This is a genomic window from Bacillus thermozeamaize (assembly GCA_002159075.1).
Taxonomy (GTDB): Bacteria; Bacillota; Bacilli; order ZCTH02-B2; family ZCTH02-B2; genus Bacillus_BB; species Bacillus_BB thermozeamaize.
Genome location: LZRT01000056.1, coordinates 1 through 57,671, shown reverse-complemented (window position 1 = coordinate 57,671; position 57,671 = coordinate 1). Strand labels below are relative to the sequence as shown.

51 protein-coding genes (1 of these 51 running past the window's edge) are annotated in these 57,671 nt (G+C 54.7%); 10 read left to right on the top strand and 41 right to left on the bottom strand.

Annotated features, from left to right (window positions below):
* The 7 genes from BAA01_14295 to secA all read right to left on the bottom strand — a co-directional run.
* Positions 1-960, bottom strand: partial view of an ornithine carbamoyltransferase gene (locus tag BAA01_14295; protein ID OUM88796.1) — the 5' portion only. Its footprint begins 3 nt before the window's first position; the window shows 960 of its 963 coding nt (coding positions 1-960); its start codon is at positions 958-960; the stop codon falls past the left edge of the window.
* A 131-nt stretch (positions 961-1,091) separates the two neighbouring features.
* A complete protein-coding gene (locus BAA01_14290) occupies positions 1,092-2,252 on the bottom strand; it encodes an acetylornithine aminotransferase (GenBank protein ID OUM88841.1) in 1,161 nt (386 codons plus the stop codon).
* Positions 2,252-3,073 (bottom strand): acetylglutamate kinase, encoded by an 822-nt coding sequence (locus BAA01_14285; protein ID OUM88795.1) that lies wholly within the window; start codon positions 3,071-3,073, stop codon positions 2,252-2,254. Before BAA01_14285 ends, BAA01_14290 begins: the two co-directional genes overlap by 1 nt.
* Positions 3,074-3,103: 30 nt before the next feature.
* Positions 3,104-4,339 carry a bifunctional ornithine acetyltransferase/N-acetylglutamate synthase gene (locus BAA01_14280; protein OUM88794.1) on the bottom strand — a complete coding sequence of 412 codons (1,236 nt, stop codon included), beginning with the start codon at positions 4,337-4,339 and terminating at the stop codon, positions 3,104-3,106.
* An 80-nt stretch (positions 4,340-4,419) separates the two neighbouring features.
* Positions 4,420-5,451: an N-acetyl-gamma-glutamyl-phosphate reductase gene (locus BAA01_14275; protein OUM88793.1), complete on the bottom strand. Its 1,032-nt coding sequence runs from the start codon at positions 5,449-5,451 to the stop codon at positions 4,420-4,422.
* A 102-nt stretch (positions 5,452-5,553) separates the two neighbouring features.
* Complete coding sequence (locus BAA01_14270; protein ID OUM88792.1) at positions 5,554-6,570, bottom strand: peptide chain release factor 2; 1,017 nt, start codon at positions 6,568-6,570, stop codon at positions 5,554-5,556.
* Between the two features lie 203 nt (positions 6,571-6,773).
* Positions 6,774-9,293 carry a preprotein translocase subunit SecA gene (gene secA, locus BAA01_14265; protein ID OUM88791.1) on the bottom strand — a complete coding sequence of 840 codons (2,520 nt, stop codon included), beginning with the start codon at positions 9,291-9,293 and terminating at the stop codon, positions 6,774-6,776.
* 315 nt (positions 9,294-9,608) lie between these two features.
* On the opposite strand from secA, the gene BAA01_14260 reads away from it, so the two are divergent.
* Both BAA01_14260 and BAA01_14255 read left to right on the top strand, forming a co-directional pair.
* A complete protein-coding gene (locus BAA01_14260; protein OUM88790.1) occupies positions 9,609-9,833 on the top strand; it encodes a transcriptional regulator in 225 nt (74 codons plus the stop codon).
* Positions 9,830-10,546 carry a hypothetical protein gene (locus tag BAA01_14255; GenBank protein ID OUM88789.1) on the top strand — a complete coding sequence of 239 codons (717 nt, stop codon included), beginning with the start codon at positions 9,830-9,832 and terminating at the stop codon, positions 10,544-10,546. Before BAA01_14260 ends, BAA01_14255 begins: the two co-directional genes overlap by 4 nt.
* Positions 10,547-10,655: 109 nt before the next feature.
* Here BAA01_14255 and BAA01_14250 read toward each other — a convergent pair whose 3' ends face one another.
* On the bottom strand, positions 10,656-11,201 hold the full coding sequence (locus BAA01_14250; GenBank protein OUM88788.1) for a ribosomal subunit interface protein: 546 nt from the start codon (positions 11,199-11,201) through the stop codon (positions 10,656-10,658).
* 277 nt (positions 11,202-11,478) lie between these two features.
* Positions 11,479-13,161 carry a transposase gene (locus BAA01_14245; protein OUM88787.1) on the bottom strand — a complete coding sequence of 561 codons (1,683 nt, stop codon included), beginning with the start codon at positions 13,159-13,161 and terminating at the stop codon, positions 11,479-11,481.
* On the opposite strand from BAA01_14245, the gene BAA01_14240 reads away from it, so the two are divergent.
* From BAA01_14240 to BAA01_14230, 3 genes are all read left to right on the top strand, one after another.
* Positions 13,160-13,372: a hypothetical protein gene (locus tag BAA01_14240; protein OUM88786.1), complete on the top strand. Its 213-nt coding sequence runs from the start codon at positions 13,160-13,162 to the stop codon at positions 13,370-13,372. The genes BAA01_14245 and BAA01_14240 overlap by 2 nt on opposite strands.
* Positions 13,373-13,721: 349 nt before the next feature.
* The gene (locus BAA01_14235) at positions 13,722-14,318 is read left to right on the top strand and encodes a TetR family transcriptional regulator (GenBank protein ID OUM88840.1); all 597 of its coding nucleotides are present in this window, start codon (positions 13,722-13,724) and stop codon (positions 14,316-14,318) included.
* Between the two features lie 51 nt (positions 14,319-14,369).
* A complete protein-coding gene (locus BAA01_14230) occupies positions 14,370-16,394 on the top strand; it encodes a hypothetical protein (GenBank protein ID OUM88785.1) in 2,025 nt (674 codons plus the stop codon).
* A gap of 164 nt (positions 16,395-16,558) precedes the next feature.
* Here the strand turns inward: BAA01_14230 and BAA01_14225 are convergent, their stop codons facing one another.
* The 3 genes from BAA01_14225 to BAA01_14215 are packed head-to-tail and all read right to left on the bottom strand — an operon-like array spanning position 16,559 to position 21,627.
* On the bottom strand, positions 16,559-17,059 hold the full coding sequence (locus BAA01_14225) for an acetone carboxylase subunit gamma (protein ID OUM88784.1): 501 nt from the start codon (positions 17,057-17,059) through the stop codon (positions 16,559-16,561).
* 28 nt (positions 17,060-17,087) lie between these two features.
* Entirely contained in the window at positions 17,088-19,466 is a 2,379-nt protein-coding gene (locus tag BAA01_14220; GenBank protein OUM88783.1) for an acetone carboxylase subunit alpha, read from the bottom strand.
* 19 nt (positions 19,467-19,485) lie between these two features.
* Entirely contained in the window at positions 19,486-21,627 is a 2,142-nt protein-coding gene (locus BAA01_14215; GenBank protein ID OUM88782.1) for an acetone carboxylase subunit beta, read from the bottom strand.
* Positions 21,628-21,958: 331 nt separating this feature from the next.
* Between BAA01_14215 and BAA01_14210 the strand changes: the two genes are divergently transcribed.
* Positions 21,959-23,902, top strand: a complete 1,944-nt coding sequence (locus BAA01_14210) for a Fis family transcriptional regulator (protein ID OUM88781.1) — start codon at positions 21,959-21,961, stop codon at positions 23,900-23,902.
* A 139-nt stretch (positions 23,903-24,041) separates the two neighbouring features.
* Here BAA01_14210 and BAA01_14205 read toward each other — a convergent pair whose 3' ends face one another.
* The 15 genes from BAA01_14205 to BAA01_14135 all read right to left on the bottom strand — a co-directional run bounded on the left by BAA01_14205 (position 24,042) and on the right by BAA01_14135 (position 37,474).
* A complete protein-coding gene (locus BAA01_14205; GenBank protein OUM88780.1) occupies positions 24,042-24,239 on the bottom strand; it encodes a cold-shock protein in 198 nt (65 codons plus the stop codon).
* 173 nt (positions 24,240-24,412) lie between these two features.
* Positions 24,413-24,808, bottom strand: coding sequence for a hypothetical protein (locus tag BAA01_14200; protein ID OUM88779.1), 396 nt, complete (start codon positions 24,806-24,808; stop codon positions 24,413-24,415).
* Between the two features lie 177 nt (positions 24,809-24,985).
* Positions 24,986-25,357: a flagellar export chaperone FliS gene (locus tag BAA01_14195; protein OUM88839.1), complete on the bottom strand. Its 372-nt coding sequence runs from the start codon at positions 25,355-25,357 to the stop codon at positions 24,986-24,988.
* Positions 25,358-25,483: 126 nt separating this feature from the next.
* Positions 25,484-27,151, bottom strand: a complete 1,668-nt coding sequence (locus BAA01_14190) for a hypothetical protein (GenBank protein ID OUM88778.1) — start codon at positions 27,149-27,151, stop codon at positions 25,484-25,486.
* Between the two features lie 67 nt (positions 27,152-27,218).
* Positions 27,219-27,578: a hypothetical protein gene (locus tag BAA01_14185; protein ID OUM88838.1), complete on the bottom strand. Its 360-nt coding sequence runs from the start codon at positions 27,576-27,578 to the stop codon at positions 27,219-27,221.
* A 216-nt stretch (positions 27,579-27,794) separates the two neighbouring features.
* Complete coding sequence (locus tag BAA01_14180; GenBank protein ID OUM88777.1) at positions 27,795-28,154, bottom strand: hypothetical protein; 360 nt, start codon at positions 28,152-28,154, stop codon at positions 27,795-27,797.
* Between the two features lie 94 nt (positions 28,155-28,248).
* Positions 28,249-28,815 carry a hypothetical protein gene (locus BAA01_14175; protein ID OUM88776.1) on the bottom strand — a complete coding sequence of 189 codons (567 nt, stop codon included), beginning with the start codon at positions 28,813-28,815 and terminating at the stop codon, positions 28,249-28,251.
* Positions 28,816-28,950: 135 nt separating this feature from the next.
* Positions 28,951-29,841, bottom strand: coding sequence for a hypothetical protein (locus tag BAA01_14170; GenBank protein ID OUM88775.1), 891 nt, complete (start codon positions 29,839-29,841; stop codon positions 28,951-28,953).
* Positions 29,842-29,947: 106 nt separating this feature from the next.
* The gene (locus tag BAA01_14165; GenBank protein ID OUM88837.1) at positions 29,948-31,444 is read right to left on the bottom strand and encodes a flagellar hook-associated protein FlgK; all 1,497 of its coding nucleotides are present in this window, start codon (positions 31,442-31,444) and stop codon (positions 29,948-29,950) included.
* Between the two features lie 135 nt (positions 31,445-31,579).
* Positions 31,580-32,110, bottom strand: coding sequence for a hypothetical protein (locus BAA01_14160; protein OUM88774.1), 531 nt, complete (start codon positions 32,108-32,110; stop codon positions 31,580-31,582).
* A 24-nt stretch (positions 32,111-32,134) separates the two neighbouring features.
* Entirely contained in the window at positions 32,135-32,452 is a 318-nt protein-coding gene (locus tag BAA01_14155; protein OUM88773.1) for a hypothetical protein, read from the bottom strand.
* A gap of 142 nt (positions 32,453-32,594) precedes the next feature.
* On the bottom strand, positions 32,595-33,035 hold the full coding sequence (locus BAA01_14150) for a hypothetical protein (GenBank protein OUM88772.1): 441 nt from the start codon (positions 33,033-33,035) through the stop codon (positions 32,595-32,597).
* Between the two features lie 144 nt (positions 33,036-33,179).
* Positions 33,180-35,567, bottom strand: coding sequence for a hypothetical protein (locus BAA01_14145; protein OUM88771.1), 2,388 nt, complete (start codon positions 35,565-35,567; stop codon positions 33,180-33,182).
* 93 nt (positions 35,568-35,660) lie between these two features.
* Entirely contained in the window at positions 35,661-36,098 is a 438-nt protein-coding gene (locus BAA01_14140; protein OUM88770.1) for a hypothetical protein, read from the bottom strand.
* A 167-nt stretch (positions 36,099-36,265) separates the two neighbouring features.
* A complete protein-coding gene (locus BAA01_14135; GenBank protein ID OUM88769.1) occupies positions 36,266-37,474 on the bottom strand; it encodes a methionine adenosyltransferase in 1,209 nt (402 codons plus the stop codon).
* A gap of 369 nt (positions 37,475-37,843) precedes the next feature.
* Here BAA01_14135 and BAA01_14130 point away from each other — a divergent pair, with 369 nt between their 5' ends.
* From BAA01_14130 to BAA01_14120, 3 genes are all read left to right on the top strand, one after another.
* Positions 37,844-38,656, top strand: coding sequence for a hypothetical protein (locus tag BAA01_14130; GenBank protein ID OUM88768.1), 813 nt, complete (start codon positions 37,844-37,846; stop codon positions 38,654-38,656).
* Positions 38,653-39,480, top strand: a complete 828-nt coding sequence (locus tag BAA01_14125; protein OUM88767.1) for a hypothetical protein — start codon at positions 38,653-38,655, stop codon at positions 39,478-39,480. Before BAA01_14130 ends, BAA01_14125 begins: the two co-directional genes overlap by 4 nt.
* A gap of 129 nt (positions 39,481-39,609) precedes the next feature.
* Positions 39,610-40,266: a YigZ family protein gene (locus BAA01_14120; GenBank protein OUM88766.1), complete on the top strand. Its 657-nt coding sequence runs from the start codon at positions 39,610-39,612 to the stop codon at positions 40,264-40,266.
* A 3-nt stretch (positions 40,267-40,269) separates the two neighbouring features.
* Here BAA01_14120 and BAA01_14115 read toward each other — a convergent pair whose 3' ends face one another.
* From BAA01_14115 to BAA01_14050, 14 genes are all read right to left on the bottom strand, one after another.
* Positions 40,270-41,190 carry a hypothetical protein gene (locus tag BAA01_14115; GenBank protein ID OUM88765.1) on the bottom strand — a complete coding sequence of 307 codons (921 nt, stop codon included), beginning with the start codon at positions 41,188-41,190 and terminating at the stop codon, positions 40,270-40,272.
* A 125-nt stretch (positions 41,191-41,315) separates the two neighbouring features.
* Positions 41,316-41,885, bottom strand: coding sequence for a hypothetical protein (locus BAA01_14110; protein OUM88836.1), 570 nt, complete (start codon positions 41,883-41,885; stop codon positions 41,316-41,318).
* A gap of 411 nt (positions 41,886-42,296) precedes the next feature.
* A complete protein-coding gene (locus BAA01_14105) occupies positions 42,297-42,908 on the bottom strand; it encodes a 3-isopropylmalate dehydratase small subunit (protein ID OUM88764.1) in 612 nt (203 codons plus the stop codon).
* The gene (locus BAA01_14100) at positions 42,908-44,338 is read right to left on the bottom strand and encodes a 3-isopropylmalate dehydratase large subunit (protein ID OUM88763.1); all 1,431 of its coding nucleotides are present in this window, start codon (positions 44,336-44,338) and stop codon (positions 42,908-42,910) included. Before BAA01_14100 ends, BAA01_14105 begins: the two co-directional genes overlap by 1 nt.
* Positions 44,339-44,468: 130 nt before the next feature.
* Entirely contained in the window at positions 44,469-45,722 is a 1,254-nt protein-coding gene (locus tag BAA01_14095) for an MFS transporter (GenBank protein ID OUM88762.1), read from the bottom strand.
* A gap of 41 nt (positions 45,723-45,763) precedes the next feature.
* The gene (locus BAA01_14090) at positions 45,764-46,642 is read right to left on the bottom strand and encodes a hydroxymethylglutaryl-CoA lyase (GenBank protein ID OUM88835.1); all 879 of its coding nucleotides are present in this window, start codon (positions 46,640-46,642) and stop codon (positions 45,764-45,766) included.
* Positions 46,643-46,678: 36 nt separating this feature from the next.
* On the bottom strand, positions 46,679-47,878 hold the full coding sequence (locus BAA01_14085) for a formyl-CoA transferase (protein ID OUM88761.1): 1,200 nt from the start codon (positions 47,876-47,878) through the stop codon (positions 46,679-46,681).
* 37 nt (positions 47,879-47,915) lie between these two features.
* Complete coding sequence (locus tag BAA01_14080; protein ID OUM88760.1) at positions 47,916-48,692, bottom strand: hypothetical protein; 777 nt, start codon at positions 48,690-48,692, stop codon at positions 47,916-47,918.
* 24 nt (positions 48,693-48,716) lie between these two features.
* Positions 48,717-49,439 carry a hypothetical protein gene (locus BAA01_14075; GenBank protein ID OUM88834.1) on the bottom strand — a complete coding sequence of 241 codons (723 nt, stop codon included), beginning with the start codon at positions 49,437-49,439 and terminating at the stop codon, positions 48,717-48,719.
* A gap of 42 nt (positions 49,440-49,481) precedes the next feature.
* Positions 49,482-50,285 carry a nitrate ABC transporter ATP-binding protein gene (locus BAA01_14070; protein ID OUM88833.1) on the bottom strand — a complete coding sequence of 268 codons (804 nt, stop codon included), beginning with the start codon at positions 50,283-50,285 and terminating at the stop codon, positions 49,482-49,484.
* Positions 50,286-50,410: 125 nt separating this feature from the next.
* On the bottom strand, positions 50,411-51,484 hold the full coding sequence (locus BAA01_14065; protein ID OUM88759.1) for a hypothetical protein: 1,074 nt from the start codon (positions 51,482-51,484) through the stop codon (positions 50,411-50,413).
* Between the two features lie 281 nt (positions 51,485-51,765).
* Positions 51,766-53,685 carry a Fis family transcriptional regulator gene (locus tag BAA01_14060; GenBank protein ID OUM88758.1) on the bottom strand — a complete coding sequence of 640 codons (1,920 nt, stop codon included), beginning with the start codon at positions 53,683-53,685 and terminating at the stop codon, positions 51,766-51,768.
* Positions 53,664-54,932, bottom strand: a complete 1,269-nt coding sequence (locus BAA01_14055; GenBank protein ID OUM88757.1) for a hypothetical protein — start codon at positions 54,930-54,932, stop codon at positions 53,664-53,666. The genes BAA01_14060 and BAA01_14055 overlap by 22 nt, the downstream gene beginning before the upstream one ends.
* Before the next feature lie 188 nt (positions 54,933-55,120).
* Positions 55,121-56,851 carry a phosphoglucomutase gene (locus tag BAA01_14050; GenBank protein ID OUM88756.1) on the bottom strand — a complete coding sequence of 577 codons (1,731 nt, stop codon included), beginning with the start codon at positions 56,849-56,851 and terminating at the stop codon, positions 55,121-55,123.
* A gap of 232 nt (positions 56,852-57,083) precedes the next feature.
* On the opposite strand from BAA01_14050, the gene BAA01_14045 reads away from it, so the two are divergent.
* Positions 57,084-57,335 carry a hypothetical protein gene (locus BAA01_14045; protein OUM88755.1) on the top strand — a complete coding sequence of 84 codons (252 nt, stop codon included), beginning with the start codon at positions 57,084-57,086 and terminating at the stop codon, positions 57,333-57,335.
* Positions 57,336-57,671 lie beyond the last annotated feature (336 nt).

Below are 57,671 nucleotides of genomic sequence, written 5' to 3'. Positions count from 1 at the left end.
GCTCATCAGCGCGACCAAAATCGCCTTTTGCGCATGCAGGCGGTTTTCCGCCTGATCGAAGATCACCGACTGCGGTCCGTCGGCCACTTCATCCGTCACCTCTTCGCCGCGATGTGCCGGCAAGCAGTGCATGAACAGGGCGTCCGGCTTGGCCCGTTTCATCAGTTTTTCGTCCACCTGATACCCGCGGAAGTCCCTGAGCCGTTGCTGTGTTTCCTGCTCCTGTCCCATGCTGGTCCAGACATCCGTATATACCACATCGGCCCCGTCCACCGCTTCCTCCGGCACATGGGTGGCCGTCACTTCGCTGCCGGCATCGCTGGCCAGCTGTTTCGCATACGTCAACACATCCTGACGGGGCTCATACCCAGGCGGGGTGGCAACAGCCACGTGCATGCCCATGAGCGCGCCTCCCTGCATCAGCGAATGGGCCATGTTGTTCCCGTCGCCGACGTAGGCCAGTTTTAGCCCCTTGAGATGCCCCTTCTTTTCCTGGATGGTCAGCAGGTCGGCCATGACCTGGCACGGATGGTAGTCGTCAGTCAGGCCGTTAATCACGGGAATGGTGGCGAAGCGGGCCAGTTCCACCGCCTTTTCATGGGCAAAGGTGCGAATCATGATCCCGTCCAGATAACGCGAAAGAACGCGCGCCGTGTCAGCAATCGTCTCCCCCCGTCCCAATTGCAGATCCTGGGTGCTCAAAAAGAGCGCCTGTCCTCCCAGCTGGTACATCCCCACCTCAAAGGAGACGCGGGTACGCGTCGATGACTTTTCAAAGATCATCCCCAGCGTTTTCCCGTTCAGGATTGGGGTCGGCTTGCCTTCTTTTTGGCGCCGTTTCAGTTGCACGGCCAAATCCAGCAGCATCTGAATCTCTTCCGCCGTATAATCGACCAAGGTCAGAAAATCTCTTCCCCGAAAGCGACGATACGCGCTGGAGGGCACAAACGCTTCACTCATGATGACCCTCTCCTCACCTGTTTTCTCCACTCGACTATACCCACTCATCCTATTCTACCATTGCCTGCCCGTCACGACTCACAAATTGGCAATTGAGCAGTTCTTTTGCCGATATTCCCCGGGAAATGTCGTCAGTCCGCCTGCAAAACCTCCGCCAACACGCTGACCGCTTCCTGAATCTGCTCCTCTTCCACAACCAGCGGCGGAAGCAGACGGATCACCTGGGGTCCGGCCGAAAGCACCAGCAAGCCTTTCTCCTGCGCCGCACGGATGAATGGTTCGGCAGGCTCTGTCAGCTGGATGCCCACCAGGAGCCCCTTGCCGCGGATGGCACTGACGCGGCTGCAGTTGGCCAGCCCCTCTTCCAGCCGTCGCAAGAGCAACTCTCCCAGCCGTCGCGCCCGCGCCGGGATATTCTCCTCTTCCATCACCTGAATCGTGGCCAGGGCGGCTGACATGGCCAGCGGCGTGCCGCCGAAGGTGCTGCCATGGCTTCCCGGCGAAAAGGCCGGGACCGTATGGGCCTTGCCCAGCACCGCGCCTACCGGCACGCCGCTGCCTAGGCCCTTGGCCAACGTGATCACATCCGGCTCAATCCCGTACGCTTGAAAGCCAAACCAGCTCCCGAGCCGTCCCATGCCGGTCTGGATTTCGTCGACGATGAGCAGCAGATCGTGTTCATCGCACAGCCTGCGGACCCCGCGCAACCACTCGGCGTCGGCGGGATGGACACCGCCTTCGGCCTGGACGACCTCCAGCATCACGGCACAGGTGGCAGGCGTAATGGCCTCCTCCAGGGCCGCCAAATCATTGTAGGGTACCTGCTTGAATCCTTGCGGCAACGGCTGGAATCCGTGTTTCACTTTATCCTGTCCCGTGGCTGTCAGGGTGGCCAGCGTCCGGCCGTGAAAAGACTGGTGGAAGGTGATCACTTCACCCGCCTCCCGCCCCTGCACCACCTGGGCGTAACGGCGGGCCAGCTTGATCGCCCCTTCATTGGCCTCCGCCCCGCTGTTGCAGAAAAATACGGCATCCATCCCGCTGAGCCGGTTTAGGTGGGCAGCCACCTCTTCCTGCAACGGCTGCTCAAAAAGGTTGGAGGTGTGCCACAGCTTCCCCAGCTGCTCCTGCACGCGGGCCTTCACCTTGGGATGGACATGGCCCAGGTTGCAGACGGCGATTCCGGATGTAAAGTCCAGATAACGGCGCCCGCCTGCGTCCCAGAGCCAGACCCCTTCCCCACGGACAAACGAAAGCGGAAAACGGGAATAGGTAGGAAACAGCGCCGACATCAGCTCACCCCCGCCGCCGCGCAAAAGGCGGTACCCACTTCTTCTCCCCGGAGAAAGCGGGTCATCGCCTGTTCCGATGCTCCGGGCAGGATGGCCACTTCATGAACCCCCTGCGCCAACACTTCCAAAGCGGCCCGCACTTTGGGGATCATTCCGCCCCGGATTTGCCCTTCCGCAATCAATCTTTCCACCTCTGCCGGGGATAACTGGCGCAGCCAGCGCCGCTGGCCATCTTCTTCCACGTATACCCCTTCCACATCGGTCAGCAGGAGCAGCTTGGCCGCACCCAGTGCCGCAGCCACCGCTCCGGCGGCCGTGTCCGCGTTGATATTCAGATGCTGGCCTGTCGCACTGACGCCGAGGGAGGCAATGACTGGGATATAACCCTGGCCGACCAGCAGGTGAAGCAGCTCAACGCGCACCTTGCTCACCTGGCCGACAAACCCCAGCCGTTCGTCCGCGATCTCTGCCGCAATCAGTCCCCCATCGACACCGCTGATCCCGACCGCCTTGCCGCCGGATTGCAAGATCCGGCTCACCAGCGCCTTGTTGGTCAGCCCCGCAAGGGCCATTTCCACCACTTCCAGCGTCGCTGCATCTGTCACGCGCAGGCCATCTTCAAACCGGCTTTCCACATTCAAGCGCTTCAGCAGCTGGTTGATCACAGGCCCGCCGCCATGCACCACCACCGGCTGATAGCCGAGCTCAGGCAGCCGGACCAGTTCCTCGTAAAAACTGGCGGGAAGCTGTTCCAGCGTGCTGCCGCCGCATTTGATCACAAGATAGCCGCCCTGCGCTCCCCTTTCACTCGTTCCTGCCATCAGGCTCCCCTCCTCCTCAGGCGCCGCAGCTCATGTCCGGTAACTGCCGTTGATCCGCACATACTCTTCAGACAAGTCGCAGCCCCAGGCGATCGCCGATGCCTCACCCATCCCCAGATGCACGCGAATGCGGACCACCTCAGGGGCCAGTTGTGCCGTAGCCGCCTCTTCTTCATAATCCGTGGGCAGGCCTTCCCGCACCACCTGCACCTCGCCCAGCCAGACAGCCACCCGCTGCGGCATGATCGGGTATCCGCAGTTGCCAATCGCCATCACAATCCTGCCCCAGTTGGCATCGCCGCCGAAAACCGCCGTCTTGACCAGGTTGGACTGTACCACCGACCTGGCCACCCGGCGCGCCATCTGGCGATCGGTCGCTCCGTCGACTTGCACCTCAATGAGGCGCGTGGCCCCTTCGCCATCCCGGGCAATTTGTTTCGCCAACTCCTTGCAGAGTTCGGTCAGGGATTGGACAAACGCCGCCCATTCCGGATGTTCTGGAGAAAGCGGCGCGTTGCCTGCCAGCCCGCTGGCCATCACCAGGACCATGTCGTTGGTGCTGGTATCCCCGTCCACACTGATCATGTTAAAACTCTCATCCACCGCCTCCTGCAGGGCCTGTTCCAATGCCTGCCGGTCCACCGCCGCGTCGGTGGTTAAAAAAGCGAGCATCGTCGCCATGTTGGGATGGATCATCCCCGCCCCCTTGGCGGCCCCGGCCAGGGTAACCTGCCGCCCTTCCACCTCGAAGCTGACCTGGGCTGTTTTCAATCGCGTATCCGTCGTACAGATCGCGGCCGCAAAATCCTTCCCGCCCTGCTCCTTCGCAAGCGGTACATCCTGAATCCCTTTGACCAGCTTGGCAACGGGAAGAAACTCTCCGATCACCCCGGTGGAGGCAACCGCCACCCGATGCTCAGGCACCCCAAGCCGCCGGGCCGCCTCCTGGCGAATCCGCCGCGCATCGGCCAGGCCACGCTCGCCGGTACAGGCGTTGGCATTGCCGCTGTTGACCACGACCGCCTGCAATAACCCCTCATGAACCAAACTTTCCTGTGTTACCAGCAAGGGGGCTGCACGGAATTGGTTCTTTGTATACACCGCCGCGCTGACAGCCGGCACTTCGCAAACCAAAAACCCGAGATCCAGTCCCTCCGGCTTAAGCCCGCAAGCCACGCCACCCGCCTGAAACCCCAGCGGGGCCGTCACGTCACCGGGCACCTTCACGCGGGACGAGCCTCCTCCCACCTGTTCCGCTTCCTTCATCGCACTTCCTCCTCGCAACAAGAGTCCCTTTCGCTGCCCATCTGCAACGTTTGTGTATGCTGCCGTCATCTCCGCTCCAATCAGGGGAAAAGCGGTTCGCCTTCCAGGGACAACGCTTCCGGCCAACCCATCCGCACATTCAGATTTTGTACCGCCTGTCCGGCAGCCCCCTTGACCAGGTTATCAATCACTGAAACCACCGTGATCCGTCCCGTCCGTTGATCCACGGCCACCCCGAGATCGCAATAATTGGAACCGTAGACCTCCTTGGTCGCGGGAAACTGCCCGAGCGGGCGAACCCGCACAAACCGGGCATCTTCATAATAAGAACGATACAGCTGGTGCACCTTCTCAGCGCTCAACCCCCGGCGGGGGGTGGCATAGATGGTGCACATCATGCCGCGGGTCATCGGAATCAGGTGCGTGAGAAAGGAGATCTGCACTGGCTCGCCGGCCAGTTGGCTGGCAAAACGTTCAATCTCCGGGATGTGCTGGTGCTTGTTGACCCGGTACACCTTCAGATTTTCATTTACCTCGCTGAAGGAGTGGGTCAAATTGCTGCTGCGCCCTGCGCCGGAAACGCCGGATTTGGCGTCCACGATCACCGACTGCGTCTCGATGAGCCCTTCTTGCAACAGCGGCGCCAACCCCAAAAGGGTCGCCGTCGGATAACACCCCGGGTTGGCAATCAGATCGGCCGTGCGCACCGCATCCCGGTACAACTCCGTCAAACCGTAAACCGCCTTTTCCAGCAGTGAGGCGGGGGCCGGCGTTTTTCCGTACCACTCTTCATAATCAGCCGGCTTTGCAAGACGCAAATCACCGGAGAGGTCAATCACTTTCAATCCCGCCTCGACCAACTGCGGCGTCACTTGCGCGCTGACGCCGCTGGGCGTCGCCAAAAACACCCATTCCGCGCACGCGGCCACCGCCTGGACAGCAAACTTTTTCACCCATTGCTCTTTGCCGATATGCGGAAAAATGGCCGAAATCGGCTGATCCGCCTGCGAATGGGCAAACAAATGAATTTCCTCGATCTCCGGATGACGCTGCAACAAACGGTACAGCTCTGCGCCGCCATAGCCGCTGGCCCCCACGATGGCAACCTGCATCCCCGCATCTCCTCTCCTCAAGATTCTTCTCCGCCGTTTGCTGCCGAAAAACGTCTTGCATCATTATACAAAGACGTGAATAAAAATACAATAGGCACCCCACTAGGAGGGGTGCTCTTCTGTCAACGGGCCTCGTTTGCCCATCTGCATCCGCAAATAGGCGTCAATAAACAGATCGATCTCCCCGTCCATCACCGCCTGGACATTGCCGGTCTCTACCTGGGTCCGGTGATCCTTGACCATGCTGTAGGGGTGAAACACATAGGAGCGAATCTGGCTCCCCCAGCCGATTTCCTTCTGTTCACCGCGAAGAGCGGCCAACTCTTTTTCCTGTTCCTCACGCTTTTTTTCATAGAGCCGGGCTTTGAGGATCTTCATCGCCCGTTCGCGGTTCTGGATTTGGGATCGCTCGGACTGGCAGGTCACCACAATGCCCGTCGGGATGTGAAGAATCCGCACCGCCGAATCGGTGGTGTTGACGTGCTGGCCACCTGCCCCGCTGGAGCGGAAAACGTCGATTTTCAGGTCTTCGGGGTTGATGGTCACCTCAATATCATCCTCCAGCTCCGGCATCACGTTGCAGGAGACAAAGGAGGTGTGGCGCCTGCCGGAGGAATCAAAAGGGGAGATGCGCACCAGTCGGTGCACGCCTTTTTCCGCCTTGAGATAACCGTAAGCGTTGTGCCCCTTGATCAGCAGCGTGACGCTTTTCACCCCGGCCTCCTCGCCAGGCAGGTAGTCCAGCGTCTCCACCTGGTATCCATGATCTTCCGCCCAGCGGGTATACATCCGGAGCAGCATGCTGGCCCAATCCTGCGATTCGGTGCCTCCCGCCCCGGGATGCAGTTCCAGAATCGCGTTGTTTTTGTCATATGGGTCGCTCAGCAACAATTGCAACTCAAACCGTTCCAGCGCTTTCTGCAGTTCCTTCTTTCCTTGGGACAGCTCCGGGATAAGGCTCTCATCTTTCTCCTCTTCGGCCAACTCCAGCAACACCTGCAGGTCTTCCAACCGCTTCTCAAGGTTCTGTAAGGTCTCCACCTGACCTTTCAGCGCCTTGCTCTCCTGCAGCACTTTTTGCGCCTTCTCCTGGTCCTCCCAAAATTCCGGAGCTGCCATCAGCTTTTCCAGTTCCGCAATCCGCTCCTCCTTGGCAGGGAGGTCAAAGAGACCCCCTCATTTCGGCAATCCGATGGGCTGTCTGTTGGAGCTGTTGGCGTATTTCTCCAAACGTCATCTTCTCATCCCTTTCTCACCTGATCATGTTCAGCTGTTTATGTCCAGCGGAAGATGAGCGGCATCCATGAGCGCCATATTCTTTCTTATGAAGCGCCGCAGCAATGCTTGTACTTTTTCCCGCTCCCGCACGGGCAGGGCTGGTTGCGCCCGATCTTGGGCCCGACACGGATCGGCTGCCGCTTCGGCGGCTGGCCGTCCGTTCCCGTCCCTGCCGCCGGGACCGCATCCGGCGACACCGGCTGCGCCACCGCCACCGCTTCCCGCCGCACATTCTGCGTCACTTCGGACTTCATGATCTGCTGCACCGTCGACTCTTCGATCCGGCGGATCATCTCCTCAAACATGGCAAATCCTTCAAACTGGTACTCCCGCAACGGATCGTTCTGGGCATAACCGCGCAGGTGGATGCCCTGGCGCAGCTGATCCATGGCATCCATGTGCTCCATCCACTGGGTATCCACCGTGCGGAGCAGCACCACTTTTTCAAACTCCCGCATCAGCGACTCGCCCAGTTCCTGCTCCTTCTCATCGTACTGCGCACGCACCTCTGACAGGAGCATCTCGCGAATCTCCGGCTCCTCCTTGCGCTTCAGGGAATCCGGGCTCAGGCGCCCGGGCTTGAGAAAGAGCCGTTCCGCCTCGGAGACGAGTCCTTGCAGATCCCAGTCCTCCGGCACCTCACTGGCCGGACAGTACCTCTCCAGCAATCGGGAAATGACCGCATCCGCCATCTTGAGAATCACATCTTTCAGCGACTCCCGCTCCAGCACCTCCCGGCGCTGTTTGTAAATCACTTCCCGCTGCTGGTTGATCACGTCATCATATTGCAGGACCAGGCGGCGCTGTTCAAAGTTGTTGGCCTCCATCCGCTTTTGCGCCGACTCGATGGCCCGGGTCACCATCCGGCTCTCAATCGGCTCATCCTCATCCAGGCCGAGGCGACCCATCATCGACTTGATGGTGTCAGAGCCAAACTTGCGCATCAGGTCATCCTCGAGCGAGAGAAAAAACTGCGAAGAGCCGGGATCACCCTGACGTCCCGCCCGTCCTCGCAACTGGTTGTCTATCCGGCGGCTCTCATGCCGTTCTGTTCCCAGGATATGGAGCCCTCCGAGTTCCGCCACCCCATCTCCCAGTTTGATGTCCGTCCCCCGCCCGGCCATGTTGGTGGCGATCGTCACCGCGCCTTTCTCTCCGGCCCGCGCAATGATCGCCGCTTCCTGGGCATGGTACTTGGCATTCAACACCTGATGGGGAATTCCTTCGCGCTTGAGCATCTGGGAAAGGCGCTCCGAGTTTTCAATCGAGGTGGTTCCCACCAGCACCGGCTGCCCCTTGCGGTGCCGCCGGACGATCTCCTTGACCACCGCCCGGAACTTGGCGGCCTCGGTCTGGAAAACCACGTCCGGCAGATCTTCCCGGATCATCGGCTTGTTGGTGGGGATCACCACCACATCCAGCCCGTAGATCTTCCGGAATTCTTCTTCCTCCGTCTTGGCCGTTCCGGTCATCCCGGCCAGCTTGCGGTACATCCGGAAGTAGTTCTGATAGGTGATCGTGGCCAACGTCATGCTTTCCCGCTTGACCTGCAGGCCCTCCTTGGCCTCAATCGCCTGGTGCAGCCCGTCGCTGTAACGGCGCCCCGGCATCATCCGGCCGGTAAACTCGTCCACAATCACCACTTCGCCTTCCACCACCACGTAGTCCCGATCCCGCTTCATCAATTCCTTGGCCTTGAGGGCCTGTGTAATGTGGTGGTTGTAGAGCATGTTTTCGTTGCTGTAAAGGTTGTCGATGCCGAAAAACCGCTCCACCCGGTCGGCGCCGGTCTCGCTGAGCATCACCGAATGGGCCTTTTCATCCACGGTATAATCTTCATCCCGCTTCAGCTGCTTGGCCAGACGGGCGGCGGCATAATACAGGTCGGTCGGCTTGGCTGCCTGCCCGGAGATGATCAGCGGCGTCCGCGCTTCGTCGATCAGGATGCTGTCCACCTCGTCGACAATCGCAAAGGCCAGCGGCCGCTGAACGATCTGTTCTTTATACAGGACCATGTTGTCCCGCAAGTAATCAAAGCCGAATTCGTTGTTGGTTCCATACGTAATGTCAGCCGCATAGGCCGCCTGTTTCTCTTCCGGACTCATATCGTGAAGGTTCAGGCCCACCGAGAGGCCCAAAAACCTGTAGACCTGTCCCATCTGCTCACTGTCACGCTGTGCCAGGTATTCGTTCACGGTGACAACGTGCACGCCTTCTCCTGTAAGCGCATTGAGGTAGGCAGGCATGGTGGCCACGAGCGTTTTCCCTTCGCCGGTCTTCATCTCCGCGATCTTCCCCTGGTGCAGGACGATCCCGCCCATCAGCTGCACGTCAAAGGGGCGCATCCCAAGCACCCGGCTTGCTGCTTCCCGGACGACGGCAAACGCCTCCGGCAGGAGCTGATCAAGCGTCTCTCCCTTCGCCAGCCGCTCCCTGAACTCGTCCGTCTTCGCCCGCAATTCCTCATCCCGCAAAGAGCGCATTTCGCTCTCCAGGCGGTTGATTTTCTCCACCACCTTGGCCAGACGCTTCACTTCGCGTGCGTTTGAATCAAACCACCTCAAAGGATCATCTCCTTAATCTGCGTTCCACGATCCGCGTTTTACAACCTGCGTTCATCCGAATCAATCATGCATCTGAAGGTGCCTATCCATTTTCATTCAATTGCCATCAAAACGGCCATTCAGACGTTCCATCGCGATTACCACAAAAAAAAGTATATCAAAATCCCCGTGGCCTGGCCAATGATCAAGCCGATTTTAATCGATGCCATAAGATGTCTGCCCATCCCATGAATGTAAATGATTATTGTCATTTTGACAACTTTATTTGACAAGATGACAAGAATATATTACATTCCTGAACGAGGAGGGAAAAGAATGGAACTGTTTAACCGGGTCAAGGAATTGCGCGCCAGGTTCAACATGACCCAAACGGACCTGGCGAAAGCCATCGGCGTCTCCCGGCAGACCATCAGCTTGATCGAACGGGGCGATTACGCACCATCGGTCGTCCTCGCATTGAAAATGGCCGAAGTGTTTCAAGAACCGGTAGAAGCCATTTTCTCCTTAAAAAAAGATTCGGGAAAGGAGCGAACCACTTGAAAAAAAGAACTTTCCTCTCTCTTATCGCAGGCAGTGTCAGCGGATTTATTCTCGCGTTTACAGCGCTTTACGCCAGAGATCTTTCTGCCGGGATTCTCATCGAGCAATATTTCTTTCTATTTCCATATGACTGGTTGTATCTGCTCATCGGCATGGCTGTTCTGATCGGTATCATCCTATCACGCTCTTTCCTCACCCAGGCCAAGCGGGATCTGGAGCGATCTGGGGAAATTCCAGAATTCCTGGAAAAACTGACGGGCAAAGCGCTCATCTCCGCTTCCCTCAGTAGTTGTGGCGCAACCATTTGGCTGATCATTGCCTTGGCTCAGCTGTTTACCTTCGACGAACCTTTCTTCTGGTTGCTGGTCAACGTAACTCTTTCTCTTTTCATGCTCCTACTGAGCCAGTGGCTTTTACGCCAATGCATCAATCTATTTAACCTGGTTTATCCCGAGCGCAAATTTCAGTTTGACATGTCCAGTCAGGAGTACTTTGAGAAGCTGGACGAAGCGGAAAAATATATTGCTTATCATTCAGCCTTTCAAGCATTCAAGTCGATGGATATGATGCTTCTGTTGTCCTTGGGCATCCTGGTGGTTTACGCCATCTTCGTCCAGTTTGCCCTTTTCCCAATGCTGCTCCTCTCTGCTTTGTGGATTCTCCAAAAGGGGATCTACTTCCGGGAAACCATGAAATTCTACCGGGCCGAATGAACCGGCACCCTTTTCTGAAAAACGCGCACGCAAAAAGGACCGCCTGCCCATCGTCAGACGGTCCTTTGTTGATCCTCTGGTCTTGATCCTGTCATCATCCCGTTTCCCATCACGCCTCCGTTTCGATCAGGCCGTATTTTCCGTCATCGCGCTTGTATACCACGCTCACCTGGCCCGTCTCCGCATTGGAAAAAACGAAAAAATCATGCCCGAGCAAATCCATCTGCAGGATCGCTTCTTCCACATCCATGGGCTTGAGATTAAACCGTTTGGTGCGGACAATTTCATATGGCTGTGACTCCTGTTCCTCCTCGCCACGCGAGAACAACGCCGTGCTGGGAACGGCCGCCACCTGACGTGCCTTGCGATTGACACGTGTCTTGTACTTGCGGACCTGGCGCTCCAGTTTGTCTGCAGCCAGATCGATCGCCGCGTACATATCCTGGTGTCTCACTTCTGCCCGCAACAAAAGGTTGGGAACCGGCACGGTCACTTCCACCACATGCTGATTGCGAACGATGCGCATCGTCACCTGGGCCATCTGATCATCAGGGATGTCATCAAAATACTTTTCCAGACGGCTCAACTTTTTCTCGGCATATTCTTGCAGAGCCGGGGTCACTTCCACGTTGTCTCCACGGACAATATACCTCATTTCCCATCCTGGTTCGTCAAACCCACCTGAATCCCACTTCAGGCAGGGACCCCTTCGAACCAGGCGTTCACCTCCTTCCAAGTTTAGGGATCTAGGCCCGGGGGTCCCACCCGGAGCGTCCGCGTGTTTCCTTCGGGCTTGCCCGCTCGGACGTTCGGAGCCGGTGCGGCCGGCCCGCAAGGCGAAGGAAACCGAAAGAAAGGCGAGACCCAAGCCGCCACGGACGCCGCCCTGTGAGGGCGCCTGCCGGGTTTGTCCGACACCCGGCTAAACGGCGTTACCGAAAGGCAAAGGCCAATCTTCGAAGCGTTCGCCACACGGAGGCAAACGAGGTCTGCTGCCATAGCGCAAGGCCGTTATGGCGTTCAAGTTGTTCTTCAAGTTTGAGCAAGTCCACCTTCCGCGCGTGGCCGCTCCCCGCCTTTCGGGTCATCCGGGTTCCTTCCACAGGTGCGGAAGAGCCCTTTAGGCGTTCCACGATCGCGCGGCGGAGACTTTGCGGAATTTGCTCTCGGAATCCTAGCGCTCTGCGACCGATCACCAGCGCTGCTGCCTCATGCACCGTAACGCCAAAACGCTTGCGATATTTGTACCAACCGATCGTCGACGTAAATTCCGGACGCACGAAGCGGACAAGGACGCCTTCTTTCTGCGCCCGGCGAAAGATGGCCTCAAGCACCTTCTCGTGCGGAAAGTTCGACGCCATCCGGTTGAAGGTCCGGTCTGTATCCATCCGCCCCTGGGCAAACGCCAGGTTCTCTAAGGCGATCGGCTTCCCCAGCGCCTTGGCCATATCTACGATCACTCTCCCCAGGGTGCCGATGAGATACGTCCGCCGATTCCCGCGGGCATGGGCAAGTTCTGGAACCCGAAGATAGAAAAACCCGTGAGGTTTGAGAAGGATCTGGAACTCGCCATCGTACTTGCCAAGGTTCTTCGGAAATGGTACGGCTAATTCTTCAGGCCAAGGTTCCGGGTTCCCATCGCGCCCTACGTTTGCCACGGCCAGCCCGTCGGGGTTAGTGTCAATGCCTAGAAAACCCCGCAATGTCTCTGTCGTCGGCATGGGCGCAGAAAGGGAAAACGTGATGTGCGCCCGGTAGCGGCCGTCCGGCCCGCGCTTGAGTTCCACTGTATACGGAATCTTCTCGGTCAGCACACGGCGGAGAAGTTCTCGGTGCTTCCCCGACACCCAAAGGCGGCCTTCGACCCGCGGGGCCCGCGTCATCTTCGGGCGGTCGAGGCGGTCCGTGCCGACCTGCTCGGATCGATGCGAGAGCGTGACGGACAGGCGAAAATCCATTCCGTCGTCAGTGATCTTCAGGTTCGGGTTCCCGCCCTTGGTGCGGTCTCCGCGGGCGTAGAGCACGTTCCTCCGCGCCGCACGCCACGCTTCCCGGGGAACCTTCTTCCGCGACACCTTCCGCCAGAGCTTCCGCCCGCCGAAGATCACCTTGGGAACGGTGCCGTTTTGCTCATGCATCTTGAGTTCCCGGAGCTTCTTTTCCAAAGCGGACACACGATAGCGGCGACCCTGTACGGCAATCGCAAGACGCCGGCGTTCTTCCACGGCGACGCCCTTCTTTTCGGCGCGGCGAAGCTTCTTCTCCGCCCAGGAAAGCTTCCGCCGGGCGCGGGAGAGTTTTGTCTCCGTCTCCTCGATGCGCCGGGCAAGCAGAGTCTTCTGGGATTCGAGGATGCCCTGCGCCTGGAGCCGGGCATCATCAACGTAGCGGGAATTCAGGCCGAAGAGAGCCTGCCCCTGCTTTTTGATCGCTTCCCGAGAAACGCCTTCCTGGAGCCGGTTAAACGCCCAGCGCACACATGCCGAAAAAAGGCGCATCTCCGTCTCCAGGGGCGTTTCATTCCCGAGGCTCCACGTTTCCGAATACTCCGGGATCGTTTCCGAGAAAAATTCCCCCACCACGGTGAAAGGGATCTCGTTCTGCTTCACGAGCATGTTTGATCAACTCCTGAACGCCTTGCCGAACTTTCCGCCCGCCTCGCGCGCCGTACAGCCGGGCCGAAAAAGACGTCATGATGGGCCAGAAGTCCTGTACAAGTTCAGTCTTGACCTCACTCTTTTCGGCCATTTTGAGCACCCGATCCAGGCCCCGACGCTTCTGGTTAAGACCAGAGGCCACGTGGAATGTTCGGCCACTACCCGATAACCTTTCTCCCCGGCATAAGCCCGCAACCTTCCAACTGACGCTCCAAATTTCCCGCATCCGCCTGTTTCTTTATGGATAAAAGTTCCGTGCCCCTCATGCTTCTATATTAGCAAAACAATTAGCAAAACAGTACGATTCAGTGAATGATAGTGCATTTATCTGTAGCTGCTTCAATCCTCCCATCCTCGCCCAGACACAACTGTGTGTATGATAGTTATTCCATGTGAAAGGGAAAAAATCCTGCCGCTTCAACAAATTTTCATTCTTGCACCATGAACCAACAAATGCTATTCTTAAATTCGCAGAGTGACCAAAAAACTAATTTAGTCAATTAGTTTTGAGGGAGGTGATCATCATCAACCGCAAACAAAGCATCCTGGAAGCAGCAAAACAGTCTTTTGCCCTCTTCGGGTATAAAGGCACCACCATGGATCACGTGGCCACAGCGGCCAAGGTAGGAAAGGGGACCATCTATACCTTTTTCAAAAATAAAGAAGAGCTCCTTCATGCCGTCATCGAGGAGGTGGTGCAGGAGATGAGCCAGCTGTTGCAAAAAACGGTGGACCCGAACCGCTCCTTTTTTGACAACCTGCACCACACCTTGATCCAGATTCTGGATTATCGCCGCAATCACCCGTTGCTGCAGCGGCTTTTCCTGGAAGCGCGGGAACTGGGAGGAGCGACTATCCAGCTGGCTGTGGAACTGATCGAGCAACACAACCTGCAATTCATCCAAAGCCACATCGAACGAGCCATCGAAAAAGGCGAACTAAAGCCGTGCCCTCCGGAAATCACCGCCTTTGTGATGATCAAACTGTATGTGGCCCTCTCTTTTGAATGGGAAAAAAAGCACCCGCCGCTTGCCAAGGAAGAACTGGCCGAGCTGTTCCGGCTTTATCTGGCGGAAGGCTTGGCCCCATCCGCCCCGCCTGGTCAGGCAACCTGACAGGATTTGTCCACTGAACCGCTGAAGCAAAACGGGGAATTTCGAGGAGGAATGCCGATGCTTCCAGCCTTTTTCCAAGAAGTCCTCTCGCTTGTCAAAGACAAAAAGGTTCTCGTCTCTGTGCTGGTCCTCCTGCTGATACCTGTCCTGTACAGCGCCACTTTTCTCTGGGCTTTCTGGGACCCGTACAACAAGATGGACCGTTTGCCGGTGGCGGTGGTCAACCTGGACGAAGGAGCCGTTCAGGACGGGAAAAAAGTCAATCTCGGCGCGGAACTGGTGGAAAAATTGCGGGACAACCAGTCCTTCAACTGGCGGTTTGTCAATCTGGAAGAGGCCCAAAAAGGGCTGGAAGAAAACCGCTATTACATGATGGTGCAAATCCCGCCGGATTTTTCCCGTGATGCAGCCACAGCGGTGAAGGAGCATCCGGATGCGCCCAAATTGGTCTACATGCCCAACGAAAGCTTCAACTTTCTCGCGGCCCAAATCGGTGAAACGGCTGTCCGGAAGATCAAGGAAGAAGTGTCCAAAAGCATCCGCGAGGAATATGTCACCCTGCTCCTGGATGGCTTTGACAAGATGGCGGACGGCCTGAAACAAGCCGGCCGGGGCGCGCATGAACTGCACCAGGGCACCCGGGAAATCGAAGCGGGTGTGGATTCGCTGGAACAACACCTGCAGCACGCTGCCGAAGGTTCCAAGTCGTTAAAGGAAGGGTCCGAAGCGCTGACCGCTGCCTATGGACAAATTCACCAAGGCATTCAGGAGACGCACAAGGGGACAAAACAGCTTGCCGAGGGAACAGCGCAACTGCAGGAAGGAACAACCCGTCTGCTGGATGGCGCCAGGAAATCGCAGGCCGGGATGACGCAATTGGAACAACAACTGGGCCAGGCATCGCAAGGCATCGACCAACTGGAAAAGAGCAGCCGGCAACTGACACAGGGCATGATGTTGCTGGCCAAGCAACACCCGGAACTGGCCAATGATCCGGCATTCACCGCGTTATACCAGGGCAGCCAATCCCTCCATGACGGCATTCAGGAACTGGCCGCCGCCGCACGGCAACTGGCCAAAGGCGCCGACCAGTTGGCCGATGGGCAAGCGCAATTGGCCGATGGCATCGAACAATTCCACGGCCATTTTAGAAATCTTGATGCCGGTGTCCGTCAACTGCTGCAAGGCGAAGAACAGCTTTTGCAAGGCAGCGGAAAATTCCAGGAAAGCCTCACCCGCTTCAAAGACGGGGCAAGTGAACTGGCAGACGGCAGCAGCCGGCTCCAGCAAGGCGCCCGTTCCCTGCACGAAGGCATGCAACAGCTGGCAGAAGGATCAGGCACGCTGAGCAAAAAGCTGAGCGAGGCCAGTGAGGAAACCTCCAATGTCAAAAACCATCCGGAAAACCGGACGATGATTGCCGACCCGGTGCAAATGGACATTGAGAAGATCCATGAAGTGCCGAACTACGGAACGGGGTTTACCCCATACTTTCTCTCACTCGGCCTTTATGTCGGCGCATTGATCCTTTCGATCATCCTGCCGCTGCGCGATCCGGCCACCTTTCCCCGTTCAGGAAGCAGCTGGTTTTTTAGCAAGTTCTTGCTGTGTCTCCTGATCGGCCTGCTGCAAGCCGTGATCGCCGACCTGGTTCTGTTGTACGGGTTGGGCGTGCCGGTGCAGAGCGTACCCAAATTCTTTTTCTTTACGGCCATCACCAGCCTTTGCTTCGTCACGCTGATACAATTTCTGGTCACGACACTGGATCAGCCGGGACGTTTTTTGGCCATCCTGATCCTCATCCTGCAACTGACATCCAGTGCCGGAACCTTCCCGCTGGAAGTGATTCCACAGGCCTTGCAACAAATATATGCCTGGCTGCCCATGAGTTATTCGGTCGCCGGGTTCAAGGCCGTCATCTCCAGCGGCAACGATGCACTCATGTGGAACAACGTCAAGGTCCTGCTGCTTTTCACCGCAGGAGCGGGACTTGCCACCTGGATGTTTTTTGTCTACCTGTACCGGCGCCAGAAGAAAAGGTTTGCAAAACACGAAGCAGGAGAACTGGCCAGTTAAGCAGGAAAATGGCTGCACAAACTTTCGACCGGCACGTCGTATCGCATGATTGTTCAGAAGTAAACAAAGAAGCCTGTAGACGAAGCTCCATGACGGAGCGTCGTCTACAGGCTTACGCCTTCTCATCCATTTGAACCATGTTGAGGCGGTTTCCCCTTCTAAAACTATCCCGTCGGCTTAGGCAGGGGCCGCCCCAGCCACTCCTCATAAAAAGCTTCCAGGTCAGGCTCGAAGTCGTGGATCACGGGATAAAACGGAGGCACCGACTCGACTTCCAACAAAGTGCCGCAATCCGGGCAATAGTATTCACGCAAAACGTTCCAAGCCGGGTCAGCATGCATGAGCTTCGGATAAATGTCGTTGAGGCTTTCTTCGGTATCTCTCACGTAGATCGCCGCATGAAGTTTCCAGTTTTCCCTGTAATCCCCAAATTCATGGCCGCAATCGCATTTTGTCACGCGCTCGCCATTTGATTTTTGCACAATGTACAGATGAGGTCCCAACGGCAATAATATCTGATCATCCCACTTGACCCGTTCCTGCAAGATTTCAAGATACATCTCAAAGCGTTCCGCATCCTTCGGACTGGAAAGCATGCGATGAACCGTGTCCCAGTCCAGCGTGCCATCGATCAAATGTTCGATTTGTTCTTTGGTATATTTCATATGCCTTCAAGCCTCCTTCAAGCGAATTTCAATCCCAGTATTCTCCCCACCATTCTGCCGTCGTCCAATGCCGGCTGGCCCGTTGCAAATCCTCGGGAAATCGTTCATTTTCAGGAGCCGTGAGATAACCTGATCCTTGTATATATTTGCCCGTAATCTTCTCCACGTCGTCAATCGTAATCGTCCAGTCACCCGGCAGATCCCAGAATTTCCTAAATTCCTCCAGGAAAGGCGCATTATCTTCCAGTTCAAACGTGGTGGCATACGCATACAGCACCGGAAATGCGGCACGTTTTTCCAACACGTTTTGCCGTTCTTTCTTGATCCATTCACGCGTCGGCATGCTTCGGCTCAATCTTTCTTTGCGTATTTCCTGGCGGCGTTTTGCCGTTTTTTCCCGATCCACTTTCCATTTGCCCTTTTCATCTTGCTCAATGACCGCTCCATACACCTTTTCCGCGTATCGGGGCAACAAATATCCTCCATTCAGATCCTCCTCGATTTTTTCAGGCGCCCGATCCAGGGGATCGCCAAACCCTGGTCCCCCCCGCAAAAAGACGTACACCATGTCGTAATCCTTAAACAGTTGTTCCGTTGTGATGTTTTGTTTCGATCGGGTAAATTCAGCGTCCAATTGTTCTTCCCAGACAGGCTGATCAGGATCCAGGTCGCCTCCTTGGGGAAATGGCAGGCCTTCCTCAATGCGCTTTTTCAAATCTGTTTTTTGGGCATGCCAAATATATCCGGCGGCCGAAGGATAGCCTCCCATTAAACCGCAATCCGCAAATACATACGATGTGCCGACATAAAAGTTGGTCCAGTCTTTCGACTTCCACATCATGCGCAAACTTTCATACCCGCTGCCTCCACGGTATTTGCCATAACCGGCCGAATTTTTCTTCACCGAACGGCCGAGAAACAGCATCGGCTCGACCCGTTCCCAGGTTTCCATGTCCCCTTGGTCGCCTTCCGGATTCCATATCGCGGCGCCGTGGTCGATGCCGTCTTTGATCGCGGTGGCGCCGGTGCCGCATGAGGCCGGTTCAAAGCTGTTGATGGCGTGAATTTCGCCATATTGGTTGACGCCCCCGCCCATCAGGAAGGTTTCCGTGGCGGCGTTTCCGGCATTCACTTCTTCCAAATAGCCTCTTCCAAAGTAACCACGGCTGATCGAGCGCCAGATGGCTGTCCAGGCATTCCATAAGAAATGCCAGGAAAAACTGTGGGCCGTAATCCGGTTCATCGGATTGATCCAAGACCCTTTGGGCAAGTCAAACAATGTGGCGTACATCGGACCCTCGTTGATGCGTTCGTTCGGCATCAGCGTTTGCGTCATCATCACCCAGATGCCACTCGTGTAAGTCACCGGATGGGCGTTATAGGGATGCCATCCCCAACGGCTGGTCCCTCGCGCGCTGATTTTCCATTTGCCATTTTTTTGTACGGTGATTTCGGTGGGGCACAACACAAAATAGTTCAGCTTGGCAAACTCCGGCAAATCGCCCATCAACCGATGATCGTAAGGGACATCGGCCATGCTGACGCCGCGATATTTTCCGGGAATCAGAAGCGTCTTGATACGGGCAATCAGCTGTTGGCGAGCGTCCTCAATGCTTTCCCGGACAAACTTTTTCCAAACGTCGATGCCGTATTCCTCAATGATGCTTAACACCAGCTCGCGAATGCGCAAACACCCCGCCAGTCTGGTGCGCTCATCCAACGTCCAGTATTTGGTCGTCCGGACAGCCCGTTTACTTTCGGCCAGCCAATCGCCCAACAGCTCAAAATTTCTCGCAACCTTCCGGCACGTAATGTAGTAACCGTCCCCAAATCGCGTGACCGGATTGGTCGGCATGGATCCTGGAGACACTCCGCCTGTTTCAATCGAATGCGTGACACCGCCGGCCCAGGCGACCACTTCACCTTTGTAAAAAATTGGCACAATCGTGTGTGTGTCACACGTATGAATGTTCCCGACATGGCCGTCGTTGTTGATAAACACGTCCCCATCTTCGATGCCCGGATTGGATTCGTAATCGTTTGCAATCATGTACTTGATGGCAGCACCCATTGTGCCCACATGGATAATGATCCCTGTCGAGGTGACGACACCATCCCCTTCCGGCGTGTACAGGGTAAAGCAGAGCTCGCCTTCCTGTTCGACAATCGGTGAGGCCGCAACCCGTTTTGACGTTTCCCGCGCGTCAACCAGTCCGCCCCGCAGCCGGTAGAAAATTTTTTCGTACGTAATCGGATCCGCATTTTTTAACTCCAACTGCGTAATCCCCGCGTAATGACCGGTTTCCCGGGTGAGCCTGTCGATCTCCTCACGCATTGCTTTGAGTGTTTTGCCGTCCCAGCCGATTCCTTTCTTAGCAATTGCCAGATCCTCTTTTCGAATCGCCATTGTAAAATCTACCTCCTTTTCATTCCCCTTGAACCAATTCAAAAATGCGGTGACGATTCAAGGTTGTTTCATATCCTGGCGGCACAATGAAGGTGGTCGCCGGATCCTCGATAATCGCCGGCCCTTGGATCACATTGCCTGCTTGCAACTCTGTCATCTCCCATATATTTGCCGTCACCCACTGCCCCCGCCAGTACATTCCCCTCGTTCCTTTGTGCGCGGAATCGGGCGGCGTCGCCCCTTTTTCCTCCTCATCCGGAATGACAGGCTTTACAACCTCCGTAATCCCCCGGACAGTCGCCGTCGTAATCGTAAACCCGAACTCTGTGGAAATGGCCGCCTTATGGTATACCTTGCTGTATAACTCCTCGAATGCATCTTTTAATCGATCCCAATCGGCAGCCGATTCAAACTTGGAAACCGGGGAAACAACTTCAATATCGTTCAACTGCCCTTGATACATCATGTGGCAGCCGTATTCATATCTCACATTCTCTTTCGGAATACCTGCTTTCTCAAACTCAGCAGCCACTTTTTCCGACAACTCTTCCCAAATTTTTTGCAGCCGTTTTCCGCCTTCCATCTTTTCGGCGTCTGAAGCGTCGGCCGCTACATTGATTAACGTAGAAGAGTCGTAACGGTATTCGAAATCCGCAGCACCACAGCCATAAGCAGAAAATCCGGCAGCCCATGCGGGAACCAAAACCTTTTGGAAACCCAGCCCTTCCGTATAACCGTATGTGTGCAAGGGTCCGCCCCCTCCATAGGAAAACAGGATGAAATCGCGCGGACTGTACCCTTTGCCGGAAATGACGGAAGCCAGGTAATACTTCAACCGGTAATCCAACAATTCGATCACGCCGGCTGCCGCCTTTTCCACACTAATCCCTAATGGGTCAGCGATTTGTTCTTTCACGGCGGCATACGCCCGTTCCTTATCCAGCTTGATTTGACCGCCCAGAAAATTGTCTGGATTGATATATCCGAGAATGACATGGCAATCCGATACCGTCACCGTTTCCACACCGCCTTCCGGCCAACAGGTTCCCACACGGTAACCCGCGCTGTCCGGGCCGAGCGTCAAACCATTGGAATAAGGATCCACGCGCACATAGCTGCCTGTGCCCGCACCGATCGAATCCATGAACAGCAGGGGAATGGCGAGGACAAGCTTGGCCATGTCAGGACTGTATTTGTACACGTATTCTCCTTGCGTAATCATCGCAATGTCAAAGCTGGTTCCGCCGATGTCCGAACAGATGATATTGTCATAACCCAAATAATTGCCTAAACTCTTGGCGCCGACCACACCGCCGATCGGACCCGAAACGAGCGTGCGCGCCAATTCATTCGCTTCGATGCTGATCGTTCCTCCGTGACTGGCCATAATCCGCGTATCAAACTTGCCGCCCAATTCACGAAAACGTCGGTCAATTTTTCGTAACTGCTCGCGCGACGGATCAGCAATCTTTGCTTCGACGAGAACCGTATTCGTCCTTTGTAACTCACGAAAAGCGGGATAATAATCCACAGAGGCAAAAACCTGTACGGACAGGCCTCTTTCCGCAATGATTTCTTTGGCAATGTCCCGCACTCTCCGCTCGTGGACGGGATTGGCATGGGAATAAAGGAGAGAAATGGCAATCGCCTCGACTCCCTCGTCAAGCAATTCCTCCACGGCTTGACGGACCTCATCTTCCCGCAGGGGGATGGCAATATCGCCAAAAAGATCGATACGTTCCGTCACGCCACGAATCAGCTCTCTCGGGACAAGAGGCGGTTCGTATTTGTGCGTGTTGAGGTGGATGCGATCCTCGTAAGAGTACCCTAGATAAGACTGTATCCCTCGGCCCATGCGCAAGAAATCTTCCATTCCTTTATTGACAATCAAACCGGTTCGGCGCCCTTGACGTTGAACCAAACGGTTCAACATGGCGGTTCCCGAATACACAGCCGTCTTCAGTGAAGGCATGACCTCGTCAATATTTAGCTCCCATTGCTCCAGCGCGTCGTTCATGGAATGGATGATTCCTTCCGATTCATCCAACGGCGTGGACTGCGCTTTTCCCACGACAAACCGGCCTTGATCATCAATAATGAATGTGTCTGTCATCGTCCCTCCCGCATCGATGGCGAGGACTTCAGCACGTCTTTTCGACATACGGCACCCCTCCTTAAGAATGGACTTTTTGGTCTTTTGAGTCTTCTTAGATGAAAGTCCTCCCATCTCTTATGCACAGCAAAATTCATGCCAGGTTCATCGCATCGCAAATTGTGTGGAATGTCCCTTGTTATGAAGAAGCGTTCACGCACCTATTGGCTTGGAGGGGCTTTTCTTTCCGAAGCCACATTGTAGCGTTCCGCTACAATTGTAGCGAAACAATTTAGATTCATAAAAATGGAACGAATCATTCCTTGTATATTTGCGCTAATTTTATTATTATTGGTAGCGAGAAACGGTCATCATTCACCTTCATGGTGGGGGGATATTGATGGAGAATTTAAATATAGCTATTCGTTCGGTCGGTGACATCCACGAAGAAATGAAAAAACTCGAAGCAAAATGGGGCCACTTCGTGTTGGAAAAACGCAAACCGCAAGGGGTACGAAAACATATTTATCAATCATGGGAACGATGTCAAAACATGGGTATCGATCCCCGTAAAAAACAAACCTCCATCGTAATGACCGACGAACAATTGGTGGAATGGGTCAATCGCTCCCACTTATACCATGTATCCCTGCCCATTCTTGATGACTTGGCCCGGGAAATCAGTGGCACTCACCATCTGCTCACGCTTTGTGACCACACAGGAAAAATGATGTATTTGCGGGGCGACCAACAGATCAGAAAGAGAGCGGAGAAAATCAACTTTGTTCCAGGCTCCGACTGGAGCGAGGCAGCCTTCGGAACCAACGCGATCGGGACCGCTCTTGAAACAAAGCAGCCCATCCAGATCTTTTCCTATGAACATTTTTGTGAAGGATGCCATCCCTGGGTCTGTTCAGCCTCACCCATTCAAGATCCGCTCACCGGGCAGCTGCTTGGAGTGATTGATGTGACCGGTCCATCTAATCATGCCCAACCCCATACCTTGGGAACGGCAGTGATGGCGGCCAAAATGATCGAACAGCAGTTGCTTCAAACATCTTTACAAAAGCGGAATTATCTGCAGCGCTGTTTTGAGCAGGCGGTCAGGAAATGGAAAAATGACCCGATGATGGTATTGGATGTCGTTTTACAGGTTGTCGACGCAACTCCAAGCGCCTTGTCCCTGTTTCAGTTAAAGGATCGAAGGGATATATGGGCTCTCTCCGAAATGAAAGAACTGAAATCGGTTCTCCTCACCCTTAACAACTCACAGGCCGAAACCCAACTCCCTGAAAAGCAACTGACCGTCTCCATCCAGACCATTACCATGGAACATGAAAGAATCGGTTTTCTCCTTCATTTCCATAAATCGCCGCAGCATCGTTCCCCCACACACCGGTACGCAAAACCTGCACCAGTAAATCACTGGTCTGAAATCATCGGCGAATCGCAAGCGCTAAAGGAAGTCGTCTACAAAAGCCAGATTGTCGCCTCCACCAATGTCCCCGTATTGATCACAGGGGAAAGTGGGACTGGTAAAGAACGGTTTGCCCGAGCGATCCATCATGCCAGCCTTCGCCATCGCGGGCCCTTTGTCGCGATCAATTGCGGAGCCATTCCAAAGGAATTGATCGCCAGCGAACTGTTTGGTTATGAGCCTGGCACCTTCACAGGCGGCAATCCGCGGGGCAAGGCAGGAAAATTTGAAGATGCGAACGGCGGGACGTTATTTCTTGATGAAATCGGTGAAATGCCGCTGGATTTGCAAGTTTTTTTGCTGCGTGTTTTAGAGGAAAAAGAAATCGTCCGCCTCGGTTCCTCGAAGCCGATGCCAGTGGATGTCCGAATCATCGCGGCCACCAATCAGGATCTTGAAAAACTGGTCAAAGAAGGAAAGTTCCGTTCCGATCTCTTCTACCGGCTCAATGTGGTGCATCTGGCGCTTCCGCCGTTGCGGGAACGGGGGAATGATCTGCTCCATTTATGCAAACACTTCATTGAAATGTTTGCCAAGCAACATGGCCGGAAGGTGTCGGGGATAGACGAAGCAGCGCTCTCATTCCTGAAGCAATACCACTGGCCAGGAAATATCAGGGAATTGAAAAACGTGATGGAACATGCCGTTCTGTTTGCCAGCGGTGAGTCGATTTCTCTCTCTGATTTGCCCCCTTATTTGCTGTCAAATGTCGCAAGCGGATCCACATCTCCCTTGGAACAAGAGGAAAAACGATTGCTTCAACAATTGTATAAAGAAACAAATGGAAATTTGTCGGAAATCGCAAGACGTTGCAAAATTGCCCGTTCCACTCTATACAGAAAATTAAAAAAATACAACATGCTATAATTGCAACCGCAATTACTCGATCCTCAGTTTAGGGTTCGAAAAAAACCACCCTGCCCTCTTCGGACAGGGTGGCTTTGTCGTTATATAGATCCTGCAACTTGCACTTGCAAATCCGGCATCTATGATAACAACACATCCATTACAGTCTGGTTACATTTGCTGCTTGCGGGCCACGGGCACCTTCGACGATGTCGAATTCGACGAGCTGCCCCTCTTCCAGTGTCTTGAAACCGTCGGCATTGATCGCGGTGTAGTGGACAAACACATCGCCACCATCTTCGCGCTCAATAAAACCATAGCCTTTTTCGGCGCTAAACCATTTGACTCGCCCTTGCATTGAACAAAACATTCCTTTCTTCATGGACTTGCGTGAGGGGCTCTCCTGAGAAAAGAACCAACTTCAGTCGCCCGAAGCAGACTCTTCTTGCAAAAGAACCGACCCACAACTCGACTATACTGAAAAAAATGGCGAAAGTCAAATCCTTTGTGGAATGATGGGCTGAATATTTTTTAAACCTCCCGGTTGAACAGCGTACTGACCAGACCGGTGCGATCGATGCCTTCCTCCATGTACCCTCGGACAGCTTGACGTGTTCTGCGGCTCTGTTGCATCTGTTTTGTGAGAAGGCTCATCTGTTCTTCCAGCTTGCCCTGATTGTCCTGCTCCAGCGCCTGAATCCGGCGAAGAAGATCCCGCTGCTTGTCGTTCAGCGGGAGTGTTGGCCCCGTTGCAAATTGTTGCCCTTCCCGTTGGATGAAATCCTCCCGTTGTTCCAACAGGCGATTCACTTCATCCCAGTTGCACTTTTCAATCTCTCCCGCAATCGCTTTTGAAAGCTGCCAGTAGGTTTCCAAAAAGCGATCAAGTGAGTCATCCGCTTGGGTGCTCTCCTTCCATCCGCTCAATCCGGTCCCGCCCCTTCAGTTTCGGCACAAATGTTATCGCTCATGTATGCTCACTCATTTCCGTTACTACTACTATGCTTTCCGCTACTTCCAATCCTTTACCGCACCCTATTCCGGATTCAATGTAAGCCATCTACATGGCATGTTACCACCTGCGGCCTGTCACCCACGGCCCGCTCAGTTTTGCTTGAGCTGTTTCATCGCCTGTTCCCACGTGTCCCGCAACTCTTCCGTCAGCTCCAGCGCTTCTTCCATTTTGGCTAAGTCCTTGGCCACGTTGGCCTCCCGGACATGGCGAATCAGAAAGTCATACATGGAAGCCAGCGAACGGCCAATCTCATATTCCTGGTTCAGCGTAGCCAAGAGCTCATAGTAAATGTCCTGCACGCGTTGCAGCCGTTCGTTGACCGTTGCCCAATCCTTGGACTGGTGCGCCTGGATGGCCTGTTTCAGAAAACGGGCCGCTCCTTGATAAAGCATCAAGGTCAATTCTGGCGGCGAGGCTGTCATGACCTGGTTGATCTGATACGCCTGGTATGGATTGGTCATCCCCATTTCCCATCGTCCTCCGTCTGCTCGCACGTTGCGTGACCTTCACTTGAAACCTTCGCTCGGATTCTCACGTTTAGGTTTTGACGGTTTCCACCTGTCACGTTGCACTGTCACGTTGCAAAATCACGACTGCTGACCGCCACCGCCAAACGTCTGCGCTAGCCAAGCGCTTTGCATGTTCATCCGGGCAAGAGCCCGCTCCATTGCCGTAAACTGGCTCCAGTAACGCTGCTCAATCATCACCAGACGGTCTTGCATGCGGGCAATCCGCTCGTCAATATCTTTTATTCGCTCTCCGAGGGTACTGTTATCCACCAGCATCAGGCTGTTGACGCTTCCTGCCTTCTCACTGAGCTGGCTAATTGCAAGGTTGACTTGGTTGTACAGCCGGTGGCCAAGCCCTAAATGTTCCTGATCAATCGCGGTTCCTGTCTGATCCGGATCTATAGGATTCGGCCGGGCGGTAAACAGCATCATCACATCGTCCGGATTCTCACTGATCGCCTGGCGCAGCTTGGCCTCGTCCTTAATGTACAGCTTCCCGCGCTCTCCGTACACCAACTTGCCGTTTTCATCCACATAGGAACCTGTTTCGATCCCCAGCGCAGCCAAATGTTTCAGGGCGCTGTTTGTCACACCGTTCGACCATTTAGAACTATCCACTGGCTCAACTGTGCTGTAGGCAATCAAACGAAGCTGCGCCATAAACCCTGAGATGAGGCTGTCATTGCGGATCATTCCGCTTTTGGCCTTTTCCTCCCAGAGTTCGATCTCTTTCTCCTTCATCTGTTCCTTCTGTTCCTTGGTCAGCGGCGGATAGTCGCGGTAGCGTGGCTCCTGCAACTTCTTATTGACCTCGTCCACCAGCTTGTTGTATTCGTCGATGAAGGTTTTAATGTTATTATAGATGGCATCGGTGTCCCGGGAGACGGTGATGGTCGTGGTGATCGGGGTACCGCCTGGATCTTTGACAAGTTGGATCGTCAGGCCGTTGATGTTGATTGTGTTGGTATTGAATTGGAAGGTTTCTCCTAGAAAAACGATCTCGGCATTTTTACCAGTAAGTTGATCTAAAATTTTAAGATCATCTGGATTACTAGGATCCAGGGAACTGGGATCGACAATGATACCAATGGCATCTTCTAAAAATTTTTTTGCATCGGCATTATCAATATTTGCACTAAAATCTATTTTAGCATCACTTCCAGTTATTGTTGAAATGAAGAAAAAACGTTTCGTTGTCGTATCGTATGAAACTCTCACTTTGGTTTCAGACGACATTGCATTGACTGCAGAAACAAATTCACCCACTGTCAACTTACCATCTGCCTTAAAGGAGGTAAAATCCACTTCTTGTCCATTAATCTTGATTTTATCTGGAATAGTGATTGGATTTCCTTGATCATCATTCACTATTAGTGGGGTATCCAATGTATCATAAGACAGCTGCTTACTCGTCATCGAAGCACCTTTAGCCAGCTGCTTTACCGTCAATGTATAGGTTCCCTCAACCGCATTATTACTGGCAGTGACATTGGCCAGTGTAGTATCAGAAACATTGGCCTTTTTCGCGAGGAAAGTTCCCTGGAAACGCAGGGGTTCGACCGCCTTCCGGAAGTTGACCATGAGCCGGTTGACTTCACGGTAGGCTTCTTTTTGCCATTCCAGAAGCTGACGCTGCTGCATCAGCCGGTTGAGAGGAATTCTGTGCGCATTCATCAATTCCTTGATAATGTTTTCCGTATCCAATCCCGACGCTAGACCGCTGAACCGTATCGGACTGATTGGCACCGGTAACACCTCCCTGTTAGGTTCTTCTGCTGCTATGCCACTCTTCGGCTATCCAAGGCAATGGTGATCATCGCTTTTCGTCTACCAGTATGCCGGCCAGTTTCCATATCTCCGCCACGATGTCCAGGAATTTTTTCGGCGGGATTTCCTTGATCACTTCCTGTGTTTGGTCATTGATCACCTGGACATAATACTCTTCCAGTTCCTCATGAAGGGTAAAACGCAAATGCGTCCGGGTAATTTCCAATGTTTTATTGATCCCTTCAACCGCCTTCTCCAGACTTGCCCTTGAGAGAGAAAGAGTCACGTTTTGCCCCTGAATGCCAACAGCTTTTTCTGCCTCCTGTTGCTGTTCCCCATTCTCCCGTGGAAGTTGCGGGGTCGCAGCCTGCGGCGAAGGAAGAGGAGACACAAGCTGCACCGGGATGTGACGCGTATCCAATTTCCATTCACCGTCCTTTTGCTTCGATACCGGCTATCTTCCAACGATCTGTTTTTTTGTTTTTTCGGATAAAGGAAGGTTTTGGGTAAAAGATAAAATGACGGTGAAAATGGCATTTTTTTAGCAAATCGAAGGGAAATCATTCATTTTCACGTCGATTTGTATCAAATTGGCAAGTATCTCCTTGTGCGATATTGCCTGTCAATACCCCACTTCCACGGCTGCAATGACAACATAGGCCAGGTCGTTGATGTCCCCTTTGTCCGGCAGGATCACACCGCTTGTACTCAGCATCCCGCCCTTTTGCACCAACACCTCCACCTGGCCATATGGCAACTGGCGTTTGACGGCATCCACATCCAGTTTTTCCTCATCGGCAGGTACCGCCAGTTTCACCCGCACCTTCATATTGTCCAGGCTGTTTTCCGGCAAGACGGAGCGCAAACCAGGCATCGAATTGTGGTGAATGGCATTCTGTACAGCGCGAATGGCAGCCTTGCTGACATCCTGACCGTGCAAGTCGATTCCCATGCCAAACTGGATAAACATGATTTTTTTCATCCTCATCACCCCTGAATCATCTCATTCCTGTACTCATCATTCCATTTGGAGATCATCCGTTTTGCCATCTGGACGAAACACAAAAAGCCCGGTTTCAGACACGGGCATCCAGACCGACCACCCGGATCTCCAGGTGGTTTTTCTGACGAAGATAGATATTGACTTTTCCAGGATGATATTGAATCTCCGGCTTCGCCGTCAAGGGATCAAAGGTTACCTGCGCAGACTGGTAAGAAAATGAAAGCTGATCAGGGATAAACCGGATGTCCACATTGTCATAGCTCACCGGCCCAGCCACCGCATCGGCAATCCGAATCGGCCGGTGCCATTCGGTTGCCATTTCGCCCACCGGATCTTGGGGTATGTGAATCGCCGCCATCCGATCCCCTTTTTGGACAATCTCGGCAATTTGCTCCAGAATCGCCTCCCGCCCTTGCGCGTATATCCGCAACATCGTCGCCAGATGAGGCCCCTGCGCCAGCGCATCCCAAGCTTTGTCGGCATCAATCTCCAACCGTGCCGGTTCGCGATGGATCTCCAGACGGGAAGGTTCCGTTTGCGGGTTGACCATCGGCCGATACTGTCTGATTTGAAAGAAACCGGGTTCTGTCTGTATGCCGATGGCCACAAAGGTCTGCCGAATCTCCAGTCGAGGAAACAAGGAACATCTCTCCCAAGAAGATCAAGCCATTATGACATGTCAGTAACCGATACATATTTCTCTTTTGTTGCTACAGGAAGTTGAAGTCGAATAATAAAGTCTGAAATATTTTCTGAAACATTTGGTGTCATTGCACTACCGCAGAAAATCCACTAGGCTGGGGCGAATAATCCGGGCACCTACCGACAGGGATGCCTGGTACACGTTCTCATCCGTTTTAAGAAGCATGTAGATTTTTGCCACATCAGTATCCTGCGCCTTGCTTAGAAGCTTCTGCAGGTTGTAATCTTCATCCTGCAAGCGGCTTTTGATTAGCTCCAAACGGTTCATTCGAGCACCGACATCGGTCCATTGATTGAGGACTTTATCAATGCGAGTATCGAGTTTACCGATAATGGTTTGAATATCTCCGGGTCCGCCAGTTAAAACATCTTGGAGCTCCTTTAAAACATTAAATGCATTATCGACATCTGTATCTTTTCCAAACACCAATTCTCCTAAGGAATTAACTTGGATTTTTACCCCTGGCATCACTTCAAATTCAATAGGGCTATTATTATCTGCTTTATGATCTCCTGGGTTACCTGGCGTGTATGGTTGTTTTCCAGTTTCTTTACCGTTAAAAATATATTTCCCTTTAAATTGCGTATTGCCAACAGCTATCAACTGGTTATAAAGCTGTTCGATCTTCTGGGCAATCGCTTCCAGCGAGGTATCGGGATTGGTGCCGTTCGCCGCACGAATCGCTTCTTCTCGCGCTGCCTGCAGGATGTCGTTTACCTCTTTCAGGGCACTGTCGTACTGCTCCAGCCAGGACATGGCATCATCCACGTTCCGCTGGTACTGGAAATTGGCGGCCAGTTCCTCCCGGTAGCGCAAAATCAGGGTGGAGGCTACCGGATCATCAGATGGGCGGTTGACCATCGATTGCGAGGCTAAACGTTCCTGGTTCTTGGCCATCCGCTGCAGGTTGTTGTTGATATCCCGCAGCAACTGGGCATTCAGCATGCTCTGTGTAACCCGCAACTCTCTCACCTCTTTTCATTTCGGTCACCCTGGCGGCTAACCCTCTCAAAAAATTTTTATCAATCGTTTTTAATCAAACCAGTTTCACAAAGAAGTACGCCAGCACCTACCGTCCCACTATTCCCGTTCCGTTGATCAGCTTGTCCAGCATCTGATCCATCACCGTGACCGCCCGTGCCGCGGCATTGTATGCATGCTGGAACATTACCAGGTTGGCCATCTCCTCATCCAGCGAAACTCCGCTGACCGATTGGCGCAGTGCTTCAGTCTGGTCGACAAGCAATTGATGATTTTTTACCCTGCGCTGGGCTTCCTGGGATTCAATACCTAGCTTACCAATAATACCATTGTAACGATCGGCCACTGTGGCTTGTTCTCCATTAAAATCAAAAAGTGCATTCCGAAGTTGAGCAATGTCACGGGCAAGATCACCGTCACCCGATAATCCAGAGTTTGAAGTTTTGAGATTAACAGGATTCGCAACCAGGTTTTGATTGAACTGGATATTCTCGGCTGATACCGAAAACATTGTATCCTTAGGTTCAAACAAATCGTCTCCATACGTGTCATTAATCTTTGTTACGAAACCTCGAACTAAAATATCCAATTGTTGGTGATATCCCTTTACCTTTTCAATCGATCTTAAATATCCTAAAATTTCACCACTTGGTTCATTAATATGATTTGTTGCACTACCGTCAATTACATATAAATCTACAACATCATTATCGGCAACATCCTTCAATTTCAATGTTTTATTAGCCGGATCTGTTGTATCAAAATCAAACTTTAATACCTGAGTCTTATCCCCATTCGCCGGCATCAGAACGATCTGATTCCCATTCACAGTGCCATCATCAGAAGAGCGACTCAACAAAATCTCATACCCGCCGTTTGCATCCTCATTGACCTCGATGTTGATCAGCTTGGACAGCTCATCCACCAGCAGGTCCCGGCGATCCATCAGGTCGTTGGCGTTTTGACCCATCGCATGGATCTTGACGATTTGCTGGTTTAACTCGGCGATCTGCCCCAAGAGGACATTGGCCTGGTCCACCTTGGCCCTTGTCTGTTTCTCAAGGTCGGCCTCAAAGGTGTTCAGTTGCCGGGCCATCGTGTTAAACGTTTCGGCCAGGGCCACGCCGCGCTGGACGACGGCGATTTTGGCCGTCAGGCTCTCCGGATCGCGGCTCAGGTCCTGCCAGGCGTTCCAGAATTCGTTGAACACCCTGTTCAGGCCGGTGCCAAAGCCGTCGTCAGAGGCCTTGATTTCGTTGAAGATCACTTCCAGCTTGTCGTAGGTGTTCTGCATCACTTCCCACTCGCCGAGGTACTGGTTCTCGTTGCGGTATTGCAGATCCAAAAACGTGTCCCGCAATCGGCGGATGGCATCCACATTGACGCCGGTGCCAAGCTGCCCCTTTGCGGTGCTCCGGTTCAAGCCCGGCATTTCAATCGGCGGCGTGGTCACCATTTCGACGCGCTGGCGGGAATAGCCCGGCGTGTGGGCGTTGGAAACGTTGTGGCCGGCCGTGTTCATCGCGGCCTGTTGCGCGTACAGCGCTCGTTTCAGCAGTTCAATTCCGTGAAAAGTGGAGGGCATCTGAATCACTCGCTCACTTCTAAAATTTCAGTTCCTGTAAAATTTCAATTCCTGGCGAACAGCTCCAGGCTGACGTCTGGCTAATAGGCGCCTGAATCTGTCGAAATATACGAGAATCTGGCTGATTGCATCGTACTAAACCTTCTGATCCAGCCAGGACAGTCCGGTCCTTGACGGCGTTTCGCGCATTTTGGCCTGTTTGTCATACATCGCGCCGCCGTCTGATGCAGCAGATGCAGCAAACAGTTCCATGCTGTAATGGACAAAAGCCAGTGATTGTTCAATGAGCTGGCGGTTTTGCTCGTTCACATGCCGCAACTCTTCCAGCAGCCGGCGCAAAGATTGCGCCAGGCCTTCCAAACGTTCCTTTTCCGGGGACAGGGGCATTTGGCCGAGCAAATCCCGTAACCGGATACCTGTCTCAGAAACAACCCCTGATTCGTTCCCCGTCACCTGTCCCAGCATTTGCTGGATGTGCCATTGACGCTGCGCATCCAGACGCTCCACCTGCTGGATGTGCTTGAGTTCTTCCTGCACCAGCCGCTGAAGGGCCTGGACATCGTTTCGGATCAACACCTGCTGCTTTTCCCGTCCTAGGCGCAACAGGTGCTCATTCTCTTTGATCAGTTCCATCATGATCGTCGCCAGTTGTCCCGATCCATCCACGAAACGCGCCTCCATCCACAACGGCTATGAATTGCGGAAAATAGCCTGAAGCATCTTCTGGGCCACCAGTGTTGCGGGAACCTCGTAGGTTCCGGCCTGCACCTGCTGGCGCAACGCCTCAATCCGTGCTTCACGCGAAGAATACGGGCGATCTCCGGCCGCCTGTCCTAAAGCGGCGGCAGAGAGACTTTTAGCCTGGGCCTCACGGGATATCTCCAGGCGATCTTCCGCTTCTCGCGGAGGCAACGCGGCTTCCTTTTCCTGCTTGTTTTCCTGTTTGGACGATGTGCGTGTGTTGTGTATCTGATATGCCTGCAACGGGTTCCATTCATGAATCCGCACGGTTGACGGCACCTCTTTCCGTTATCCAACACTCACTTCCCTGCAAGGGTTATCGGATGAAAGCAAGATTTGTTAACCGGTTGTTCTCCCGATATATAAAGGTTTTACCGGTGATTTCGGGCAAATACGGCCTATTCCAAACTCATTCGTCCTCTTTCTGTTTCCATCGGTCCCAGATCACATAGCCCTTGCTGCGGGGGGCCGATGGCCGGGGCGAGTGGGGTTCCTTCCTTGGCGGTTCGATCACCTGGCTCAGTTCTTCAAACAGCTCCTTGCTGCATTGGTCGCAGTATTTCCCCTTCCGGATTCGCCGGCCACACCGCTCACAACCATAATCCAGGTGCTCCCCGCGCATAAACTGGAAGCGCCCTTCCTTTACAAACTCCTCAATCTGCTTGACGCTCACGCCGGTGGCCTCGTGAATCTCGATCACTGTGGCACCCGGGTGATCGCGAAGGTAATCGTGACACAACAAAAATTCCTGCTCAATCTCCTGGGCGCAGCGCGGACAGATATCCTTGTTCACCCGAATAAACAACCGCCCGCAACGCCTGCAATCGACCAGCTGATCCATCTCCCCCACCTCCTGCTCCTTCCTCTGCCTATCCCAGCGGACAACAGCGCATCATTCCGAAAACGCCTCTTGCCGGCAGCCGGCTTTCTTTTTTATCCGAACATTAAAACCGTCCCATATTTTACTATACTATCAACGGAAAGATTTGTCAGCCTATGCCCGGGCCAGGGTAAGGCTGGCCACCCGCCGCGCGCCCGCCCGGCGCAAAAGGCGCGCACAAGCCTCCAAAGTGCTTCCGGTGGTATAGATATCATCCACCAGCAACACCTGCTTGTCTACCAGCGCCCGTTCCGAACCGCCGTCCAGAGCAAATGCGCCGTCCAGGGCCCGCAACCTCTCCTGCCGCCCCTGCTGGCTCTGCCTGACCGATGCCGTGAGGCGGATGAGCCGATCGGTCACCGGTTTGTCCAGCCACTCTCCCAATCCGGATGCCAGCACCTCCGCCTGGTTAAAGCCCCGCTCCTGAAGGGACAGGGGATGCATCGGGACATACAGAATCTCATCCGGCCAGCCCAGATCAGCCTGGTGGCACTGCCAGCCGTAAATCAGCATTTCCACCCAAAGCGCCTCCAAAGAACGCTGGCCGCCATATTTGTATCTCCGCCATTGTTCCCTGAGCCGCCCCTGATAGTGCGCCACACTGCGGTTGAGACACAGCGCGGCCCCCTCCCTCATCCACCACTGGCAATCGGCGCAGATCTGCCGTTCCTCCTCCCGTTTTGCGCCATGTTCCTCCCGCATCAGGCGCCCGCAACGCCGGCACAGCGCCCCTCCGGCGGTCAACCAGGTCATTCCTTCCAGACAGTCCCGGCAAAGTGCCGTCCGATCCTTTTGCACCACCCACCTGCTGACCACGCCCCGTTGCCAATCCACGCCATGAAAAACGTTCCGCTCGCAAAAACAACACCGCTCCCCATCGGGATAAAAAAGCTGCCTTCCGGCCTGTACCAACGGCCAAATCCGCCGCATTCCCGCAGAAAAAAGACGTACAGGCGACAGGCCGACGGGGGATGAACCAGGCCGGATTGGCCGGGAGACAACAGACGGACGTCGCGGCATCTCAGCGGAATGTAAACCATATGCCAATGCTTCCTCGGCCTGACGGTTCATTTCCCGGATCTGTTCACAGGCTTTCAACATAGCCCGTGTCCTGCCTTCCGCCAGGAACCAGACCTCCCCTTCCGGAAAGGCGGCATCCCTTCCTGCCCGCCCGGCAATCTGCACCAATGCCGCCGCATCAAACACGGGAGCATCGGCAAAAAGAACCAGGACATGGCAACGGGATATGGTCACCCCTCGTTCCAAAATGGTCGTGGTGACCAGCACCCTCAGTTTTCCCTGGCGAAAGGCGGCCACCTTCCGATCCCGCTCCGGATCGGAGGCGTGTGTCCCGTTTACCCGCTCCAGATCATCCGGAAACTGCCGCCGCCACCACCGGACTACGATCGGGACATCTTTCACCCGTGGCACAAAAACCAGCAGCTGGCCTCCTGTGCCCCGGACAATCCGGACCATCTTTTCCACCTCGGGGATCCCCTTGCCCTGATGAATCTTCTCCTGCAGCTTTCGGGCAGCCATCCATTGGGGAACCGGCAACGGCCTGCCGTGGTGCCGTTGCGGGATCGTCACTGCGGCCACTTCGCCCCGCTCCACACGCAACAGCAGCGCATCCGGCGGCGTGGCCGTCAGGTAAAGGATCCTCCCTTCCTCTGCCAAAGCCCCGGCCACCGCTCGCGGCAGAAGCGGCTCGTGATGAAAGGGAAAGGCGTCCACTTCGTCCACGACCAGCAACTGAAACGCCTTGCGGAAACGCAGTGCCTGGTGAGCGGTCATGACCATCAATGGCCCCATCGCCCAGCGCTCCGGGCATCCGCCGAATAAAGCCACTACGGGAACATCTGGAAAGGCTTGTCCGAGACGCGGCGCCAATTCCAAGACGACATCCCGTCGGGGCGTCACCACCCCCACCCGCCTTCCCAATCGCAGCGCTTCGGCAATGGCGGGAAAAGTGATCTCCGTTTTTCCCGCACCTGTCACGGCATGGATCAACAGCTCCCTTTCGGGGATTTCATTTCTGACAAGTTGTACGGCAGCCCGGACGGCTCTTTCCTGAAAGGGAGAAAAACGCCCTCGCCAGGCCAGACCGCCCACCGCCGGGAATGCGGCCCCTCCAGCCTGCCCGGCATCCCCAATCACCAGCAGGCTGCAGGTACGGCAGCGCCCCAGCGGCAGACAGGCTTCACAGGTGGCACACTGCCGCCGGCAAGAGGCGCATGCGCGAATCAGGAGCCGTTCCTCTTCGCCACAGCGCGCACAGCGAAAAAAGGTGCCCTTCTTCCCCCTATGTGAAACGATACCGGCCGACAAGGTCACCCTTCCGGATGTTTCCAGCCATTCCACCTGCCGCCGCAAATCCTCTTCAGAAACGGTAAATCCGTTCTCCTTCACTGCCCGTACAAGCTCTTCCCAAAGCAGCACTCTCCCCGGCAAAAACGCTTTCAACCATGCTGAGATGTCCCGTTCTTCAACCTTCCGTTCCACCCCAACCCCTCATTCCAACGCCTGATGGCTTCGGTTTTTTCTCGATTTGCCGATTCAGGATATTCCGTCATTTCCGCCGCTTCAGGAATTATATCACATCTGCTTGTCGCGCAGGGGATTGGAAGAAAATTGCGCCTCCCTCATCCGCAAGTCCAGCAGGACCACCTCACGCTGCTGCACAAGCTCATCCGACCCCAGGTCGCATGTCTTCGCGTAAAGCGGGGGCAACAAATCTTTCTGCTGCTGAAACCGTTTCATGATCCGGATCGTCTCATCCATTGAACCCTCATCCTGCCAGAGAATCCGGTAATCCCGTCCATGCAACCGTGCCTCCCAATCGATTCGCCGCAACAAATACTCCAGGTGCTGGCCACTCTCCGACGTCATTACCAGGTAATGGACGGGCAGCTCTTTTCGCGCCAGCGGACGGAGAAAGCAGCGAACAACCGCCACCGCCAGACTGGAAAAGCTGTAAAGGGCCAACACCGCGGTAAGCCAGAAAAGCCACTCACCCATCCCCAGGATATTCATGACCTAGCCCTCCACAAATGGGTTATCTCGTGATTTTTACTGCACTATATGTAAAAGCCCGGAAAATGGTGCGCTGACAATGGCGTAATGATCGGCACAAAAATCGGCACAAAAAAGCCGCGCTTTCCGTCAGGAAAACGCGGCGCTTGCGCACCGGAAAACTCCGCTCAATTTGGTAACCCCGCTTCATCGCGCAAGAGGGCGGCCTTATCCGTCCGCTCCCACGGCAAATCCAGGTCGGTGCGTCCAAAATGGCCATAGGCAGCTGTCGGCTGGTAAATCGGCCGGCGCAAATCCAGCTCGCGGATGATGCCTGCCGGGCGCAGGTCAAAATGGCGTTCAACCAGCTTGGCCAGGAACTCATCCGGCACCTTCCCCGTGCCGAAGGTATCCACGCGGATGGAAACCGGGCGGGCGACGCCAATCGCGTAGGCCAGTTGCACCTCGCATTTGTCCGCCAGGCCGGCAGCCACAATGTTTTTCGCCACATAACGGGCCGCATAAGAAGCTGAACGGTCCACCTTGGTCGGATCCTTGCCGGAAAAAGCCCCACCGCCATGGCGGGCATATCCCCCGTATGTGTCAACAATGATCTTCCGCCCCGTCAGGCCGGTATCCCCTTGCGGCCCCCCGATCACAAACCGGCCCGTGGGGTTGACAAAATACTTGGTCCCCCCGTCCAGCAAATGGGATGGCACAACCGGCGCCACCACCTGTTCCAGCATATCCCTGCGAATCTCTTCCAGGCTCACGTCCGGGTGATGCTGGGTGGAAATGACGATCGTGTCCACGCGCACCGGCCGATCCCCTTCATATTCAACCGTCACCTGGGTCTTGGCGTCGGGACGGAGATAAGGGATCTGGCCGCTCTTCCGCAAATCCGCCAGTCGCCGGGCCAGCTGGTGCGCAAGGGAAATGGGCAGCGGCATCAGCTCCGGCGTCTCATTGACGGCAAAACCAAACATCAGCCCCTGGTCGCCAGCTCCGATCGCCTCGATGGCATCATCATCCATCTCGCCATGGCGGGCTTCATACGCTTTGTTCACACCCTGGGCAATATCTGGCGACTGCTCGTCAATGGTCGTAATCACCCCGCATGTGTCTGCGTCAAACCCATACTTGGCCCTTGTGTACCCGATCTTGCGAATGGTATCCCTGACGACACGGGGAATATCCACATAGCAGTCGGCCGTTATTTCCCCCGCAACGAACACCAGGCCTGTGGTCGCCATCACCTCACAGGCCACACGGGCATTCGGGTCTTTTTCCAAAAAAGCGTCCAGCAACGCATCCGAGATCTGATCGCAGACCTTGTCCGGGTGCCCTTCCGACACGGATTCCGAAGTAAACAGGCGGCGGTCCTTCGATGCGCTCATCCTGACGTCCCCTCCTTCACCATTCAACCTTCACATAACCGCAAGACATGCAGTCCCATGCGCCGAACCTCATGCGCCGAACATTAAACGATGATCATATTAACCATTCTCAGGTACCCTGTCAACGGAAGAACACGCGAACTTGAAAAATGGGCAAAATTGGCTCCAGGTCTTTCATTATTTTTCCTTTCAGGGTACAATCGTAATAACCATCATGATCGTCCATGTTCGTCGCCATCTCATCGCTATCTCGGAAAAAATTGACGCCAATTCATCTGCCTGCTGACGGTGTTCCAGATCTGTTTTCCATCCAGCGTCGCAACCGGCACTTCCCAATCTCGAAACATTTCAAGAACAGGGAGTTGGCCTATGGATAAAACAACCTTACTCGGGATCCTGGCAGGAATGGCAGCGCTCGTCATCGGTTACATGCTGGAAGGCGGCTCCGTCACTCTGCTCTGGGGGATCTCTGCCTTCATCATCGTCGTCGGCAGCACCTTGGCTGCCACCATCGCCTCCTACCCGTGGGAGGACATCAAGCGGGTGCCGCAACTTTTGGCGGAAGCCTTCATGGAGCGAAACAAAATCGATCTTCACGCCAACATCCAAAAGTTGGTGGAACTTTCCACCATCGCCCGCAGGGAAGGCTTGCTCGCCCTCGAGGAGAAACTTCCGGAGCTGGATCACGACCCGTTTTTCCGCAAGGGCATCGAACTGGTGATTGACGGCGTGGAATCCGAACTGTTGCGGGAAATGCTGGAACTGGAGCTGGATAACATGGAGCGCCACAACAACCAGGGTGTGCGGATTTTCGAAACCGCAGGCGGGTTTGCTCCGACGATGGGGATCATCGGAACCGTCATGGGACTGGTTTTGATTCTTCGCGATCTCAGCGATCCGGAACACCTGGGTGGCGCCATTGCGACCGCCTTCCTGGCCACCTTTTACGGATTGTTCACCGCGAACATCATTTACCTGCCGATCAGCAACAAGTTGCGGAACAAAAACCAACGAATGGTTCACTACCGGGAAATGCTCATTGAGGGGATTCTCTCGATTCAAGGCGGGGAAAACCCCAAAAACATGGAACAAAAGCTGCTGGCCTTTCTGACCCCTGATCAAAAGAGGACCAATGAGAAAACCGCTGCAGAAACCAATCCGGCAGAGCAGGTGAGCCCATGAGAAAGCGAAAAAGGCAGGAGCATCCGGAAAACATTGAGCGCTGGCTGGTATCGTATGCCGACATGCTGACCGTCCTGCTGATCTTTTTCGTCGTCCTCTACGCCATGAGCCAGATTGATACTTCCAAGTTTGAGCGCCTGCGGCTGTCGCTGGCCGAACAGTTCAGTTCGCCCTTTCTGATCAACCTCGGCCAGCCGGGTCCGGCGGCAGGCGAGGACGTCCTCGATCCGACCTTTGACGACCTGGAAAACCCGCTCACCAAAAACCCGGAAGGCGATCCCGTCACCGATACCTCCCCTTCGCAGACAGGGAAAGCCATGAGCGGCGGTCAGGAAATTGAAGCGCTCTACTCGCAGCTGCAGTCTTTTATCCAAAAAAACCAGCTGCAAAATCAGATCAGCCTGATCAACAAACCGGAAGGCATCAGTCTCTCCTTCCAGGAAGTGTTGCTGTTCGACACCGGAAAAGCGGAAATGAAACCGGAAGGACAAGCCCACCTGAAATCGATTGTCGAGATGATCAAACAGGTCCCCAACGCCGTGTCCATCGAAGGGCATACCGACAGGCGGCCGATTCATACCAAAGAGTTTCCGTCCAACTGGGAGTTGTCCACCGCGCGTGCCTTGACCGTCCTTCACTTCATGGTGGACCAGGGAGTGGATCCGGCGCGCCTGCACGTGGTCGGCTATGGGGAATATAAACCGCTCAGCAAGGACAATCTGCAACGCAACCGGCGTGTCGACCTGGTCATCCTGCGCGATCAACCGGCAAATGCAACGGGGAATCAAGAAGCGGGGAAAGATAAAACGGGGCAAAAGGAATAAGCACAAGATCCATGCCGTGAAGTACAAGGACCATGCCATGCAGAAAACCCATGATCAAAAAACTCATTATTATTAAAGATAAAAGCCCCATTCAAAAGGCCCATGAACATCTGTGAAGAGAGGCGCAATATGGCTTTGTATACCCTCGCCCGTGAAGCAGAAGTGCTGCTGGAAATCAAAAAGTCCAAGTTTATCGGCCGTGTCCGGCCCGTGGCCACAGAAGAAGAAGCCAAAATGTGGATTGCGGATATCCAGAAACGGCACCATGACGCCACGCACAACTGTTACGCCTACCTGATCGGACGGCACCAGGAAATCCAGAAATCCAACGATGACGGCGAACCCTCCGGCACAGCCGGCAGGCCGATACTGGAAACCCTGAAAAAAAGCGGCCTCTATAATGTGGCCGCTGTCGTCACGCGTTATTTCGGCGGGGTCTTGCTGGGAGCCGGAGGTTTGATCCGGGCCTACAGCCAGGCAACCGCCGAAGCTGTCCAGGCGGCCGGTCTGGTGCGGGAAGTGCCACATACCCCTTATCTGCTGAAGATGGATTATCCGTGGTGGGGCCGGGTGGAACACCTGCTGCATAAGGAACAGCACCCGTACGACCCGCCGGAATTTACCAATCGGGTGACGGTCAGGGTATACCTGGCCGAACAGGCGGCAGGCTCATTTCTCAACAAGCTTGCCGAAACAACCAACGGGAACGTCACTTCAGAGGCTGAAAACCCTGTCCTTCTCCGGCTGCCAGCAACGCCGCCCGACCCTGATCAACAACGCGATTGACACTCATTCTATCAGATAGACATTGACGCCTCTTTTTACCCCGAACTTGAGCGCTTCATCCAAATCTGCAATGTATACGTCGATTCGCTTACCTTTTATCGCTCCCCCGACGTCCTGCGCCACCCGGTAACCAATTCCCTCGATAAAGACGAGGCTGCCCATCGGAATGATCCGGGGATCAACGGCAATCGTCTTGCCTTCTTCCACGTGGGCTCCGCTGGCCGTAATCCCATATGCCGGGTGTCCCGGCCGTTTGCCGGTCGATTCCGGCCCGGCCGTGTACGCTGTCAACGTAAACGCGCCCAGATACTTCCCTCTTCCCGTCAAGGCCCTGTTTGCGGCCTGCCCCCGCGAACTCTCTGACTGCCGGGCAGGACGGCTGAGCGCAGCATCCACCATCACGGCCTCCTTGTCAGGCAAACGCAAGGCATACCCGGCAGAAATCTCCGCTCCCTCTGCCAATCCATTCAACCGCCTCAACTCTTCTACATTTATCCCGAAACGCTGGGCGATCCCTGACAGCGTTTCTCCAGGCTTAACCAGGTATACAAGCCGCAACTGCTGCGGAATTTCAACGACTTGTCCGACTTTTAACTGAGAAGGCTGCTCAATTCGGTTCCATGCGATCAGGTCAGCGAGCGGCACCTTGTATTCCCTGGCGATGCGGTACAAGGTATCACCAGGTTTGACCTGATATTTTTCCACCTTCGCCAAACGGTTCGCCGACAATCGGAAGGTGGCCAGTTCCTCCACTTCCGCCTCCAGTTCTCCGGCAGCGCCGTACATCCATGCGGGGGTTTGCACCGACGACGATGCAGCCGGATTGCTTCCTGACAACAAGGAAACCGCATGGGTCGGATGGAGCCAGAGCAGCGAACAACATAACCCAAACAAACTTCCAAACACCCAGGTTCTTTTCAGCAAGCGGCTTCACCTCTCAAACCATTTTTACTAGAATTGACCGCTTGCCAAACTTTTAAACCCATAATTGTCTTATCTTTTCAAAAATAAAAAAGGCCACCCGTTGTAGGATAGCCTGTTTGCAAGGGCTATACGCTGGAAACGGATGCGAAATCACTGCCGTCTTTCTTTTCATCCAGCAGCGACATCTTCCTGGCCCGATTCACAATTTGCAACAGCGTTTTGTAATCTTCTTCCTGTTGCAGATTGCGCCGGCTCATTTCCTGAATTTCCAGCTTCAATTTCTCATTCTCCCGCCGCAACAATCTGTTTTCCTCTTCCAGGCGGTTGTATTCCCTGACCAGCGAACGATAGCTTCGCTCCTTTTGCTTGAACACTTTAATGGTGCGAATCACCGCATCCAGATCAACCTCGGTATCCCCTTCCAGAATGATGCTGATCTGATCCGTGTTGATCTGCCGTTTTTGCAGGCGCTTCTTTTTCACTTCCCGCGCTTGCCGCTTGGCAACCTCCACCGCAGCCTGATACTGGTGCTTGACGACGGTGGCCCAGCGGAAGGCACAGGCACCGGCAGTCCGGTTCAGACGTTCACCTGCCTCTTCAAACGCCCTCGTCTGTGTGCTTCCTTCGCGAATGTGGCGCAAGGTGATCTCCGCAAGCAGTTGATCATCCTCCTCCGTCCACCCGTCCTGGCGAATGGGACGTTTTCGCAACGGGCGTGGCAACTGTTCAGACGACTCATCACTCGGCACCAATGATGCTTCCAGTTCCACAGGCTGCGGAACGTGGAACTCTTGCTGTTGCTGCTCCATATAACCCTCCTCCTTTTCGATCTACAAAACTGTTTGATCATCTCATCTCTCTGTTTTGCCATTTATCACGCATCTTATACCTTTTTATCCTATTTTTCGCTGATCGTTGTTGTGTCATTGCCCTACCCATGTAACCGTATACATATTATAACACATCAACCGCTATATTTCATAAGATTTTAGACTATAATCGAATTTTTTTAATCAATTTTTTGATCAAAAAAGGCCCCAGCCATTGGCTGGAGCCTTGCCGCATCGATGCCCGCAACAAGCTATGCGTTTGTCCCATGCCGGACGCTACAGCATCTTCGGGGTCAGATAATCAGGCCGTCTCGCTTCATAAGCCGCAATCGCCGCTTCGTGCTGAAGCGTGCGGCTGATGTCATCCAGCCCTTTGAGCAGCACTTCGCGCTGGAACGGATCAATCTCGAATTGTAGTTCCAGCCCATACCCGTCGCGAATCGTGCAGGCTTCCAGATCCACCTCCAGGCGGTATCCTTCATGGGCCAGGCAGCGCTGGAACAATTGGTCCACTTGCCCGGCATCCAGGGTAATGAGCAGGATGCCGTTTTTCAACGAGTTGTTGCGGAAAATATCGGCAAAAGAGGGGGCAATGATCACCCGGAAGCCGTAATCCAGCAGCGCCCAGGGAGCGTGTTCACGCGAGGAGCCGCAGCCAAAGTTGTCACGCGCCAGCAGGATGCTGGCCCCCTGGTAACGCGGCTGATTGAGAACGAATTCCGGATTGGGCTCCCCGTTGTCCAGAAACCGCCAGTCATAGAAGAGAAACTGCCCGAACCCGGTCCGTTCAATCCGTTTCAGAAACTGTTTCGGGACGATCGCGTCGGTGTCCACGTTGGGCCGGTCCAACGGCGCCACCAATCCCTCATGTCGCACAAACGGTTCCATCAGGCCGACACCTCCCGCAAGTTGAGATTCCACTGCCGGATGTCCACAAACCGGCCTTCCAGCGCGGCCGCTGCGGCCATCGCCGGGCTGACCAAATGGGTTCGCCCGCCTCTTCCCTGACGGCCTTCAAAGTTGCGGTTGGAAGTTGAGGCGCACCGCTCCCCGGGAGCGAGGATGTCTGGGTTCATCCCCAGGCACATGCTGCACCCTGGCTCCCGCCATTCAAAACCGGCCTCCTTGAAAATCACATCCAGGCCTTCTGCCTCCGCCTGGCGCTTGACATGGTAAGAGCCCGGAACCACCATGGCCCGCACGCCCGGAGCCACTTTTTTGCCGATCGTTCGCACCACTTCTGCCGCCTGGCGGAGATCTTCGATCCGGGAGTTGGTGCAGGAACCGATAAATACCCGGTCAATGGTGATCTCCTGAATCGGCGTGCCCGGTTTCAGATCCATATAGGCCAACGCCTTTTCCGCCGCGATGCGATCCACCGGATCGGCGAAATCCTCCGGCGACGGCACCCTGTCGGTCACCTGCACCACCATCCCCGGATTGGTTCCCCAGGTCACAAAGGGCGCCAACGTGGACACATCCAGTTCGACACGCGCATCATAGGTGGCGCCGGGATCGCTGGCCAGCGTTCTCCAGTCGGCGACAGCCGCCTCCCAAGCATCACCCTTCGGCGCAAAGGGGCGGCCTTTCAGGTAGGAGAAGGTCGTTTCATCCGGCGCCACCATGCCGGCCCGCGCGCCTGCCTCAATCGCCATGTTGCAAATGGTCATCCGCTCTTCCATCGACAGTTCCTTGACCACCGGTCCGGTGAATTCGAGCACATAACCGGTCCCGCCGGCGGTGCCGATCTTCTGAATCAGCCCCAAGATGATATCCTTGGCCGTCACACCATAGGGAAGCTTGCCGTGGAGGTAGACTTCCATCGTCTTCGGTTTCTTCTGCGGCAACGTCTGGGTGGCCAGGACGTGCTCGATTTCACTCGTCCCGATCCCAAACGCCCAGGCACCAAACGCGCCGTGCGTCGACGTATGGCTGTCGCCGCAGACAATGGTCTTCCCCGGCGTGGTCAGGCCCAGTTCCGGCCCGATGACGTGAACGATCCCGTTGTTCGGATCGTTCAGATCATACAGCGGAATGCCGAATTCCCGGCAGTTTTTGACCAGCGTCTCAATCTGTTTGGCGGCGATTTGATCCACAATCGGCAGGGAACGATCGGTGGTCGGCGTATTGTGGTCCATCGTCGCAAATGTCAGATCCGGACGCCTCACCTTTCGGCCGGCCAGGCGAAGCCCTTCAAACGCCTGGGGCGAGGTGACCTCGTGGACCAGGTGCAAATCGATGTAAATCAGGGCGGGCTGGCCCGGTTCTTCCACGACTACATGCCGTTCCCAAAGCTTTTCAAACAACGTTTTGGGCATCTGTGTTCCCCCTTTGTCAGTCGATCCGTCATCTCTTTGTTATCTGTCTATCAGGCAGCAACGGCACTCTAAAATTAGTCTCATTATATCATAAATATTATAAAACATGAGGACAACGCAAGGACAAAAGTTATCCGCCAGCCGGCGCACGCCCGCCTTTCACCATTCCCCAAATGAGGAGGCCTATGACCACCAGCATGAGGGCAGCCAGAAATAACCAGGCGATGGTGTAATCATGGTTCCGGTCCACCAGCCAGCCGAAGATTGGCGGCCCCAGGATGACCCCCCAGGAGCCCACGCTGATGCTGAACCCGCTGGCCAGGCCGGACCACTCCTTTGGCACCGATTCGGCCGCCGCGTTCATCCACATGCCGTTGAAACCGGCAATGCCAAAGCCAAAAAGGGCGATCAAGGGAAGCACCGCCCAAAATGGCGCGCCCGCCGGCAGCCAGGCAGTGACGACGCTGCACGCCGCAGTCACCAGCGCAATCAAAACCAGGACAATCAGCCGGCGCCCACCGAAAAAGCGGTCACTGATCACACCCCACAGCACCCGTCCCGCCGACCCGCCGACTTCGGAGACAAACAGCAGCAGACCGGCCAGGTACAGGCCGTAGCCCAGCTGTTCATGCGCAAAAAAGACCACATAGGTGGTCAGGCACATTTGCGCCCCGCTCAAGCCAAAGGCCGCCAGGCTGACAGCCAAAAGCCGCCTGTGGCGGACCATCTTCCAAAGCGAAGCAAAAAAGGCGCGAACCCCCATTGAAACGCCTGCCTCGCCGGATGCCGGATCGCGGTAACCCCACCAGGCAGCCAAGCCGATCAGCGTCAACAACAGGCAGGCCAGGATCAGGGTGATCCGCCAGCCCCACTGCAAAGCGAGCGGAAGCAGGAGAAGAACGGCCAGGGAAGATCCGGCCGTCACGCCCATTTGCTTCAGTCCCATCGCCGTACCGCGCCGTTCCAGGGGAAACCAGTAGACAATCCCCCGATTGGATGTTGGATGCATCGCCCCGTAACCCAGACCGCCGATGGTGATAAAAACCAGCATCCACCAAAAGGAGTCCAAGAGAGCGGCCACGGCAAATCCGCTACCCAAGCATAACGTCAGGCCAATCAACAGCCGCCGCGATCCCAGGCGGTCCGCCAAGTAGCCGCTCGGCAGGCTGACCAGTGACTGGCCGAGGAACAGGGCGGCCATCAGCATCCCCACCTGCGCCTTGGACAGGAGCAAATCCGCTTCCACCAAGGGCCCCAGAGGAGCCAGGCTGCGCCCGACAAAGGCCACCGCGGTCTGCGTGAGGAGCAGCCATCCCAGCATCCGCCAGGCAGCGGCCAGGCTTTCCGATTTCGGTTTTCGCCTTCCTCCGGTTTCTGTCTCCATTCGTCCCATTCCTCGTTCCGCCCTCTGCCCGGCCCGTTGCGCTATTTCAGTTTCATCATCATGCCGTCCAGCCTTCGTTCAAGTTGCTGCTCAAGCCAAAGGGCCGTGTCAATCAATTGATCGAGATCAATGCCTGTGCTGGCCCCCATCATGTGAAACATGTTCACCATATCCTCTGTACAGACATTTCCGACCGCCTTGGGGGCAAACGGGCAACCGCCCGTACCGCCTACGGACGAATCAAAATGCCTTACACCCGCTTCATACCCCGCAAACACATTGGCCAATCCCAGGCCGCGTGTGTTATGAAAGTGCAGCCCCAATTCGATCGCATCGCCAAATGTTTCAACAAACCTGGTGACCATTCTTTTGACCTGAAGCGGATTGGCCAGGCCGGTCGTGTCAGCCAACGTGATATTCCGGCACCCGGCTTGAACGAACCTGTCCGCGATCTTCAAAACCCTTTCTTCCGGCACCTGTCCCTCAAAAGGACAGCCAAAAGCGGTTCCCAATATCGCCACACAGGGTTTTCCCTGTTGGCTCACGGCAGTGATCATCTCTTCAATTTCAGCCGCCGACTGTTCCGCCGTCCGCCTGGCATTTCGTTGGTTAAACGAATCAGAGACGGCCAGCGTAAAATGGATCACGTCCAGGTCTGTCTCCAATGCTCGTTCCAAACCTTTGGGATTGAGCACCAGTCCGGCGATCACAACCTCTTTCTGCCTGCGAATCTTGGCCAGCACCTCTTCGGGATGGCTCATTTGGGGAACCACTTTTGGATTGACAAAAGAGACCGCCTCGATCTTTTTGATGCCGGATGCCATCAGCCGTTCGATCAATTCCACCCTCTGCTCAACGGACAAATGCTTTTTTTCGTTTTGCAATCCGTCCCTTGGCCCCACTTCACATACGTGAATCATCGCCACATCGGCCCTTTCCCCATGTTTTTCATTTTTTCAGATAATGTTCTCCCGTTTCAACTGCTCCAGCGTTTCCTTCGTATAGCCTAGAAGGCTGCCATATACCTCTTCATTGTGTTTGCCCATGATCTCTGCGCCAGGCTCACGAATGCTCCCGGGTGTCCGGCTCAATTTCGGGACAATGCCGGGCATCGGAAACTGACCGAATACCGGATGTTGGACGTTTACAATCATCTCGCGGGCGTGATAATGCGGATCATTGACAATCTCTTTCGCACTGTATATTTTCCCCGCCGGCACCCCTTTTTCCTCCAAAATGCGCAGGCATTCATCCGCCGTGTGCTGTTTGGTCCAATCCTCGATCAACTGATCCAACTCTTGCATATTTTCGCTTCGCGCATGATGGGTGCTGAATTTCGGATCGCGGGCCAATTCTTCCCGCCCCATCGCTTCGCATAAACGGCGGAAGACGTTATCCGCATTGGCGCCGATCACGATGTAGGTTTGATCCTTGGTCAGATAGATATTGGAAGGCGCCACGCCAGGCAAGATATTGCCCATCCTTTCACGCACATATCCTGCCAACAAATAATCCGGGACAATGCTTTCCATGACCGCGAAAACCGCTTCGTAAAGGGCTGTGTCCACCACTTGGCCCTCACCCGATTTTTCCCGCTCATGCAATGCGACCAGGGTACCGATGACAGCAAACATGGCAGCCAGCGTGTCCCCAATGCTGATGCCGATGCGCGTGGGCGGCCGATCCGGAAAACCGGTCACATACCGCAATCCGCCCATCGCCTCGCCGATACTTCCGAATCCCGCCCGATGTTTGTACGGGCCGCTCTGCCCAAAGCCCGATGTCCGGACCATGATGATTCGTTTGTTGGCTTCTCTGAGCCGCTCGTATGACAAGTTCCACTTTTCCATCGTCCCCGGGCGGAAATTTTCAATGACAATATCCGACTTTTTCACCATCTCCAGAAAAATTTCCTGTCCCCGTTTTTCACGCAAATTCAACGTGATGGACTTTTTGTTCCGTGATTGGATCGGCCACCACAAGCCGTGACCCTCCTTTTGCTGTCCCCATTGCCGCATCGGATCGGGCTTGTCAGGCGGTTCAATCTTGATGACCTCTGCGCCGAAGTCGCCCAACAGCCTGCCTGAAAAAGGCCCAGCCAACAACGTCCCCAGTTCCAACACGCGAATGCCGCTTAAAGGAAGCTTTTCTGCCATCTCAACAACCTCCTTGGTACAGTCCTCGTTCCACTTGTTATGAAGCGGCTCCTGATTTGCCGATTTTCCTTTCTACCCGCTCCTGCCAGAGAAGGAACAAAAAGGTGCAGAAAAAGGCGATAAACACAATGATCAAGATCAGCGCCAGGATCGATGAAGTCCGGTTTAACGACATGTAATGCATCAATTTAAAGCCCAATCCTTTACTGGATGCGAACATTTCGGCGATAATCAGGCCAAGGAAACACAGACTGAAACCCATGCGAAGCCCTGCAACCAATTGCGGCATAATGGCAGGGATCAAGATCATGCGCGCCTTTTGGAAAAAGTTCAACTGATATACCTTGGCCACTTTCAAATAAGTATTGGGAATCATCTGTGTCGCCTGCATGCACATGAGCAGGATCGGAAAAATGCCATGAAACACAGAAAAGGCGATTCGTCCTTGAATGGTCAGGCCAAACACGAGCAAAAAAATGGGATACAGCGTCACCTTCGGAATGGAATACAATCCAATCAGCAAGGGACTTAACGTCCGTGTCCAAAAACCGTTCAAGCCGATGAAAAACCCCAAAATACTCCCAAAAACCGCCGCGATCAAAAATGAGACGAAGAGCGCCAGCAAAGTTTCGCCAACGTCAGGCAACCACTCTCTGTAATTGGTAAAAAGGTCGGCAATACTTTGCCACGGGGAGGCCATTGCCGGCTCGCCGACGATCCAGTACGTGACTTCCCACAAGAGAACCAGGATCACCGGAATGAGATAACGCCCCAGTTCAAACCACCATTTCGAGTTACTGTGAGCTTTCGTCATGTCTTCTCCTCCATTAACAACACCTTAAGAGTGACGCCTAAACAAGCGATTTTCGATATACCCCAGGACCGTATTGGAAAGCAAGGAAATCACGATGACCAACATGATGGCGCCATACATGCTATACAGGTCAAAATTGTTATAGGCATAAGAGATACTGTAGCCAATTCCCCGGGCGGACAAGATAAATTCGGTCGCTACCACCCCGATGATGGAATAAGCGGTAGCCAATTTTAAACCGGAAAAAATGTACGGCCATGCCGATGGAAAATAGATGTACCACAGCATTTTCGAAAAAGGCAGATTCAACGATTGCCCGTACTTGATCAACACTTTCCTGGTTTCTCTGAACCCGATGGCCGTATTGCTGATCACTGCCGGCGCGGAAAAGAGGATGCCGACCATGATGACAGGCACAGGTCCCGTGCCAAACAGGGTGATGAAGATCGGGTAGATAGCGAAAAAGGGAACGGCATAAAAGAGCAACAAGTAAGGCTGAAACGCATAATGCAGGAAATCGGATCGCCATAACAAAAGCCCCGTGCCTACCCCAAGAATGGCTGCGCCGACAAAGCTGATCACGATTTCAATAAAGGTCGGCCAGACATGCGTCCAGAAAAACTCAGGGTCTCCCAGGCACTGGAACATTGAACGGATCATTTCAGTAAAAGGGATAAAGGTAAAAGCATCCAACCAGCCTGCCCGAACGGCAAACTCATAGATCAGCAGGCAGCTGCCGACAATCAGAATCTGCACCACATTTTCCTTTTTCATCTAAATATCACCCTCTTAGGAACGCTCCGCGTTCACTTTCCCAAACATCAGCGCTTCTTCCTCCAGACTGGACCAGATGCGCTGCGTGATACCGGCAAACTCCGAGGTCGTCAGGATGGCAGCGTCACGCGGTTTGGGCAGGGGACTGCGGATCAATTCCTTGATGCGCCCCGGCCTGGCGGAGAGAACCACAATCAGATCGGATAACAATGCCGCTTCCTGGATGCTATGTGTCACCAAGACAACGGTGGCCTTGGTTTGTTCCACAATCTTCAACAACTCGCCGCCCAAAATGAGGCGTGTTTGTTCATCCAGAGCACCGAAGGGTTCGTCCATCACCACAATTTCCGGTTCGGTGACCAGCGTTCGGGCAATCGCGACGCGTTGTTTCATCCCGCCGGACAACTGATATGGATATGCATCCTCAAAACCGGAAAGTCCGACCATGGCGATCATTTGGCGGGCCTTTTCCCGGCGCTCTGCCTTGCCGACGCCCCGCATCTGCAATCCAAACTCCACATTCTCCAACACCGTCCGCCAAGGGAAGGTGGATTCTTCCTGGAATACAATGCCGATCGAACGGTGAGGCCCGACCACCGTTTCACCCTTGATCTTCACCGCGCCACTGGATGGCGTCCGCAAACCGCACAATATTTCAAGGAGCGTGGTTTTCCCGCAACCACTCGGCCCAACAATGGAAACAAACTGGCCTTTCTCCACGGATAAGGAAATATCTTTCAACGCCACGACCTCATGCGAATCGCTCGCGTACACCTTTGTGACATTCTCCACGACCAACAGCGGTGCTGACAACGGCATCTCACCCTTTTCTCGTTTTGATTCGTAATGATCGTATAGAAGAAAAGAAGAAAAAGTTCCCGGCCCGAAAGCCGGAAACAAAGCTTGTGTTTGAGGCATGCCAAATCATGTGTGGTACGCAAGATTTACTTCAGCGCTTGAATGTCTAACCGTTCATTTTCCGGTATAAATTGTTGATCCAGCAGATCATTCCAGTCGATATCGTCCGGGTTCTTCAAAGTTCCTACCGCCTGCATGCCGGTCAGGACCTGTTTCAAAGACTCCGCCTGGATGGTGGGACTCCAGTGTTTGAAGGCAGCCACTTCCGCCACGGCCGAAATGGAAGCCGGCTCATCAATTTCTGCCGATTTGGCGTAAATTTTCGCCGCTTCCTCCGGATTGTTGTAAACCCATTCCACCGATTTCCTGTACGCCTTCAAAAAGCGTTCCACAAGCCCCGGGTTTTCCTTGATGATTTGAGGACTTGTCACAATCACGCTCTGCTGAAAATGCGGCACATATTCAGAAGCGCGGAACAAGGTTTTCCATTTGTCCCTCTCGACCGTGTAAGCCGGATCCAACATCAAAGAAGAATCCACTTCGCCCTTTTCAAGCAGCGTCAGGCCTTCATTGATGCCGCCCGTGGCCACCATTTGCACGTCATCCTTGTTGATCCCCAGAGAACTGAAAATCAGTCGGGACACGGTTTCCGTCACCGAACCCGGTGAAGTGTAACCCCACTTATGCCCGACAAAATCTTCCGGTTTTTGGAACGGGGCATCTTTGCGCGTGATGTAAACCACATCGCTGACACTTTGTACTCCGCCGGCAATAATTTTGATTGGCGCACCCGCCAGGTAGGATTGAATGGCTGCCGCCGTGGAAACCTCACCAAAGGGCAATTTTCCTGAAAGGACATTCCGGACGGTCGTTCCCCCGCCGCTGCTGCCCATGATGGACTTGATTTTAATCCCTTCTTCTTCAAAAAAGCCTTTTTCGATACCCACATTGTAAGGCACCGCATACAATCCGGTGGGATAGTGGGTCACCGTAATTTCAATCTCATCCAACTTCCCTTGTTTCGCGGCTCCTTTGTCTTCCCCTTCACCGCCCTGTTGCGGTGCATTGGCGTTTTGTCCGCATGCGGCCAATAACGCGGCACACAAAACCAGCACCAAGGGCAACATCCAGCGGCGCTTTGCCTTTAAAACGCTTTCCATAAAACTGATTCATCCCCCTTCTAAAACAAATGGACCCATAGTGTTTGTTTGACAGATTAACGACATGCAAAATTCATACCAACTTGCTGTCGAATGTTGTCTTCATTTTGTAGAAAGCTTGATAAACTTTTGTCACAGAATGAATGAACAAAAACAGGCAAGCCGGTCAACAGGCCATGAGTTGTTTCTATTTCGATACATCATGAAACATGTTTTGTTTTATTTTTGATAAACCTTTATCCTTTCTTGCGTTGCGATGCCTTTCGCCGCGATACCTTTGCTCACTGTATCTCAAAATCTTTCAGCTTTCTCCATAAGGTGCTGCGGCTGATTCCCAGGAGCTTGGCAGCCTTTGTTCTGCTTCCGTCCACTTCCCGCAATACTTGCAAGATGCGCTGGCGTTCCCAGTCCTCCACCTCTCCTGCCAGGCCGGAAGGCTGGGAAAGCACCTCTGCCTGGTCGCCAAACAGTTCCCCCGCCACCTCATCCACCACTTCTTTCATCTCGACGTTGCCTTGCAGCAAGACGCTCACCCGTTCCGCGATGTTTTCCAGCTCCCTGATGTTTCCCGGCCAGTCATGACGGCACAAGATGGGCAGCATGGCAGACAGCGCCGCTTCAATCACCCGTTCATCCACGCCATAACTTCTCAAAAAGGAGCGAAACAAATCAGGCAAATCATCCAGGCGTTGCCGCAGGGGCGGCAGATCGAGCGAAAGCACATTGAGACGGTAATACAGGTCCTGCCGGAACAAACCCTTTTCCACCATTTCTTTCAAATCCCGGTTGGTCGCCGCCAGCACTCGCACGTCAATCGGCAGGATCGTCTCGCTGCCGATGCGCATCACTTCTTTTTCCTGCAGGACGCGCAGCAGACGGGCCTGCAGCGGCAACGACATCTCTCCCACTTCATCCAGAAACAGGGTGCCGCCGTGAGCCAGCTCAAACAGCCCCGGCTTCCCCCCCTTCCTCGCCCCTGTAAAGGCCCCTTCCTCATACCCGAACAATTCACTCTCCAGAAGGGATTCCGGCAAAGCGGCGCAATTGACCGCGACAAAAGGATGGAGATGTCTGGGGCTGGCGTTGTGGATGCTCTGGGCAAACAGCTCTTTCCCCGTCCCCGTCTCCCCGCGGATGAGGACCGTGGCATCCGCCCGGGCGTACTGGCGCGCTTTCTTGATCGCTTTCCGCAACGCCTCACTTTGGCCGATGATCTGATCAAAGGTGACCTTGGCCACAAGCCCTTTGCTGTAGACCCGTTTGCGGATGGCTTTTTCCGCCTGTTGAACCGTTTGCGCGTCCTGAATCGTGGCCACCGCGCCAATCCGCGCCCCTTGATGGACGACCGGAATGCGGTTCACCAGAAGCATCCCCTGCTTCACCTTCTGCACCACGTTGAGCAGCGGTTCCCCTGTTTTAAACACCTCATCCAGCTGGATCTCAGGCACCACTTCATTGACAGGCCTGCCAAGAACCTCTGCCGCTGAAATGCCGAGCAGCCTTTCGGCGGCGGGGTTGACCTCCATCAGTCGTCCCTGGGTATCCACATACAGGATGCCGTCATGGACCGCCCGCATCATCGCCTGCATCTTTTCCCGCTTCTCAATCTCCGCCCGCCGCTGTACCGCCAAGTCTACGGCCGTCTCCAGGGCCAGGCGAATCGAAGACTTGGAGTAAATGAAGATGCTGTGCCCGCCCATCCGCTCCGTCAGCTGGCTGATCAGGCTGGCGCCGATGATGGCCAGCTCGCCTTCTTTCAGCAGCCTGTACAATTTTTCCTGCGCATCATTGACGTCGTGATAAACTTCCTGCATCAAATCGACCCTAAATAGATCGCGGAACCACTCCAGTTGCGGAATCGACTCGCGGTAAGACATCACCACCGCACGGTGGTTCATGCGCTTCGCCGACCACAAAGCGTGCATCAGGTCAAAGCCCGTCACCTTGATGCGCACCATCGGCAGCTCCAGATTCTGCGCTTCGATGGCGGTCGCATTGGCACCGGAGGCCACGAGCACGTCAGCCGCGCCGGTCTCCTCGATTTCCCGCGCTTTTTTGGCCGCCTCCTCGATCAAGACATCATGCAGCGTAAATTCGGCCGACCACTGTCCTTCCGCCAACACTTCCTGCACCATGTGCGTCAGCCTGCTGTAAGTGATCACCGCCACCCGTGGTTTGATCACTGATCCAACCCCTTCCATCGCTCGGCCATGCCGCGCAGCATGTCCGCCAGATCGGCCACCGTCCGCGTGCTGCGGGCCAGTTCATCGGCCAGTGTCGCCTGCTCCTGCACCCCCGAACTGGCCTGCTGCGCTTCCGAGGTCAGGGATTGGGCCGCACGCGCGACAGCCTGCATGTTGCCAAGCACCTCCTGGCTCCCTGCCCTGAGCTGCTGACTGGCTTCATCCATGGAGAGAATCTCCTGATGCACCAGCTGGACCGATTGGTCGATCGCTGAGAAAGCTTCATTCATGCGGCGGGTCAATTCTTCCTGCTCACGGGCCACGTCTTGCACACGCCGCGCCTGGCCGGCCGAGCGGCTGATAAACTCCCGGAACTGTTCCAGCATGGCGCCGACCTGCTCGACCGAGCTGCTGGTATCCTCCGCCAGCCGGCGGATTTCCGTGGCCACGACGGCAAAGCCCTTCCCCTGCTCACCGGCCCGGGCCGATTCAATCGCCGCATTCAAGGCCAGCAGATGCGTCTGTTTGGCGATGTTGCCGATGAGCCGGACAATCTCCTGCACCTGTTCAGACACCTGTTCCAGCGAATTGGAGGTCTGATTCAATTCGGCGACTCCCTGTACGCTTTCCATCGTCGCGGCACTGACTTTGCGGACCGCCTCAAGCCCTTGTTCCACACGCCGATTGACCGTATCCATCGCTTCCCGAAGCCGTTCGGCGCTGGCCGCCAATCCCTCGACGGCGTGCGTCATCTCCTGCACGGTTTCCGTCGTCGCCTGGGCACGTTCCGCCTGCAGCATGACACCTGCCGAAAGTTCATTGATCGCCGTTGCCAGAATTTTTGACACCTCAGCCGAACCGGCGCTGGCCTTGGCCATCTCGCCCGATTCGCCCGCTATCTGCCGGGCATGATCCCGTATCTCGAGCAATATCTGCTTGAATCCCTTTATCACCTTGTTGATCCCATGGGACACCTGTCCCAGTTCATTTTTCGAACGGTAGGCAATCTTCTGTGACACATCCACCTGGTCGGTGATGAGCGTCAATACATGAATAAATTCTTGCAGCGGGCGCAACAGGTATCGCGTCAGCCCAAAGCCAAGCAACACGGAAATCACAATCAGCAGAACGGCCACAGCCACCCATCTGCCGGCAGGTATATTTCCTAGATCAGGAACAACCAGGAGAAAAAACAAAACTCCCCAGGCCAAAAATCCGATGAAGATCCAGAACCACAAAAACCGGAACAAGCGGCTGGAAATCATCTGAATCCCCTTTCAATGCAAGATAAATTTTCAACGCCTGATGTCAAAAATGCCTGTCCTTTGGCACCATCTTAACACGTTTGCGCAAGAACTAACAATCGTTGGAATAATCCGGTTTCTCGTCCGGCAATGCGGGCTTTTCTTCAATATAAGTATAAATAAAAAGAGGCCTCATGCTTGAGGCCTGCTCACCGCACCCGCTTCATCACCTCGTCCACCATCCGGGACAACTTCGCTTCCGTCTGCGCCATCTCTTTCCCCACAGCGGAAAAGTAGATTTTCAACTTCGGTTCCGTCCCGGAGGGACGCAGGGCAAACCAGGAACCGTCTGCCAGGATGAATTGCAGCACGTTTTCCGCCGGCATTTCCTTTGGTATGTCCAGCGGCCCGACCTCGCCGGTGCGCCGGTCCGTCCGCTGCTGGCGCAGGTAATCCCGCACTTCCACCACCGGCTCGCCACACACCTGGCCAGGCGGATCTTCCCGCCAGGCGGTCATCCGGGAAGCGATTTGCTGCACGCCTTCCTTCCCCATCAGGGTGAGTGACTCCAGCCGTTCCAGGTACACGCCGTAACGGCGGTAGATGTCCTGCAGCGCCTCATCCAGCGTCCGTCCCTGCTGCAAGTGCCAAGCCGCCATCTCGCAGATCAAGAGGCTGGACATCACGCCATCCTTATCCCGCACAAACGGCGCGGCGAGATAGCCGAAACTCTCCTCATACCCAAAGAGAAACGTTTTTCCCTGACGCTCCAGGATGCCGATCTGCTCGCCGATGTACTTGAATCCGGTCAGCGTTTCGATGGTCTCCACGCCATAATGTTCCGCGATCACCCGGCCCAGCCGGCTGCTCACCACGGTCGTGATCATCACGCCCCGATCCGGCAGCCTCCCCTGTTCCTTGCGCGTGGACAGGAGATAATCCAGCAGCAGCGCCCCCAGCTGATTGCCATTCAGCCTGACATACTCGCCATCCGCCTTGCGGACCAGCACGCCGACCCGATCGCAATCCGGATCTGTCCCCAGGACCAGATGCGCATCCACCTTGCGGGCTGTCTCCATCGCCAGCGCGAACGCATCCGGTTCTTCCGGATTGGGCGTGGAGACAGTGGAAAAATCGGGATCCGGTTCCGCCTGCTCCGCCACGAGGTGGACTTGCCTAAATCCGGCCCGCTGCAACAACTCCATGACTGGCCGGCGCCCCGTCCCATGCAACGGCGTGTAGACAATCCGCAGCTTCTCGCCCATCTGGCGGATCACCTCCGGGCGCAGGATCAATTGCTGCAGCCGGGACAGGTATCGTTCATCCATCTCCTCGCCGAGCCAATGAAACAATCCACGCTCCTCCGCTTCCTGCCGCTCCATGCGGCGCACCTGGCTGAAGGAGCTGATCTTCTCAATCGCCTCCGTGATCTTTCCGGCGATGCGGGGAACCACCTGAACACCTTCTGCATCATACACCTTATACCCGTTATAGGCAGGGGGATTATGGCTGGCCGTGATCACCACACCTGCCGCCGCGTTCAGCTCCCGCACCGCAAAGGAAAGTTCCGGTGTCGGGCGAAGGGTGCGAAAAAGAAAGGTTTTAAACCCGTTCCCATTCAGAACCAGCGCCGTCTCCTCGGCAAAGTCGGCTGACAAATGACGCGAATCGTAGGCAATCACCACGCCGCGTTCCCGTGCCCGCTCCTCGTTCGCCAATAAGTATTCGGCCAACCCTTGGGTAGCACGCCGAATCGTATAGCGATTCAGGCGATTGCTGCCCACCCCGATCAGCCCGCGCAAGCCGCCCGTCCCGAAGGACAGTTCCTTGTAAAAGCGTTCCTCCAGGTCCTGCGGCGCAAGCGCCCGAATCTCTGCCTTGGTCGCCTCATCCACCGTTTCATCCGCAAGCCATAAAGCCACACGCGCATGTGCGTCCATCCCCTGGTTCACATCCTTTCTTTATCTGTCATGATTATACATATTGGTTTGATGCTCCCAGGATACGTAGCCTCTTCTGACCTTCTATCCATTCATATTTTAATACGCCTCGTCCACCGGGGCAAAAGACGTGAAGGTCCTGTTTTTCACCGGATGCGATGGATGCGTCACTGTGCATATCCCTCCAGGTCTTGGACGACACTAAACCAAAACGGGCAAAGGAGGAAGCCTCGTGTCGCGTCACATCCTCAAACCATATGAACTGACCCAGCTGGCACCTGGTGAAACGGTGGAATTGGCGGAGGAAATGTTTCCGGCCGATGTCTATCGCTTTCATGTCCGGTTAAACCGGAACCAGCAAAAAACATTTGACCCGAACAGTTATATCGACTGTCAACGGGAAGGTCACCGCCTGAAAATCACCAACATTACCGGCAGCCCGGTCTTTGTTTCCGTCGAAGAGGCGGATTCCGCACAGTCATAAACCCAACGGACCATCCGGACGCTTGTTCCACAAACTGTCTTACCCTCTTGCCCTTGCCGGTTTTACGGTCAAGGGCTTCTTTCATTTACAAATAAAAATCTTAAATTGCAATATTAAATGCAACAAAACCACGGGTTCCATTATGTGGTAACCGTTATAGCCTTTTGTAGGCTTTATATGGGGTGGCGGGCATGATAGGCTGATTAGCCATGCGATGTGCCTTACCACCATCGCCCAATCGCAAGAAGTCATGCCCGCAGGGGCCCCATGTCAAGCCGTCGTTAGTGTCCTGCCATCACGAGTTTCCGGTTAAGCGATCTTTGCGATTTCTTCAGC

Excerpts from the sequence above, each read along its gene's own strand:
- BAA01_14055 (OUM88757.1), bottom strand. The coding sequence starts at position 54,932 with ATGATTTCCAGCCGCTTGTTCCGGTTTTTGTGGTTCTGGATCTTCATC.
- BAA01_14100 (OUM88763.1), bottom strand. The coding sequence starts at position 44,338 with ATGCCCAAAACGTTGTTTGAAAAGCTTTGGGAACGGCATGTAGTCGTG.
- BAA01_14095 (OUM88762.1), bottom strand. The coding sequence starts at position 45,722 with ATGGAGACAGAAACCGGAGGAAGGCGAAAACCGAAATCGGAAAGCCTG.
- BAA01_14290 (OUM88841.1), bottom strand. The coding sequence starts at position 2,252 with ATGTCGGCGCTGTTTCCTACCTATTCCCGTTTTCCGCTTTCGTTTGTC.
- BAA01_14060 (OUM88758.1), bottom strand. The coding sequence starts at position 53,685 with ATGGAAGGGGTTGGATCAGTGATCAAACCACGGGTGGCGGTGATCACT.
- BAA01_14285 (OUM88795.1), bottom strand. The coding sequence starts at position 3,073 with ATGGCAGGAACGAGTGAAAGGGGAGCGCAGGGCGGCTATCTTGTGATC.
- BAA01_14210 (OUM88781.1), top strand. The coding sequence starts at position 21,959 with ATGGAGAATTTAAATATAGCTATTCGTTCGGTCGGTGACATCCACGAA.
- BAA01_14260 (OUM88790.1), top strand. The coding sequence starts at position 9,609 with ATGGAACTGTTTAACCGGGTCAAGGAATTGCGCGCCAGGTTCAACATG.
- BAA01_14135 (OUM88769.1), bottom strand. The coding sequence starts at position 37,474 with ATGAGCGCATCGAAGGACCGCCGCCTGTTTACTTCGGAATCCGTGTCG.
- BAA01_14205 (OUM88780.1), bottom strand. The coding sequence starts at position 24,239 with ATGCAAGGGCGAGTCAAATGGTTTAGCGCCGAAAAAGGCTATGGTTTT.
- BAA01_14130 (OUM88768.1), top strand. The coding sequence starts at position 37,844 with ATGGATAAAACAACCTTACTCGGGATCCTGGCAGGAATGGCAGCGCTC.
- BAA01_14125 (OUM88767.1), top strand. The coding sequence starts at position 38,653 with ATGAGAAAGCGAAAAAGGCAGGAGCATCCGGAAAACATTGAGCGCTGG.
- BAA01_14195 (OUM88839.1), bottom strand. The coding sequence starts at position 25,357 with ATGACCAATCCATACCAGGCGTATCAGATCAACCAGGTCATGACAGCC.
- BAA01_14270 (OUM88792.1), bottom strand. The coding sequence starts at position 6,570 with ATGGCAGCTCCGGAATTTTGGGAGGACCAGGAGAAGGCGCAAAAAGTG.
- BAA01_14280 (OUM88794.1), bottom strand. The coding sequence starts at position 4,339 with ATGAAGGAAGCGGAACAGGTGGGAGGAGGCTCGTCCCGCGTGAAGGTG.
- BAA01_14105 (OUM88764.1), bottom strand. The coding sequence starts at position 42,908 with ATGGAACCGTTTGTGCGACATGAGGGATTGGTGGCGCCGTTGGACCGG.
- BAA01_14120 (OUM88766.1), top strand. The coding sequence starts at position 39,610 with ATGGCTTTGTATACCCTCGCCCGTGAAGCAGAAGTGCTGCTGGAAATC.
- BAA01_14240 (OUM88786.1), top strand. The coding sequence starts at position 13,160 with ATGTTTGATCAACTCCTGAACGCCTTGCCGAACTTTCCGCCCGCCTCG.
- BAA01_14140 (OUM88770.1), bottom strand. The coding sequence starts at position 36,098 with ATGAATATCCTGGGGATGGGTGAGTGGCTTTTCTGGCTTACCGCGGTG.
- BAA01_14050 (OUM88756.1), bottom strand. The coding sequence starts at position 56,851 with ATGGACGCACATGCGCGTGTGGCTTTATGGCTTGCGGATGAAACGGTG.
- BAA01_14220 (OUM88783.1), bottom strand. The coding sequence starts at position 19,466 with ATGGCGATTCGAAAAGAGGATCTGGCAATTGCTAAGAAAGGAATCGGC.
- BAA01_14180 (OUM88777.1), bottom strand. The coding sequence starts at position 28,154 with ATGAAAAAAATCATGTTTATCCAGTTTGGCATGGGAATCGACTTGCAC.
- BAA01_14070 (OUM88833.1), bottom strand. The coding sequence starts at position 50,285 with ATGCCGTTGTCAGCACCGCTGTTGGTCGTGGAGAATGTCACAAAGGTG.
- BAA01_14080 (OUM88760.1), bottom strand. The coding sequence starts at position 48,692 with ATGACGAAAGCTCACAGTAACTCGAAATGGTGGTTTGAACTGGGGCGT.
- BAA01_14215 (OUM88782.1), bottom strand. The coding sequence starts at position 21,627 with ATGTCGAAAAGACGTGCTGAAGTCCTCGCCATCGATGCGGGAGGGACG.
- BAA01_14090 (OUM88835.1), bottom strand. The coding sequence starts at position 46,642 with ATGATTCACGTATGTGAAGTGGGGCCAAGGGACGGATTGCAAAACGAA.
- BAA01_14230 (OUM88785.1), top strand. The coding sequence starts at position 14,370 with ATGCCGATGCTTCCAGCCTTTTTCCAAGAAGTCCTCTCGCTTGTCAAA.
- BAA01_14245 (OUM88787.1), bottom strand. The coding sequence starts at position 13,161 with ATGCTCGTGAAGCAGAACGAGATCCCTTTCACCGTGGTGGGGGAATTT.
- BAA01_14225 (OUM88784.1), bottom strand. The coding sequence starts at position 17,059 with ATGAAATATACCAAAGAACAAATCGAACATTTGATCGATGGCACGCTG.
- BAA01_14275 (OUM88793.1), bottom strand. The coding sequence starts at position 5,451 with ATGCAGGTTGCCATCGTGGGGGCCAGCGGCTATGGCGGCGCAGAGCTG.
- BAA01_14250 (OUM88788.1), bottom strand. The coding sequence starts at position 11,201 with ATGAGGTATATTGTCCGTGGAGACAACGTGGAAGTGACCCCGGCTCTG.
- BAA01_14065 (OUM88759.1), bottom strand. The coding sequence starts at position 51,484 with ATGGAAAGCGTTTTAAAGGCAAAGCGCCGCTGGATGTTGCCCTTGGTG.
- BAA01_14165 (OUM88837.1), bottom strand. The coding sequence starts at position 31,444 with ATGCCCTCCACTTTTCACGGAATTGAACTGCTGAAACGAGCGCTGTAC.
- BAA01_14085 (OUM88761.1), bottom strand. The coding sequence starts at position 47,878 with ATGGCAGAAAAGCTTCCTTTAAGCGGCATTCGCGTGTTGGAACTGGGG.